The sequence below is a fragment of the Nonomuraea sp. NPDC049421 genome, from assembly GCF_040677005.1.
GTDB classification, from domain to species: Bacteria; Actinomycetota; Actinomycetes; order Streptosporangiales; family Streptosporangiaceae; genus Nonomuraea; species Nonomuraea salmonea.
On the sequence record NZ_JBFAQA010000016.1, the window covers coordinates 171,348 to 221,598 of the forward strand.

41 protein-coding genes and 1 pseudogene (1 of these 42 running past the window's edge) are annotated in these 50,251 nt (G+C 70.8%); 24 read left to right on the plus strand and 18 right to left on the minus strand.

Translation table 11 applies throughout. The annotated features are described in order from the left end of the window. Positions 1 to 901, plus strand: the 3' portion of a protein-coding gene (locus AB0K18_RS26810) for a 4-hydroxy-3-methylbut-2-enyl diphosphate reductase (protein ID WP_364371483.1). Its footprint begins 65 nt before the window's first position; 901 of the gene's 966 nt are visible here — the last part of the coding sequence; its start codon lies off the left edge, out of view; its stop codon occupies positions 899 to 901. Here the strand turns inward: AB0K18_RS26810 and AB0K18_RS26815 are convergent. Both AB0K18_RS26815 and rmuC read right to left on the minus strand, forming a co-directional pair. After that, a complete protein-coding gene (locus AB0K18_RS26815; protein ID WP_364919177.1) occupies positions 898 to 1,407 on the minus strand; it encodes a DUF6542 domain-containing protein in 510 nt (169 codons plus the stop codon). The two genes, AB0K18_RS26810 and AB0K18_RS26815, sit on opposite strands and share 4 nt — an antisense overlap. A gap of 15 nt (positions 1,408 to 1,422) precedes the next feature. Next, positions 1,423 to 2,688 (minus strand): DNA recombination protein RmuC, encoded by a 1,266-nt coding sequence (gene rmuC, locus AB0K18_RS26820; protein WP_364919274.1) that lies wholly within the window; start codon positions 2,686 to 2,688, stop codon positions 1,423 to 1,425. Between the two features lie 87 nt (positions 2,689 to 2,775). Here rmuC and AB0K18_RS26825 point away from each other — a divergent pair, with 87 nt between their 5' ends. The 13 genes from AB0K18_RS26825 to AB0K18_RS26885 all read left to right on the plus strand — a co-directional run bounded on the left by AB0K18_RS26825 (position 2,776) and on the right by AB0K18_RS26885 (position 20,040). Beyond that, on the plus strand, positions 2,776 to 3,504 hold the full coding sequence (locus AB0K18_RS26825) for a hypothetical protein (RefSeq protein WP_364919180.1): 729 nt from the start codon (positions 2,776 to 2,778) through the stop codon (positions 3,502 to 3,504). Positions 3,505 to 3,580: 76 nt separating this feature from the next. After that, complete coding sequence (gene ychF / locus AB0K18_RS26830; protein ID WP_355424235.1) at positions 3,581 to 4,657, plus strand: redox-regulated ATPase YchF; 1,077 nt, start codon at positions 3,581 to 3,583, stop codon at positions 4,655 to 4,657. Positions 4,658 to 4,856: 199 nt separating this feature from the next. Then, positions 4,857 to 5,156, plus strand: coding sequence for a hypothetical protein (locus AB0K18_RS26835; RefSeq protein ID WP_345390029.1), 300 nt, complete (start codon positions 4,857 to 4,859; stop codon positions 5,154 to 5,156). Positions 5,157 to 5,801: 645 nt separating this feature from the next. Continuing rightward, positions 5,802 to 6,518: a conjugal transfer protein gene (locus AB0K18_RS26840; RefSeq protein WP_364919183.1), complete on the plus strand. Its 717-nt coding sequence runs from the start codon at positions 5,802 to 5,804 to the stop codon at positions 6,516 to 6,518. 75 nt (positions 6,519 to 6,593) lie between these two features. Beyond that, positions 6,594 to 6,845 (plus strand): hypothetical protein, encoded by a 252-nt coding sequence (locus AB0K18_RS26845; protein ID WP_345409394.1) that lies wholly within the window; start codon positions 6,594 to 6,596, stop codon positions 6,843 to 6,845. Positions 6,846 to 6,900: 55 nt separating this feature from the next. Next, positions 6,901 to 10,080 carry a TcpE family conjugal transfer membrane protein gene (locus AB0K18_RS26850; protein ID WP_364919184.1) on the plus strand — a complete coding sequence of 1,060 codons (3,180 nt, stop codon included), beginning with the start codon at positions 6,901 to 6,903 and terminating at the stop codon, positions 10,078 to 10,080. A gap of 47 nt (positions 10,081 to 10,127) precedes the next feature. Then, positions 10,128 to 12,605, plus strand: a complete 2,478-nt coding sequence (locus tag AB0K18_RS26855; RefSeq protein WP_364919186.1) for an ATP-binding protein — start codon at positions 10,128 to 10,130, stop codon at positions 12,603 to 12,605. Continuing rightward, positions 12,602 to 14,920, plus strand: a complete 2,319-nt coding sequence (locus AB0K18_RS26860; protein WP_364919189.1) for a type IV secretion system protein — start codon at positions 12,602 to 12,604, stop codon at positions 14,918 to 14,920. The genes AB0K18_RS26855 and AB0K18_RS26860 overlap by 4 nt, the downstream gene beginning before the upstream one ends. Before the next feature lie 3 nt (positions 14,921 to 14,923). Further along, positions 14,924 to 15,550 (plus strand): hypothetical protein, encoded by a 627-nt coding sequence (locus tag AB0K18_RS26865; protein ID WP_364919192.1) that lies wholly within the window; start codon positions 14,924 to 14,926, stop codon positions 15,548 to 15,550. After that, positions 15,547 to 16,641 (plus strand): bifunctional lytic transglycosylase/C40 family peptidase, encoded by a 1,095-nt coding sequence (locus AB0K18_RS26870; RefSeq protein ID WP_364919194.1) that lies wholly within the window; start codon positions 15,547 to 15,549, stop codon positions 16,639 to 16,641. Before AB0K18_RS26865 ends, AB0K18_RS26870 begins: the two co-directional genes overlap by 4 nt. Next, positions 16,638 to 17,027 (plus strand): (deoxy)nucleoside triphosphate pyrophosphohydrolase, encoded by a 390-nt coding sequence (locus AB0K18_RS26875; RefSeq protein ID WP_364919196.1) that lies wholly within the window; start codon positions 16,638 to 16,640, stop codon positions 17,025 to 17,027. Before AB0K18_RS26870 ends, AB0K18_RS26875 begins: the two co-directional genes overlap by 4 nt. Before the next feature lie 92 nt (positions 17,028 to 17,119). Beyond that, complete coding sequence (locus tag AB0K18_RS26880; protein WP_364919199.1) at positions 17,120 to 18,601, plus strand: hypothetical protein; 1,482 nt, start codon at positions 17,120 to 17,122, stop codon at positions 18,599 to 18,601. Between the two features lie 74 nt (positions 18,602 to 18,675). Further along, the gene (locus AB0K18_RS26885; RefSeq protein ID WP_364919202.1) at positions 18,676 to 20,040 is read left to right on the plus strand and encodes a hypothetical protein; all 1,365 of its coding nucleotides are present in this window, start codon (positions 18,676 to 18,678) and stop codon (positions 20,038 to 20,040) included. A gap of 225 nt (positions 20,041 to 20,265) precedes the next feature. Here AB0K18_RS26885 and AB0K18_RS26890 read toward each other — a convergent pair whose 3' ends face one another. From AB0K18_RS26890 to AB0K18_RS26920, 7 genes are all read right to left on the minus strand, one after another. Continuing rightward, positions 20,266 to 21,033: a succinate dehydrogenase/fumarate reductase iron-sulfur subunit gene (locus AB0K18_RS26890; RefSeq protein WP_364919204.1), complete on the minus strand. Its 768-nt coding sequence runs from the start codon at positions 21,031 to 21,033 to the stop codon at positions 20,266 to 20,268. Next, entirely contained in the window at positions 21,030 to 22,934 is a 1,905-nt protein-coding gene (locus tag AB0K18_RS26895) for a fumarate reductase/succinate dehydrogenase flavoprotein subunit (RefSeq protein ID WP_364919207.1), read from the minus strand. Before AB0K18_RS26895 ends, AB0K18_RS26890 begins: the two co-directional genes overlap by 4 nt. Positions 22,935 to 22,948: 14 nt before the next feature. Next, a complete protein-coding gene (locus AB0K18_RS26900; protein WP_364919210.1) occupies positions 22,949 to 23,737 on the minus strand; it encodes a hypothetical protein in 789 nt (262 codons plus the stop codon). A 194-nt stretch (positions 23,738 to 23,931) separates the two neighbouring features. Continuing rightward, a complete protein-coding gene (locus tag AB0K18_RS26905; RefSeq protein WP_364919212.1) occupies positions 23,932 to 24,381 on the minus strand; it encodes a response regulator in 450 nt (149 codons plus the stop codon). Further along, complete coding sequence (locus AB0K18_RS26910) at positions 24,378 to 25,529, minus strand: ATP-binding protein (RefSeq protein ID WP_364919215.1); 1,152 nt, start codon at positions 25,527 to 25,529, stop codon at positions 24,378 to 24,380. The genes AB0K18_RS26905 and AB0K18_RS26910 overlap by 4 nt, the downstream gene beginning before the upstream one ends. Then, the gene (locus AB0K18_RS26915) at positions 25,526 to 26,659 is read right to left on the minus strand and encodes a fused response regulator/phosphatase (RefSeq protein WP_364919218.1); all 1,134 of its coding nucleotides are present in this window, start codon (positions 26,657 to 26,659) and stop codon (positions 25,526 to 25,528) included. The genes AB0K18_RS26910 and AB0K18_RS26915 overlap by 4 nt, the downstream gene beginning before the upstream one ends. A 46-nt stretch (positions 26,660 to 26,705) precedes the next feature. Beyond that, positions 26,706 to 27,635 (minus strand): LysR substrate-binding domain-containing protein, encoded by a 930-nt coding sequence (locus AB0K18_RS26920; protein WP_364565647.1) that lies wholly within the window; start codon positions 27,633 to 27,635, stop codon positions 26,706 to 26,708. A gap of 133 nt (positions 27,636 to 27,768) precedes the next feature. Here AB0K18_RS26920 and AB0K18_RS26925 point away from each other — a divergent pair, with 133 nt between their 5' ends. The 7 genes from AB0K18_RS26925 to AB0K18_RS26955 all read left to right on the plus strand — a co-directional run bounded on the left by AB0K18_RS26925 (position 27,769) and on the right by AB0K18_RS26955 (position 35,180). Then, on the plus strand, positions 27,769 to 28,518 hold the full coding sequence (locus tag AB0K18_RS26925) for a succinate dehydrogenase cytochrome b subunit (RefSeq protein WP_364919221.1): 750 nt from the start codon (positions 27,769 to 27,771) through the stop codon (positions 28,516 to 28,518). Then, the gene (locus AB0K18_RS26930) at positions 28,515 to 30,437 is read left to right on the plus strand and encodes a fumarate reductase/succinate dehydrogenase flavoprotein subunit (protein ID WP_364919224.1); all 1,923 of its coding nucleotides are present in this window, start codon (positions 28,515 to 28,517) and stop codon (positions 30,435 to 30,437) included. The genes AB0K18_RS26925 and AB0K18_RS26930 overlap by 4 nt, the downstream gene beginning before the upstream one ends. Then, positions 30,434 to 31,174: a succinate dehydrogenase/fumarate reductase iron-sulfur subunit gene (locus tag AB0K18_RS26935; protein WP_345389981.1), complete on the plus strand. Its 741-nt coding sequence runs from the start codon at positions 30,434 to 30,436 to the stop codon at positions 31,172 to 31,174. Before AB0K18_RS26930 ends, AB0K18_RS26935 begins: the two co-directional genes overlap by 4 nt. Before the next feature lie 186 nt (positions 31,175 to 31,360). After that, a complete protein-coding gene (locus tag AB0K18_RS26940; protein ID WP_364919226.1) occupies positions 31,361 to 31,786 on the plus strand; it encodes a hypothetical protein in 426 nt (141 codons plus the stop codon). A 140-nt stretch (positions 31,787 to 31,926) separates the two neighbouring features. Continuing rightward, entirely contained in the window at positions 31,927 to 33,393 is a 1,467-nt protein-coding gene (locus tag AB0K18_RS26945) for an ATP-binding protein (RefSeq protein ID WP_364919228.1), read from the plus strand. Between the two features lie 66 nt (positions 33,394 to 33,459). Continuing rightward, positions 33,460 to 34,008, plus strand: coding sequence for an RNA polymerase sigma factor (locus AB0K18_RS26950; RefSeq protein WP_364919231.1), 549 nt, complete (start codon positions 33,460 to 33,462; stop codon positions 34,006 to 34,008). Further along, on the plus strand, positions 34,005 to 35,180 hold the full coding sequence (locus tag AB0K18_RS26955; RefSeq protein WP_364919233.1) for a CU044_5270 family protein: 1,176 nt from the start codon (positions 34,005 to 34,007) through the stop codon (positions 35,178 to 35,180). Before AB0K18_RS26950 ends, AB0K18_RS26955 begins: the two co-directional genes overlap by 4 nt. 30 nt (positions 35,181 to 35,210) lie before the next feature. On the opposite strand, the gene AB0K18_RS26960 is transcribed toward AB0K18_RS26955, so the two are convergent. Next, a complete protein-coding gene (locus AB0K18_RS26960) occupies positions 35,211 to 35,831 on the minus strand; it encodes a TetR/AcrR family transcriptional regulator (protein WP_364919235.1) in 621 nt (206 codons plus the stop codon). Positions 35,832 to 35,911: 80 nt separating this feature from the next. Here AB0K18_RS26960 and AB0K18_RS26965 point away from each other — a divergent pair, with 80 nt between their 5' ends. Then, positions 35,912 to 37,396, plus strand: a complete 1,485-nt coding sequence (locus AB0K18_RS26965; RefSeq protein WP_364919238.1) for a DHA2 family efflux MFS transporter permease subunit — start codon at positions 35,912 to 35,914, stop codon at positions 37,394 to 37,396. Here the strand turns inward: AB0K18_RS26965 and AB0K18_RS26970 are convergent. The 4 genes from AB0K18_RS26970 to AB0K18_RS26985 form a co-directional block, all read right to left on the minus strand. Continuing rightward, positions 37,339 to 37,740, minus strand: coding sequence for a hypothetical protein (locus AB0K18_RS26970; protein WP_364919239.1), 402 nt, complete (start codon positions 37,738 to 37,740; stop codon positions 37,339 to 37,341). The genes AB0K18_RS26965 and AB0K18_RS26970 overlap by 58 nt on opposite strands. A gap of 4 nt (positions 37,741 to 37,744) precedes the next feature. Next, entirely contained in the window at positions 37,745 to 38,899 is a 1,155-nt protein-coding gene (locus tag AB0K18_RS26975; RefSeq protein ID WP_364919241.1) for an RtcB family protein, read from the minus strand. Positions 38,900 to 39,002: 103 nt separating this feature from the next. Further along, the gene (locus AB0K18_RS26980) at positions 39,003 to 39,806 is read right to left on the minus strand and encodes an NmrA family NAD(P)-binding protein (RefSeq protein ID WP_364919244.1); all 804 of its coding nucleotides are present in this window, start codon (positions 39,804 to 39,806) and stop codon (positions 39,003 to 39,005) included. A gap of 54 nt (positions 39,807 to 39,860) precedes the next feature. Further along, complete coding sequence (locus tag AB0K18_RS26985) at positions 39,861 to 40,481, minus strand: phosphotransferase (RefSeq protein WP_364919247.1); 621 nt, start codon at positions 40,479 to 40,481, stop codon at positions 39,861 to 39,863. A gap of 257 nt (positions 40,482 to 40,738) precedes the next feature. On the opposite strand from AB0K18_RS26985, the gene AB0K18_RS26990 reads away from it, so the two are divergent. Together AB0K18_RS26990 and AB0K18_RS26995 are read left to right on the plus strand one after the other, a co-directional pair. Further along, complete coding sequence (locus AB0K18_RS26990; RefSeq protein ID WP_364919249.1) at positions 40,739 to 42,427, plus strand: ABC transporter ATP-binding protein; 1,689 nt, start codon at positions 40,739 to 40,741, stop codon at positions 42,425 to 42,427. Beyond that, positions 42,428 to 44,446, plus strand: coding sequence for an ABC transporter ATP-binding protein (locus tag AB0K18_RS26995; RefSeq protein ID WP_364919251.1), 2,019 nt, complete (start codon positions 42,428 to 42,430; stop codon positions 44,444 to 44,446). 405 nt (positions 44,447 to 44,851) lie between these two features. Here AB0K18_RS26995 and AB0K18_RS27000 read toward each other — a convergent pair whose 3' ends face one another. From AB0K18_RS27000 to AB0K18_RS27015, 4 genes and pseudogenes are all read right to left on the minus strand, one after another. Then, a complete protein-coding gene (locus AB0K18_RS27000; RefSeq protein WP_364919254.1) occupies positions 44,852 to 45,460 on the minus strand; it encodes a VOC family protein in 609 nt (202 codons plus the stop codon). A gap of 76 nt (positions 45,461 to 45,536) precedes the next feature. Next, positions 45,537 to 46,934, minus strand: coding sequence for an alpha/beta fold hydrolase (locus tag AB0K18_RS27005; protein WP_364919256.1), 1,398 nt, complete (start codon positions 46,932 to 46,934; stop codon positions 45,537 to 45,539). A gap of 245 nt (positions 46,935 to 47,179) precedes the next feature. Continuing rightward, a complete protein-coding gene (locus tag AB0K18_RS27010) occupies positions 47,180 to 49,246 on the minus strand; it encodes a prolyl oligopeptidase family serine peptidase (protein WP_364919258.1) in 2,067 nt (688 codons plus the stop codon). Further along, positions 49,243 to 50,251, minus strand: a pseudogene (locus tag AB0K18_RS27015) (RNA-guided endonuclease TnpB family protein); the annotation flags it as partial. The gene AB0K18_RS27010 and the pseudogene AB0K18_RS27015, both read right to left, overlap by 4 nt.

Sequence of the window (50,251 nt, forward strand, 5' to 3'; positions counted from 1 at the left end):
AGTCGATCGAGCCGTCGTCGCGGTCGAGAAGGCGCTGGAGCAGTACGGCGCGCCGGTCTACGTCCGCAAGCAGATCGTCCACAACACGCACGTGGTGAAGACCCTTGAGGCCAGGGGCGCCATCTTCGTCGACGAGACCGAGGAGGTGCCGGAGGGCCAGATCGTGGTCTTCTCGGCCCACGGCGTCTCGCCCGCGGTGCACGAGGAGGCCAGGCAGCGCAACCTGCGCACGATCGACGCCACCTGCCCGCTGGTGACGAAGGTGCACAACGAGGCCAAGCGGTTCGCCAAGGACGACTACGAGATCCTGCTGATCGGCCACGAGGGCCACGAGGAGGTCGAGGGCACGTCGGGTGAGGCGCCCGAGCACATCAGGCTCATCGACGGCCTCGACGCGGTCGACCAGGTCGAGGTGAAGGACCCGAGCAAGCTGGTGTGGCTGTCGCAGACCACGCTGTCGGTCGACGAGACCACCGAGACCGTGTCCCGGCTCAAGCAGCGTTTCCCCAACCTGCTCGACCCGCCGAGCGACGACATCTGCTACGCGACCCAAAACCGGCAGGTCGCGGTGAAGGAGATCGCGGCCGAGGCCGAGCTGGTCATCGTCGTCGGCTCCGACAACTCCTCCAACTCCAAGCGGCTGGTGGAGGTGGCGAAGGACTACGGCGCGCAGGCGTCGTACCTCGTCGACAACGCCGACTTCATCCGCGACGAGTGGCTCGACGGCGTCACCACGGTGGGCGTCACGAGCGGTGCGTCGGTGCCGGACGAGCTGGTGCAGGAGGTGCTCGCGCGGCTGGCCGGCCACGGGTTCGGCGACGTGACCGAGGTCGAGCCGGTGCAGGAGAGCATGCGCTTCGCGCTGCCCCACGAGCTGCGCAAGGACCTGCGGGTCTCTTAGTCCTCGCCGCGCGGGGTGCCGTACACCTTGGGCTCGAAGTACCCCTCGGGCTCGGGCACGAACGACTGGCGCGGGCGCGCGGCCTCCGCGCCCGCCTTCAGTTCTTCGCGCAGCTCGCGCACGTTGTCGCGCAGGCCGCGCCGCCAGGCCACGGCGAGCACGATGGCCGAGCCGGCGAACAGCCAGGGCGCGCCGCGCGTCATCGACGTGTAGAGGCCGAGCGCCAGGGACTGCACGATCGACACCGACCCGAACGCCCGCCCGAGCTCGACGAACAGCGTGGCGCAGAAGAACACCAGCGGCGGCGTCACCACCAGCGACAGCAGCTCGCGCCGGTTGACCAGCAGCACGCCGAGCGTGCTGGCGAGCACGAACGCGGCCCCCACGACGTGTTCGACGTCGAGCAGGGCGGCGAGCACATAGCCCGCCAGGGTGGCGACCAGGGCGAGCGCGATGGCACCGCGAGCCGTCAGCCTGACGGCAGAACGCCTGCCCTTCTCACCCACGTGGCCCACCCCCATTTACTGCGACCCGTTGGCCAACTTACCGTTCGCGTGGGTTATCAGAGATGCGGTTTCGAGCAGTTCGGGGGAGGCCAAAGGCCTGGGCAGCCCTTCGAGCATCTCCGGGGCGTCGAGTTCGCCCTCGACCACGCCCAGATCGTTGAGTTTGCGCGCGGTGACCAGGACGCGGCTTTCGAGAGATCCGACCGACTTGTTGTACGCCTCCACGGTCCGCGTCAGCGCCCGGCCGAGCGACTCGACGTTCCTGCCCAGCGACGACAGCCGCTCGTACAGTTCCTTGCCCAGCTCGAACACCGTGCGCGCGTTCTCGCTGAGCGCCGCCTGCTGCCAGGCGTAGTGCGCGGTGCGCAGCATGGTGATGAGCGTGGTCGGGGTGGCGATGTGCACCCGGCGGGTCATCGCGTACTCCAGCAGCCCTGGGTCGCGTTCGAGCGCCGGCGCGAGGAACGCCTCCCCGGGGATGAACAGCACCACGAACTCCGGCGACGGGTTGAACCCCTGCCAGTACGCCTTGGCCGCCAGCCGGTCGATGTGCTCGCGTACGTGCCTGGCGTGGGCGTCGAGCCGGACGGACGCGAGCGACTCGTCGGACGCCTCTGCCGCCTCCAGATAGGCCGCCAGCGACACCTTGGAGTCGACCACGATGTTCTTGCCGCCGGCGAGCCTGACGACCATGTCGGGCCGCATGGAGCCCTCGGTGACCTGCTCGTCGAAGTCGCAGAAGCGCTGCATCCCGGCGATCTCGGCGACCCTGCGCAGCTGCAGCTCGCCCCACCGCCCCCGCGCCTCGGGCCGCTGCAGCGCCCTGACCAGCGCCGTCGTCTGCGAGCGCAGCTGCTCGTTGCTCTGCCTGACGAACTCCATCTGCTTGGCCAGCTCGGCCCGCGCCACCTTCTGGCCCGTCTCGGTGTCGCGCAGCTGCTCCTCGACCCGGGCGAGCGCGTCCTTCAGCGGCTCGACCAGGTGCTCGACGGCCTGCCTGCGCTGGTCGAGATCGCCGGCCGCCTCGGCGCGGGTGGCGGCCAGACGGGTCTCGGCGAGTTCGAGGAAGCGGATGTTGTTGACGTCGAGCGCCCGCGTGGACAGCGCCTGGAACCGCTCGGCGAGCTGCTCCTCGACGTAGACGAGCTTCTCCGCGGACGCCTTCGCCCTGGCGTCCGCCTCGGCGACCCGCACCGCCGCCCGCGTCCGCGCGACGAGGAACCCGACGAGCAACCCGACGGCCAGACCGATGACAAGCGAGACGACGTCCACTCCAGCGATGATGGCAAAACTTGGGGCCGCGCTTCTTCCCGACACGCTTGGGCGTTCCGCTTGTGCGGTCCATCGACGGTCACGCAGAGTACAGGGATGAACACGCTCCCGAAGATGGCCGCCGCCTGCGGCGCCCTGGCGCTCACGCTGATCGCGCTGGCCGGGGCCGTCATCGCGGGCTCGCAGACAGGCGTACGCGAGACCGGGCCGCCGCGTCCCGTGCTGCGCTGGTCGCCCGGCGCGTGCGTGACGGCCGACTACGCGCTCACCGCGTGCAACGGCGGCCGGTCCGAGGTGGTGGCGCTGGCCTCCGACCCGCCCGGACCGGGCGAGTGCCCGGTGGACACCGACGACGTGCTGCGGGTGGGGGAGGGCAGGACGGCGTGCGTACGCAACTTCCTCGAACCTCACCCGGGCGCGCCCGGCGGAGGCGGCGGCCTGCTCAGGCCAGGCGACTGCGTCTCGCTGGACGGCCGCGAGCACCCCTGCGCCGGCTCCGGCTGGTACGGCCGGGCACTCGCGCTCGCCCCCGCCCCCGAGACCTGCCCTGACGGCACCCTCGACACCCTCCAGGCCGGCGCCCAGGTCCTCTGCCTCGGCCGGGGCGGTCAGGTGCTCGACGAAGGCGCCTGCGTGGCCGAGCCGCCCGCTGACGTGACCGCCAGGTCCGCACTCACCCGCGTGCCCTGCGACGCGCCGCACGCCTGGGCGAAGGTGCTCGCGTTCACGTCCTCGCCCGGCGACTGCCCGAAGCGCGCGCGCCGCTACCTCCGCGCCGACGGCGGCTATCGTCCGGTTACCTGTCTGTACGTCGCCAGCCAGTAAACTCGCTGACCGTGAACGAGCGCAGCGAGGCGACAACCAGCAGTCAGAGACTTCCGCGAGAGACGGAGCCGCTCCGATGAGTCTGTCCATCGGCATCGTCGGTTTGCCCAACGTCGGCAAGTCCACGCTGTTCAACGCGCTGACCAAGACCGGCAACGCGCTCGCGGCCAACTACCCGTTCGCCACCATCGAGCCCAACGTCGGCATCGTCGGCGTGCCCGACGACCGGCTGCCCGTGCTGGCCGAGATCTTCGGCTCGGCCCGCATCCTGCCCGCCAAGGTCGAGTTCGTCGACATCGCGGGCCTGGTCAAGGGCGCGTCCGAGGGCCAGGGCCGGGGCAACCAGTTCCTCGCCAACATCCGCGACACCGACGCGATCTGCCAGGTCATCCGGGTCTTCAGCGACCCCGACGTGACCCACGTCGACGGTGAGATCTCCCCCAAGCGCGACATCGAGACCATCAACACCGAGCTGATCATGGCCGACCTGCAGACGGTGGAGAAGGCCGTGCCGCGCCTGCAGAAGGAGGCACGCAACAACAAGGACAAGAAGGCCGCGCTGGAGGCCGCGGAGGCCGCGCTGGCCGTCCTGGAGACCGGCAAGACCATCTTCGAGAGCGGTCTCGACCGCGACGAGCTGCGCGAGCTCCACCTGCTCACCGCCAAGCCGTTCCTGTACGTCTTCAACCTCGACGCCGACGAGCTGACCGACACCGCGCTCAGGGAGCAGCTGTCCACGCTGGTGGCGCCCGCCGAGGCGGTGTTCCTCGACGCCAAGATCGAGTCCGAGCTGGTCGAGCTCGACGAGGAGGAGGCGCTGGAGCTGCTGCAGTCGGTCGGCCAGGAGGAGTCGGGGCTGCGCCAGCTCGCCAGGGTCGGCTTCGAGACGCTCGGCCTGCAGACCTACCTGACGGCCGGCCCGAAGGAGACCAGGGCCTGGACGATCCGCAAGGGCGCCACCGCGCCAGAGGCGGCCGGCGTGATCCACACCGACTTCCAGCGCGGCTTCATCAAGGCCGAGGTGGTCTCGTTCGACGACCTGGTGGAGGCCGGCTCCATCGCCAGCGCCCGCTCGGCCGGCAAGGCCAGGATCGAGGGCAAGGACTACGTCATGCGCGACGGCGACGTCGTGGAGTTCCGCTTCAACGTCTGAGCGCCCCGCCGTCCGTCAATCACGCTCGGTGATCTTCGCTTGCGGTAGGTTACCGACGGCGGACGGCGGTGCGGCCCGCCTGGCGTGCTCATTCCCGGCGGCCGTCGATCGCTTGCCGCCGGGACAACTGATGCGTCAACCATTTTGGGCCCCCGCGCGTCGAATCGTCACGGCGTTCACGCTGACTCGGGAGGCCCTCATGATCCGTCGCATCATCCGGAAACGACGCCCGGCGCCCACCCTCACCGGCATCAGCCTGGAGGAGGAGCTCGCCCTCATCAGGGTCGAGCTGATGTACGGCCTGCGCGTCAACCGCGAGGAGTACCTCCGCAGGAAGGTGGACGAGCGCAACGAGATGGCCACCCGCATGCGCGAGCGCGAGCCCGCCGAGATGCTGGCCGATCTGCGCCACTCGCTCGAACGATCGGTGCGACCGACCGTCGTCGATCTCCACAGCAGGCGCCAGGCACGGGCGCACCAGGACCCCGAGCCCGCCTGAGCACAGGTCTCCATCCTGCCCGGCCGTGACCTCCGGCGCGCGAGCCATGCCGATTCCGCAGGTCGGGACAGTCCATGCCTGTTTTGGACAGGAATCCGTGGCCGCCGCGCTACCCGATTTTAGGCGTCTGGCCTGGTCAAAAGCTGTTTCCACCGGGAACTGACAGGAATCGGCACTGTGGCCTGTCATACGGGCCCGGTTTGCCGTGTGGACGGTCATGCCGCAGCATGGGCGTGGCTTTCCTGGAACAATGGCGGAGACCGGATAGGGTGGCTACTTCACCGCGGATGATGGGGATCGGCAACGGACGACACCGCGCCAGCCGGGGGGATCGGCGCGAGCGGAGGCGTGATGGCTCGTAGGTCTACCGTCCACGATCCTCGGATCGCTGACGGCCCCGGGCTTTCCGCAACCCTTGACACGGCTGACTTCGACGCGCCGCCGCCGCGCCGGCCGCGGCGTGGCGGCTGGTCGGGTGGCGGCGGACGCTGGCTGGTATGGACCGGCCGCGTCATTCTCTGGGCGCTTATTGTGGTTATCGTGGTGAATGGGATTCGTGCCCCATTTGAGCGGTTTACCCAGCAAGAGCCTGCGACGCCCAATGGCGCCGTGCAGGCCGACCATGGATTCCCGACCGAGCGTGGCATGGCATTCGCCGCCCAGTTCGCCGGGGTCTATCTCAATTTCAGCCCGGAAGACGCGGCGAGCAGGTCGGGCAAGCTCGCCGCATTCCTCGCGGCGGGCATGGACCAGCAGATGGGCTGGGACGGCTACGGCAAGCTGGCCGCCGTCGCGATCCAGCCGTACGACGTCGAGGTCACCGACGCCCAGAACGCCGTGGTCAGCGTGGCCTTCCAGTCGGGGCCCAAGCGCATGATCCTCACCGTGCCCGTCTACTTCTCCGGCGACGACGCCGGGCGCTTCGTGGTCTCGGGCCGTCCCGCCATCCTGCCCGCTCCCGCTCCCGCCGACCTGCCCCAGGTCGCCGCGCCCGAGACGGACGACGCCGCGGCCGCGGAGCTGAAGCCGCAGCTCGAAGGCTTCTTCAAGGAATACGCGTCCGGCGACTCCGCCGGGCTGCAGCGCTACGTCGCCGCCGGCAAGAGCCTGCCCAGCTTCGGCGGCACGTTCACCTTCTCGCAGCTCAAGGAAGTCGTGGTGCCTGTGGGGGGTGCCACAAGAGAGATCCAGGCGGTCGTGGTGTGGGCCGTGCAGAGCGGTGCCCCATCGCCATCTCCCGATACCACCGACCCGGCCGTGGTCGGCGGCACGCTCGAGCAGGCCTACCGGCTGACCGTCGAGAAGCAGGGCGACAAATGGTTCGTCGCCGACATCCGCGGCGGCGGCCGGTCCGTTGGATAGACGCACGGCCGCGCTGCTGAACGGTACCCCCCGGGAGGACAAGAAGTGACCTTGAAGACCATATTGCTCACCTTGATGGAGATGACGCCCACGCCGACTCCCACGGGCATCGACACCGGGGGGCTCGCCAACTTCCTGCGGGCGTTCTTCGCCCCGCTGTTCCTCGTCGTCGTCTCCGTGGTGGCGCTGTTCTTCCTCTTCACGCGGGAGATCACCCGTTTCGTGCAGTTCCTGATCTTGGCCGTGGCCATCGGAGTGATCTTCTACGTTCCCAACATCATCGAGGTGACGGCGAGGGCGATCGCGGGCGCACTGGGCATCAAGTAAGGGTTGAGACCGCTTTCCCGCGGTCATGTACGAGCGGGTGGAGAGGAGGACCGCGTTGGACCTGCCCACGTATACGAACATCTGGCGTATCGAGAAGCGGCTCTACAAGCTGTACGACCTACGGCTGCCCATGCCGCTGCCCATCGTCTGGATCGGCGTGTTCGTCGGGGTGTTCGTCCCGTGGTCCCTCCTGCTGGTCCTGGTCGGCGTGCCGGTGGAGATGCCCTGGCACGTGCTGTTCCTGGTGCCGCCCGGCATCGTCACGTGGCTGTCCACCCGGCCCGTCATCGAGGGCAAGCGGCTCACCGAGCTGCTGGAGTCCCAGCTGCGCTACCTCGGGCAGCCCAAGGCCTGGTACCGCCTCGCGCCCTCGTCCGAGCCCGAGGTCGTCGCCTTCTCCGGCCGGGTCTGGCGGGCCGCGCCCGCGCGGGTCAAGGCCACCAAGGCCACGCGGGCGGGCAAGGCGGCCAAGGCGGCCAAGGCCGCCAAGGCCGCCAAGGCGCCGCGCAAGGAACGCAGGACGCAGCGGCGCCGCGAGGGTCAGCTCACCGGGCCGCGGCAGGTCCGTCCCGCCGTCGCCGCCGCGGCGGCCGCCGCCGCACAGGCGCCCGTCGCCGAGCCGGCGTCCGGGCGTACGGGGTGGGGGTCCCGCAGGGGTACAGCGCCCGCTCTCAAAGCCCCGGCCCTGCCGGCGGGCACCGGCGCCCCGGGCGGGGGCGTACGGCGCGAGGAGGGCCTCTCAGGCGGCTCTGGACGCAGCCAGGAACCTGTGCCCCTCATGGACGAGGTCATCGGCACCGCGCGCCGCAGCTCCACCGACCGCATCGTCCTCCACCCGGACGTACGAGACGGGGGCGACGTACGGGACGGGGGTCCTGACACCCGCCGCCGCCCCACTCCCGCCGACGAGCCTCTGGACCCCGCCGCCGTCCCCGACTCCAGGGCCGACGAGCCCGCCGCGTCGGAGAGCCCCGCGCCGAGCGACCGCGGGGTGGACCGCGCCGCGGACGGTCAGGTGACCGAGGGCCACGGCGCCGAAGGTGTGGTGAGCGGCGTGGCGGGCAAGCCGATCGACACCGAGGCGCTGCGGCGGCTGCGCAAGCTGGCGGCCAGCGCCGACGCCCCGGCCGAGTCGGCGGGCCGAGCCGACGCACGGGCCGACGCACGGGCCGACGCACGGGCCGACGCACGGGCCGACGCACGGGAGGACGCGCGGGAGGACGCGCGGGAGGACGCGCGGGAGGACGCGCGGGAGGACGCGCGGGAGGACGCGCGGGCCGAGGCGGCCTCGCGCGCCGAGGGCGGTGGATCTCCGGAGGACGCACGGCACGAGGACGAGATCGCCCGCGACCAGCATAGAAAGGGCCAGCCACCCCGGCTCGCCCCCGGTCTGCTGCTGTCGGGCACCCACCGCGTCTGGCCCCCGTTCAACCCGAACACCAAGCCCACCCCGCGCCCCGCACCCCGTAAGGACGACGAGCAGGCGAAGGACCGCACCCAGCACCCCACCCGAGCCCCGGAGGCCGCCCACGACCTTCCGGCCGGCCCCACTCCGTCCCGGGCCGACGGCACGAGTGCCCCGGCGGACGAGAGGGAAGCCACCTCGCCGGAGTCATCGGCCACGGCGTCCGCGCCGGAGGCGGGGACGCCGGTGCCCGCCTCACGCCCGGCCGCCGATCCGCAGGCGGCCGACGACCTCCGCCCGCTCCCCAAGATGCCCATCACCGAGCCCGACGAGCTCGCGACCGCAGGCGGGAAAGCCCAGGACACCGTCCAGGCGAGCGGTGAGGACACTGGCGACGACGCCGAACCGCAGGTCGACGACCGGCAGGACACCTCCAAGGATCGGTCGATCGACGGTCCTCAGGAGGTTTCCGCTGCTGGGCAGGAAAGCCACGTTCAGGAGGAAAGGTCTGCGCCGAAGCCGAAGCCGAAGCCGAAGCCGGAGCCCGAGCCGGAGCTGGAGCTGGAGCCGGAGCCGGCCGCGGCCGATGCGGACGAGCCCCGGATCGAACCGGCAGGCGCAGATGCTCCGGAGAGCGGCCCAGCCGTTGCCGGTGCGCCGGAGGCCGCCGAGGGGCAGGTCATTCCGCTCGGCCGGGAGCGCCGGGAGCGCAAGGAGGCCGCCGCCGCGCGTCCGAGCGAGGCGGCGGGTTCGCCGCGGCCTGGGCGGGAGATGGCGGCGCGGTTGCCTCGGTGGGACGTGGCCGAGCGTGACGGTGATGAGGCCGGGCGGCGGGCGGCTGACGTGCCGGTGCCGGGGCCTCGTGGCGAAGGGCGGGTGCGGAGGGTCGAGTCCGTCGTGGGACGCGACTCCGGCGGATGGCGGCGGATCGCTCAGGTCGTCGTCGGCGGTGGCGGGGTGCGTACCGACGGGTCGGAGCTGGACGAGGCGCGGGCCCGCGCGGTGTTCGGCGGCAGCCGCAGGGTCGTCGTGCTGGGCTGCACCGGTGGGGCGGGGCAGAGCACGACGGCGCTGATGCTGGGGCACACCTTCGCCCAATACAGGGACGACAGGGTGGTGGCGGTCGATGCGAGCACCGGCGGCGGCACCCTGACCAGCAAGATCGAGCCGGAGACCCCCGAGACCCTGACGTCGTTGCTGTCGGGTCTCGACCGGGTCAGCGGCTACCTCACGATGCGGGGATACACCACGCGGACCGCCTCGGGACTCGAGGTGATCAGCGCGGACACCGACGCGGGCGCCGAGCAGCGGCTCGCGGACCGGTCCTTCTTCTCCGACCGCCGGATCGGCGAATCCATGCGTTTGCTCGACCGCCACTACAAGCTGGCCGTCATCGACCCGGCCGCCGCGCTGGCGGCCAGGTTGCTGCCGTACGCGGACCAGCTCGTCCTGGTGGTGCCGGCGAGCGAGGAGGCGCCGGAAGCGGTGGCGATGACGTACGAGTGGCTCGACGGGCACGGCTGCGCGGAGCTGCGCAGGCGGGCGGTGATGGTGGTCAACGGCGTCAGCAGGCGTTCGATGACCGACGTCGAGCAGGCGGAGTCGGTGGCCAGGGGCAGGTGCCGGGCCATCGTCAGGGTCCCCTGGGAGGACGACCTGGCGCCTGGCGGCGCGGAGGTGGTCGATCCCGGGCAGTTGCGCGCGGCCGGGCGGCGGGCCTACCTCGCCCTCGCCGGTGTGGTGGTCGCGGGCTTCGCGGCGCAGACCGTACGACCGAGCGAAGAGGAGTTGGCGAGTGACCCCCCGGGCACGAGAATCGGTGAGCGATAAGTGAACAAGCGAGCAGGTCTGGCCCGTTCATGCGCCGAGGGGGCGGCATGAGCAGGGCGTCCCGAGCGCATCAGCGCCTCGCGGTCCGCTACTTCGACGACCGCATCCTGCTCACGGACACCTGCGCATGGGCGTACTTCCGCCTTCCCACGGTCAGCTACGAGTTCGTCACGCCGGAGGAGCGCGAGGCGCTGGCCACCAACATCACGATCGCGCTGGCCGCGATCAGGATGCCCGACGCCGAGGTCCACCTGCGGGTGGCGCACCGCACCTATCCGGCGGCGGAGTGGGCCATGGCGCTGAACGCCACCTCCGACGAGGGCCCCGGCTGGCGCGACTACCTCGAGGAGATGTACCGGCACGTCTGGGCCAAGGACTTCTGGACCAAGGAGGTCTATCTCGGGGTCCGCCTGGGCCCGCGCGGCAAGCAGCTCGGCAGCGGCGTGCTCTCCCAGCTCTTCGGCTTCTACCAGAAGACGGAGAAGACGCTGGGCATGGAGGACGACCACGTACCCGAAAGTGAGATCGGCCGGTGGACCGAGTCGGCCGAGCGGCTCGGCAGGGCGCTCGCGTCGAGCGCCCTCTACGCCAGGCACGCCACCTCGACGGAGGTGGCGTGGCTGTTCCAGCACGCGGCGGCGGGCTCGCTCGGTGATCCGCCGCCGTCGGCGAGCCCGCGGCGACGCTGGGGCAGGGGCGAGATCGAGTCGCTGGTCGAGGGGGAGATCCACAACGGCAGGTCGCTGCTGCGGATCGTGCAGCCCCAGGGCGACTCGTACGTCGCGCACCTGTCGTTCGCGCGCTTCCCCGACCTGATGCCGTTCCCCGACGGCGAGCCGTGGATGCACTTCGCGGACCAGCTGCCGTTCCCGGTGGAGGTCTCCTCGCGGATGCGGCTGATCCCGCCGGTGAAGGCGTCGAAGGACGTGGCGCGCAAGCTGGCGCACGCCCGCGACATGGACCACCACATCAGGGAGGCGGGCGCGGAGGCGCCGCTGGCGCTGGCCGAGCAGATCGACGCGGCCCGCATGCTGGAGCACGGCATCACCAAGGAGCGCCTGCCCTTCGTGTACGGCTGGCACCGCCTGATCATCTCGGCCCCCACCGAGGACATCTGCGTGCAGCGGGTGGAGGCGGTGGTGGAGCACTACCGCGACATGGGCATCGACGTGGTCAACTCGACGGGCGACCAGTTCTCGCTGTTCTGCGAGGCGCTGCCGGGCGAGAAGGTCAGGGTCAACGCCTACGCCCAGCGGCAGCCGCTGCGCACGATCGCGGGCGGCATGGCCACGGCCACGGTCGATCTCGGCGACCGGCTGGGCGAGGGCAGCGAGGGCTGGCTGGGGCCGTACATCGGGGAGACGGTCGGCAGGGCGCGCAGCATCGTGCACTTCGACCCGCTGGTGGCGGCGACCCGTAACAGGCCGACGGCCATCGCGATCACCGGCGAGCCCGGCGGCGGCAAGACCACGCTGGCGCTGCTGATGATCTACCAGATGGCGTTGCGCGGTGTGACGGTCGCGGTCATCGACCCGAAGGGCGACGCCGAGTCGCTGGTGCAGCTGCTGGACAAGCGCGGGCGCAAGGCGAGGGTGATCCCGCTCGGTTCGGCGGCGCCGGGTCTGCTCGACCCGTTCTCGTTCGGCGACGACATCGCGGCGAAGAAGACGATGGCCACCGAGACGCTGCGGCTGCTGCTGCCGCGCATGTCGGAGGAGCGCGAGTCGGCGATGATCCAGGCGGTCGCGGCGGTCTCCAACGGCCCCGACCCGTCGCTCGGCAAGGTCGTCGACTACCTGGAGCGGGCCGACGACGCCGCGTCGAAGAACCTCGGCGCGGTGCTGCGCTCGATGTCGGAGATGCACCTGGCGCGGCTCTGCTTCGACCCGTCGGGCGGCGAGCAGATCGACACCGAGGGGTGGACGACGGTGTTCACGCTGGGCGGCCTGACGCTGCCCGACGTGACCACCGGCAGAGAGGACTACTCCTACGAGCAGCGGCTCTCGGTGGCCCTGCTCTACCTGGTCTCCCAGTTCGCCCGCCGGCTGATGAACGGGCTCGACCGCCGCGCGCCCAAGGCGATCTTCCTGGACGAGGCGTGGGCGATCACGTCCACGCCGGAGGGCGCCAAGCTGGTGCCCGAGGTGAGCAGGATGGGCCGCTCCCGCAACACGGCGCTCGTCCTGGTCTCGCAGAACGCCGGAGACCTGCTCAACGAACAGGTGACCAACTGCCTGTCGTCGGTCTTCGCCTTCAGGTCCACCGAACGGGTGGAGGTGGACCACGTCATGTCCCTGCTCGGGGTGGAGCCGTCGGAGGAGCACAAGGCAGTGCTGCGCTCGCTGGGCAACGGCGAATGCGTATTCCGCGATCTGGATGGCAGGGCGGGCCGCATCGGAGTAGACCTGATCTCCGAGGAACTTCTCCGCTGGCTCGACACGAACCCGACACACGACAAACCCGACGGCGCCGGGCATGATGATCTTCAAGGGGGCGTGGGCAGGGCGCAGGAGGTACGGTCATGAAGATCCGGCTATCCCGACGACTCGCGCTGACGCTCGCGCTCGTCACCGGCATCCTGATGGTGCCGATCGTGCTGGGGGCGGTGTCCACGCCGGTCGCGGCGGCCCCGTGTGACCTGTCGGGCCCGCTGTCGCCCGAGATGGTGGGCAGCGGCGTCGACGGTCTCATCCAGCCGCCGGTGCCCGAGGGCGCCCAGCCCGCGGCGACCACCAACTACGCCCAGTTCGGCATGAGCGGCCAGTTCTGGCACACGCACGAGCTGACCTGCTCCGACTACGTGGCCGTGCTGGGCAACATGTGGGCCAACGGCATCTTCACCGCGGCCAAGGCGGTCGACCGGCTGACGATCACGACGTACCAGGCGGCGGCGACCGAGGGACCGCTCCAGTCCATCAAGGACGTCGTGGACGACATCGTCACGAACCTGTCCAACGCCATGTACTGGCCCTTCCTCCGGCCGATCGTCATCCTCGGCGCCATCTGGCTCGCCTGGTACGGCCTGATCCGCAAGCGCGCCACCACGACCGCAGAGGGCGTCATCTGGATGGTGCTGGCGGTCACCGTGGCCGTCTGGTTCTTCAGCCGGCCCGGCGACTTCACCGGCCTCGGCAAGGTCGTCACCGACAAGACGGGCGAGGTCGTCAACTCGGCCTTCGCCGGCCTGCCGGGCGCGGGCGGCGCGTCCTGCCTGCAGCCGCCCGGCCAGGCCGACGCGCAGGTCAAGGCGGGCGGCTACGCGCAGACCGGCACCCCGGGCGTCGACCAGAACGCCGACGCGCTGTGGTCCACGCTGGTCTGCAAGCCGTGGCTGGTGGGCCAGTTCGGCACCGCCGACCCGCAGCAGCCCATCGTGCGCGACTGGGGCCGCAAGGTGCTGGAGATGCAGTCGGTCCCGCAGGCCGTCGCCGGGCAGGCGGCACCCGACGTGGGAGCCCGCCAGTCGGAATACGCGGAACTGGCCGACAAGCTGCGCAACGACCCCCGCTACGCCACCTTCTCAGGACGCGACTGGTCCAACCGGCTCGGCGTGGCCGTGGGCGCGTTCATCGCCGCGCTGGTGGCCGGGCTGCTCATCTTCCTCGTGGCGGTCTCGCTGCTGGTGCTCAAGGTGGGCTTCCTGCTGCTCCTGATACTCGGGCCGATCTTCCTGTTGATCGGCGTCCATCCGGGCAGCGGCCGCATCATCGCCATGCGCTGGGTCGAGATGCTCATCGGCACGCTGCTGCGGCAGGCCGTGCTGACCATCGTGCTCAGCGTGCTCATCTACGGGTACGCGCTCATCATCTCCACCGCCATGCCGTGGGGCATGCAGGTGCTGTTCATGGCGTTGCTGACGATCGCGGTGTTCTTCTACCGGCGGCCGTTCCAGCACCTGTTCGCCTCGATGAGCGGTCACACGGTCACCACCCGCATGCTGGGCGAGGCGGCCAGCTCGCCGGTGCTCGAGCGGTCGGCGGGCGTGCTGCCGCCGGTCGCCTCGGCCAGGATCGGACGCTGGGGGCTGCGCAAGGCCGAGCCCATCGTCAGGGCGGCGAGCGCGGTCAGCGGCACGGGCGCGGCGGCCTCGGCGGCCGGCTCCATGGCGGCCGGGCAGGTCCGCGTACGCGGGGAGGAAGGGGAGGGCACGGCCTCCGGCACCCGCGTACCGGCGACGGCGGCTCCCCTCGACACCGACCAGCAGGGCGGCAAGGCGGCCGGGCGCGTCGTTCCCGAGCCGCGCAGGGGCACCGCGCCGCCGCTCAACCTGGGCGGCGGTCAGGGACGTACGCGGGGTCCCGCCGCGGGCGGTCCCCGGGTCGGCGGCCCGACCACGAACGGCGCTTCGGGAGGCTCCGGCGCCGCGGCCGGGTCGGGCGGCTGGTTCGGCGGGGCGTCCGGCGGCGGCTGGGCCAGGCGCGGCGGCTCCGCGGGCGGCACCCGCAGCGCGGGCGGCGGCACGCGCAGCTCCCGCTTCGGCGGCTCCGGCGGGTCGGGCGGCTCGGGCGGCGGCGGTCGTTCGCGCGGCTCGGGTGGCGGGCTGTTCGGCGGCGGCGGGTCGCGGTCGGGCGGGTCGCGGTCGGGTGGTTCGGGCGGCGGCAACGGGTCGCGGTCCGGCGGCGGCGGGCTGTTCGGCGGTTCGTCCAGTACGGGCGGCGGCGGCAGGTCGGGCGGCGGCACCTCGCCAGGTCCCAGGATCTTCGGCTCCGACGAGCCGACCTCCCGCACCTCCGAGGCACCCCCGCTCTGGCTGCGCAGCAGCCGCGACGGCGGCGGCTCCGGAGGTGACAGCCCTTCCGTGCCGTTCTGGCTCAAGCCGAACAACCCCGACAAGGACTAAGACATGGCGCAGCCAGGTGACAGGCGGGGGGTGGCCTTCGCCGCCGTCGTCGTGGTCATCGCCGCGGTCGGCATCTACCTGACGATGTGGCCCGACACGCCCGACCAGGAGCCCGCCGAGCCGCCGGCGGCCCGCGCGACCAGCTCGGCCGTGGTGTCCAGCACACCGCTGGCGACCGCGAGCGCGGCGCCGTTCGACGTCTACTCGTACCTGCCGATGTCGAAAGAGCAGCTCGCGGCGGCGGCGGACCTGGCCGAGCGGTTCACCGCCGAGTACGGCACCTTCCGCTTCGACGAGGACCCGGCGGCGTACGCGGCCAGGCTTAAGGCGTACACCACGCCCGAGCTCGGCAACACGCTGGCCAGGACGCTCACCTCGGCGGGCACCGTCGAGCAGAACCGCAACGACCAGATCGTCTCCACCGCCACCGCCGATCTCAAGGAGATCAGGCAGGTCGAGAAGAACTCCATCGTCTTCGTCGTCACCGCCACCCGGCAGATCGCCGCGCAGAGCGGCGACAAGCAGGCGAGCGAGGAGTACGCCGTCACGGTCAGCCAGTCGGGGAGCGACTGGCGGATCTACGACATTCTCCCGTCCACCGAGGGCCAGGAGGGAGACACCTCCGGGTGAAGCTCACACGAGGCCGTATCGCGCTGCTCGTCGGCCTGGCCGGGTTACTGCTCCTGGTCGCGGTCGTCGTCTCGCCGCTGCTGCTCATGTCGATGCCGTCGTTCCTCAGCAACGGCGGCACCACCGTCGACTGCGACGACCAGGCGCAGGTGGAGGAGGTCTCCGACTCGGCCACCTCCGACATCCCCGAGGACTACCTGGAGCTCTACAAGGAGCACGGCAAGAAGATCGGCGTCCAGTGGAACATCCTCGCCGCCGTCGGCAAGCGCGAGACCGACCACGGCAGGTCCGACCTGCCCGGCGTCAAGAGCGGCACCAACCACGCGGGCGCGGCGGGGCCGATGCAGTTCCTGATCTCCACGTGGGGCGGCAAGGCCAGGGTGGCGATGTCGTCCAGGTTCAACGGGTACGCATCCGACGGCGACGGTGACGGCGTCGGCGACGTCTACAACCCGGCCGACGCCATCCTCGGCGCCGCCAAGATGCTCAAGCGCAACGGCGCGCCCGAGAACGTGCGGCAGGCGCTGTTCGTCTACAACCGCGCCTGGTGGTACGTCGACCAGGTCGAGGAGATCGCCAGGAAGTACGCCAAGTCGGGTGAGGTCAAGGTGCCGCCGCAGGCGTCGGAGGACTGCGACGAGCCCCTCGTCGAGGCGGCGCCCAGTGACGTGGTGGCCAGGATCCTGCAGTTCGCGCTGGCGCAGCGCGGCAAGCCGTACCTGTGGGGCGGCACGGGGCCCGACGCGTTCGACTGCTCCGGCGTCATCTACGCGGCCTACCGGTCGGCGGGGCTGTCCATCCCGCGGACGACGTTCGGGCAGTGGCCCTTCGGCGTGAAGATCAGGGCGGGCGAGGAGCAGCCGGGTGACCTGGTGTTCTTCAACTCCGGGCCGGGCACGTCGCCGAACAATCCCGGGCACGTCGGGCTCGTCGTCTCCAAGGGCAAGATGCTGGAGGCGCGGTGCCGGCTGTGCGGGCCCATCAAGGTCACCAGCTACCAGGCCCGCCAGAACCGCGTCGGCTTCACCCGTCCCCTGCAGAACCCCGATGTGCTGGAGCAGCTGAAGAAGCTGCAGAATCCTGCTCTATGAGAACAGTCGTCGCCGCCGTGATCGTGGCCCCCGGCGGGCGGGTGCTGGCCGCCCAGCGCGCCGAGCCCGCCGCGCTCGCCGGTGGGTGGGAGTTCCCCGGCGGCAAGGTGGATCCCGGGGAGAGCGATGAGGCGGCGCTCGTCCGCGAGTGCCGGGAGGAGCTCGAGGTCGAGGTCGCGGTCGGGCTGCGGGTGGGCGCCGACTGGCCGCTCGCCGAGGGGTACGTCATGCGCGTCTGGCTCTGCTCCCTCGCCTCCGGGGAGCCCGTGGCCAAGGAACATCTGGCGCTGCGCTGGCTCGGGCCGGGCGAGTATTACGACGTCGCCTGGCTTTCCGCTGATCTGCCCATCATGCGGGCGGTGGAGAATCTGCTCCCGGAGGATTAGGCCGTTCCTCTCTGTGACACAATGATTACTACGAGTAATTTGTCGCGGCGGGGGAGTGGGGAGCGATGCGGCGTGGGTGGATCGTCGCCGGCGTGTTGACCCTGGTGGCGGTGCCGTCCGTGCCTGTGGCGGCGACCGGGGTGTCGCTGGTGCTTGAGCGGGTGAACGGGGCCGAGGACGTCGGCAAGTGGGTCAGGACCGGGGACACGCAACGGTTCCGGGTGCGGGTGAACGGGATGGCCAGGGGCACACGGGTGGCGGTCGCCGCCGACCCGGCCGAAGCCCTGACCGAGGTGTCGTGTGCCACACCTCCCGACACGAAGACCGCCGCACTGTCGGCGGCCTCAGGCGGCGTGACCACGGCCGGTTCCACGGCCGCTGGGACGGCTGCGGCCGGTCATGCGGCGGCCGGGGCAGGTTCTGGTGCGGCTGGGACGGCTGCGGCCGGCGCTGCGGCGGCCGGGGCGGGCTCTGGGGTGGTTGCGGGCGGTTCTGGTGCGGTGCCGCCGGTCGCGGGTGCGGGTCAGTCTGCGGCGGGAGGCGGGCACCGGGCCGCTGAGGTGGGCGCCGTGCCGGTGGATCAGGTGCAGGTGACGGGTCGCACGGTCGCGGCGGGGGCGTTGGCCGCACGCGCCCTGACCGCCGCCGGCGCCGCCCGGATGGCCTCGTCGGCGGATGCGGCAAGCGCTCAGGCCGTCCTGGAAGACGCGAAGCACGTCCAAGCTCTGCCGGACGGCGCGCTGGTGCCGGGGGCGCGGGTTTGTGCGCTGGGGAAGGTGTCCGGGACGAAGGCGGTCGACGTGACCGTGCGGGCGCCGGAGGGGGCCGGGCAGGTGGTGGTCGCCGCCGTGGCCAGGATGCGGGACGGCAAGAAGCTGACGACCATGAGCAGGACGGCTGCCGTACAGGTGCGTGGACCGATCGCAGGAGACGCCGCCACCTTCAGCGGCCCCGCCCACCGCCTGAGACCCACCGACACCCGAGCCGCCCAGGGCCCACCCCAGACCCGCACCGGCAGAACCGCGACCGGCCCCGCAACGGCCACCGTTCAGAGCGACGTGGCGCGCGCCGGCGCGGGGAAGCGAGTGCGGGCTGGTGCGGTGGCCGGCACGGGGAACCAGGCGAAGCCCGGTGCGGCGGCGCGGCCGGGTACTGGAGGCGCGAACGTGGGCGTGGTGGGGGAGGCCGCCGCCGGGGTGGCCGGGAATGCGGGCGTGAGTGGTGATGAGGCGGGTGCGGCGGGGCTAGTGATGCCGGAGGCGGTGCCTGTGCCAGGTGGTGCCCTGGGTGCCGCGCCCGATGGCGTGCCTGGGGTGGCTCCCAGTGTGGCGGCTGGAGGTGTGCCTGGAACGGTGGGTGGCGTTGTGGGGGACGGAGGGTTGCCGGGGGGTGAAGCGCCGTTGCCGTGGGAAATGGGCGTACGGACGAAGCCGGTCAAGCCGGTCGCGTGGGTGAGCCCGATTGATGGGCCGAAGGCGTTTCCCCTGGTCGTGGCGGCCATCGCCGTGCTGATGAGCGGCTTGTGGCTCGTTGTCACGGTACAAAAGTGGCGTAACCGGAGAAAGGTGTTCTAATTTCGTCTTTACTGTTACTTTGACCCGACTAGTATTCCCTTGACCAAGGTTTCGGGACTACGCGGAGGGCACCGGTGGCACGCACACGAGTGACGGCCGTGTCCGCTATCGTCCTCGCACTCACCCTGTCGGGTGCCGGTGCGGCGCCGTTCATCATGCAGAGCGCGAGCGCCTCCGTGGCGATGGACCCCATCGAGGGGTGTGACGCCGGTCAGGTGTGCGACTTGGACCCGCCGGAGACCGACGTCACCGTCACGGTCACCGCCACCGCCGGTCAGCCGCCGCCGCCCGAGAGCGACGAGGAGGCGCCGGAGACGACGGTCACCAAGACCGTCACCGCGACCCCGACCAAGGCCACTCCCAGCAAGACGGCCACACCGAAGCCGACCAAGACCAAGAGCACGCCCACCCCGCAGACCACCCCCACGCACGCCCCGCAGCCGGTGCCGACGCAGGAGGACATCCAGGTCCCCCCGGTGACCCCGACCACTCCCACGTCGGAGGCGTCGGTGGAGCTGCCGACGGTCGCGCCGACCGACGCGGCCACCACCCCGGAGACGCCCCCGAGCCAGACGCAGGCCGCCTCCACCGAGGAGGTGCCGCTGGAGCTGCGGCAGGCGGCCCCGGAGTACGACCAGCGCACGCTGACGCAGAAGCTCAGCATCCCGGCGCTGGTGCTGGTGCTGCTCGCGCTGTTCGCGGTGCTCATCTTCGAGGGACGGCTGCGCAGGATGGCCCACGCGGCCGCCGTACGGAAGGCGGGGCCGCAGCTGCCCCCGGACGCGGCGGCCATGCCCCCCGGCGGTTACCCGGCGGGACCCGGCTACGCGACGGCGGGTTTCGCGGCTCCCGGCTACCCGGGCGGTACGGCGTACGCGCCGATCATCAGCTTCGTGCCGGTGCAGACCTACCCACCGGCCGCCCCGCCCCAGTACGACCCCCACCATCCCTACCCGCCGCAGGGGTACGTGCAGGAGCCCACCACCCCCTACGCGGAGCCGCCGCAGGAGCCGGTGGTGCTGCACCCGGACGAGTTCGACTCCTACAGCGAGCCGCCGACGTCCCGTGAGCGTGACCCGTTCGAGCCGTTGATCCCGCCGGAGCCGGTGGCGGCGGACATCCCGCCGGGTGGGGCCGGCCCGTACGATCCTGACCAGGACCAGCCGCTCGGGCCGGCCTCGGCGGCCGAGTCGGGCGACTCGGAGCCGTGGCAGCAGCACCAGCGTGGGCTGTTCGAGCCGGCCAAGGACTACGAGCCGCCGCCGTACGTGCCCGCCGACGGCGAGGCGACGGCCATCCAGCCCCTCCCGCCCCAGCCCGAGCCCCGGCCCGATCCTCAGCCGGAGGCTCCGGCCCAGGAGCGGGCGGCTCAGCCGCAGGAGCCGACCAAGGAGATGCCCGACTCCAAGCGCCGCTTCTTCAGCAGGAAGAAGAAGTAGCGAAGCGCCCGAGGCGCCGGGCCGAAAGCCCGCGGAGCCGGTGAGCGCTGGGCGCTCGGGCCGAGGGTTCGCGGGGCCGAGAAGGCGCATGGCCGAGAAGGCGCGGGGCCCTGAGGATGCGGGCTGAGGGAGCGTGGAGCTCCTAAGGGGCGCGGGCGTGCAGGGCTGCAGACGACGAAGGGCCGGTGACCCCCGCGGGGGTCACCGGCCCTTCGGCTCGGTGAGTTACGGCTTGGTGGTGTCGGCGCCGCGCCGGAAGATCTTGCTGCCGAGCCACACCAGCGGGTCGTACTTGCGGTCCACCACGCGCTCCTTCATCGGGATCAGCGCGTTGTCGGTGATCTTGATGTGCTCGGGGCAGACCTCGGTGCAGCACTTGGTGATGTTGCAGTAGCCGAGCCCGTGCTCCTGCTGGGCCGCCTCCTGCCGGTCGGCCACGTCGTACGGGTGCATGTCCAGCTCGGCGATCCGCATGAGGAACCGGGGACCGGAGAAGTTGGTCTTGTTCTCCTCGTGGTCACGGATGACGTGGCAGACGTTGTTGCACATGAAGCACTCGATGCACTTGCGAAACTCCTGCGAGCGCTCGACGTCGATTTGCTTCATCCGGTATTCGCCGGGCCGCACGCCGGCGGGCGGCGTGAAGGACGGCACCTCGCGGGCCTTCTGGTAGTTGTAGGACACGTCGGTGACGAGGTCCTTGATGACCGGAAACGTCCGCATCGGCGTGACCGTGATGGTCTCGTCCTCCTCGAAGGTGGACATCCGGGTCATGCAGCCCAGCCGCGGCTTGCCGTTGATCTCCATGCTGCACGAGCCGCACTTGCCAGCCTTGCAGTTCCACCGTACGGCGAGGTCGGGTGCCTGGGTCGCCTGGAGGCGGTGGATGATGTCGAGGACGACCTCGCCCTCGTTCACCTCGACCGTGAAGTCCTCCAGCCGGCCCTCGCCGCCCTCACCGCGCCAGACCTTGAACTTTGCCTTGTAGCTCATGACGTCTTCGCTATCCTGTCGAATTCGGCCATCTCATCGTCGGTGAGGTACTTCTTCAGCTCGTCCCGGTCGAACAGGCTGATCAGGTCGTCGCGCATCGGCGGCTGGACCTTCACCTCCACGTTGACCGTCGAGCCGTCCTCGGTGGAGCAGACGAGCAGCTTGCGGCGCCATTCCGGGCTCATGCCGGGGAAGTCGTCGCGGGTGTGCCCGCCGCGGCTCTCCTCGCGCATGAGCGCGGCGCGTGCCACGCACTCCGACACCAGCACCATGTTGCGCAGGTCGATCGCGAGGTGCCAGCCGGGGTTGTAGATGCGCGAGCCGGCCGCGCCGACCATGCGGACGCGTTCCTTGAGCTTCTCGACCACGCCGAGCGCCTCGGAGACCTCCTCGGCCTTGCGGATGATGCCGACCAGCTCGTTCATCGTCCGCTGGAGCTCGTGGTGCACCTCGTACGGGTTCTCGCCGCTGCGGCCCAGCGGGGCCAGCGCCTCTTCCCTGGCGGTCTCCACCTGCTCGGCCGCGACCTTGGGCCGGGCGGGCAGCGAGTCGATGTACGAGGCCGCGCCCGCGCCCGCCCGCCGGCCGAAGACCAGCAGGTCGGACAGCGAGTTGCCGCCCAGCCTGTTGGAGCCGTGCATGCCGCCGGACACCTCGCCGGCCGCGAACAGGCCGGGCACGCTGGACGAGCCGGTGTCGGCGTCGACCTCGACGCCGCCCATGATGTAGTGGCAGGTCGGGCCCACCTGCATGGGCTCGGCGGTGATGTCGACGTCGGCCAGCTCCTTGAACTGGTGGTGCATCGACGGCAGCCGCTTCTTGATCTCCTCGGCGGGCAGCCGGGTGGACACGTCGAGGAAGACGCCGCCCTGGGGTGAGCCGCGCCCGGCCTTCACCTCGGCGTTGATCGCCCTGGCCACCTCGTCACGGGGCAGCAGCTCCGGCGGGCGCCGGTTGTTGGCCTGGTCGGTGTACCAGCGGTCGCCCTCCTCCTCCGTGGTCGCGTACTTGTCCTTGAAGACCTCGGGGATGTAGTCGAACATGAAGCGCTTGCCCTCGGAGTTGCGCAGCACGCCGCCGTCGCCGCGGACGGACTCGGTGACGAGGATGCCGCGCACGGAGGGCGGCCAGACCATCCCGGTGGGGTGGAACTGGATGAACTCCATGTTGATCAGCTTGGCGCCGGCCAGCAGGGCCAAGGCGTGGCCGTCGCCGGTGTACTCCCAGGAGTTGGAGGTCACGACGTACGACTTGCCGATGCCGCCGGTGGCGAGGACCACGGCGGGCGCGTCGAAGAGCACGAAGTTGCCGGTCTCGCGCCAGTAGCCGAACGCGCCGGAGATCGCGTCGCCGTCCTTCAGCAGCCGGGTGACCGTGCACTCGGCGAAGACCTTGATGTAGGCCTCGTGGTCGCCGTGCGTCTCGTAGTCCTCCTGCTGGAGCGCGACGACGCGCTGCTGCAGCGTGCGGATGAGCTCAAGGCCGGTGCGGTCGCCCACGTGTGCGAGCCGTGGGTACTCGTGCCCGCCGAAGTTCCGCTGGCTGATCTTGCCGTCTTTGGTGCGGTCGAACAGCGCGCCCCACGCCTCCAGCTCCCACACGCGGTCGGGAGCCTCCTTGGCGTGCAGCTCGGCCATCCGCCAGTTGTTGAGGAACTTGCCGCCCCGCATGGTGTCACGGAAGTGCACCATCCAGTTGTCGTCGGGGTTGACGTTGCCCATCGCGGCGGCGGCGCCGCCCTCTGCCATGACCGTGTGCGCCTTGCCGAACAGCGACTTGCAGACGATGGCCGTGCGCTTGCCCTGCTGGCGGGCCTCGATCGCGGCCCGCAGGCCGGCCCCGCCGGCGCCGATGACGACGACGTCGTACTCGTGGCGCTCTGTGTTGTGCGTGTTTTCCACTGTGAAAGCTGTCCTTACGCGTACGGGAAGGCGATGATGCCCTTGGCGACCAGGCGGACGTACAGGTCGGCGCCCATCACCGAGAACATCGAGGCCCACGCGAGGGGTTGGTGCTTGGCGTTGAGCTTGGAGACGAACGTCCAGGCCCGGTAGCGCAGCGGGTGACGGGAGAAGTGGTTGAGCCGCCCGGCCGTGATGTGCCGGCAGGAGTGGCACGAGAGCGTGTAGGCGTTGATCAGCACGGCGTTGGCGATCAGGATCCAGCTGCCGAGGCCGAGCGGCTTGTGCACGAGCGCCAGCACCGCGTCGTAGGCCAGGACGAGGCCGATCACGATGGCCGCGTAGAAGAAGTAGCGGTGCACGTTCTGGAGGATGAGCGGGAAGCGGCGCTCACCGGTGTACTTGCCGTGGGGCTCCTGGACGGCGCAGGCCGGCGGCGAGAGCCAGAACGAGCGGTAATAGGACTTGCGGTAGTAGTAGCACGTCAGCCGGAACCCGCCGGGCAGCGCCAGGATGAGCAGGCCGGGCGACAGCGTGTACCAGTCGCCGATCGGCGCCCACCCGAACAGCTGCGCCCCCTCGGGACACGTCACCGCCGCCAGGCAGGGCGAGGCGAACGGGGCGATGTACGGATCGACGAAGATGCTGTTGTCGATGATCGCCCATACGCCGTAGACGAGGAAGGAGGCGAGCCCGAAAAATGTCACGAGCGGGGCCAGCCACCATCTGTCTGTTCGCAGGGTGCGCACTCTGACTTGCGCACGCTGCCGTCGGACCGGAGCTTCGGGCGTCGTCTGGGTCATCGCGGACCTCTCCACCTCCCGCGGATCCCTTCGCGCAGGGGGTCCGTGGTTTCGTTTCGCTGGGCGCGCTCACACGGCGGGATCCGCTCGGGCGCGCGTTGGTGGGGGATACGTTACGACGACAGGATCGTTTTTTGTGAGCGGGGTCACTCACTTTTTCGATGACTTGCTGTGATTCCTGTCACGTACCCGCGTCAGAGGCGCTGCCCCTGTGCCGGCAACTTAACCACCGTCACGAAAAAATCATCTATTTGCCGGACAACCCGGATAAATTGCTCGAAATCCACCGGCTTCGCGACATAAGCGTTGGCGTGGAGGCGGTAGCTGTGGAGGATGTCCTCCTCGGCCTCAGAGGTCGTCAGGACCACCACCGGGATCGTCCGCAACACCGCGTCCGCCTTCACCTCCCGCAGCACCTCCATCCCGCTCATCCGCGGCAGGTTGAGGTCGAGCAGGATCAGGTCGGGGCGCGGCGAGTCGGCGTACTCGCCCTCCTGCCGCAGGAACGCCATCGCCTGCTCGCCGTCGTTGACCACGTTGAGCCGGTTGCGCACCTTGTTGAGGTCGAACGCCTCCTTCGTCAGCAGGATGTCCCCCTGGTCGTCCTCCACCAGGAGCACCTCGATGGGCCGCCATCCGTTCATCGTCCGTCTCCCGCCGCCGGCAACGTCCAGCGGAACGTGGCGCCGTGGCCGCCCGGCTCGGTGTCCTCGCCGTCGAGCCAGAGCTGTCCGCCGTGATACTCGACGATCTTCCGGCACAGGGCCAGTCCGATGCCAGTCCCCGGATAGACGTCTCTGGCGTGCAGGCGCTGGAAGATGAGGAAGATGCGGTCGGCGTACTTGGCCTCGACCCCGATGCCGTTGTCGGAGCAGCTGAACTCCCACATGTCGCCGTCGCGCCTGACCCCGATGTGCACCCGGGGCGGCTCCTCCGAGCGGAACTTGACGGCGTTCTCGATGAGGTTCTGGAAGAGCTGGGTGAGCTGCAGGTGGTTGCCCATGACCGGAGGCAGCTCGTCACGGGTGACGGTGGCCCCGGTGTCCTCGATCGTGGCGGAGAGGTTGTCCAGCGCCCGGTCCAGCGCCGCGCCCGGCTCGGTCACCGTGCGCTCGCCGGTGACCCGGCCCACCCGGGAGAAGTCCAGCAGGTCGTTGATGAGCAGCTGCATGCGCTTGGCGCCGTCGACCGCAAAGCTGATGTACTGCTTCGCCCGCTCGTCGAGCTGGGAGCCGTAGCGCTGCTCCAGCATCTGGGTGAAGCTCGCCACCTTGCGCAGCGGCTCCTGCAGGTCGTGGCTCGCGACGTACGCGAACTGCTCCAGCTCGCCGTTCGACCTGCGCAGCTCCTCCGCCTGGTCGTTGGCCACCCGCCAGGCCGACAGGATGCGGTCGCGCATGGAGTCGATGTGGCTGGACAGCTCCGCCAGCTCGGCGGGCCGGTCGACGTGCAGGTCGCGGTCGAAGTCGCCGGCGGCGACCGCGCGTACGTGGTCGGTGAGCTGGGCGATGGGTTTGAGCACCGCGTACCTGACGATCACCACCAGCCCCGCGCCGCAGGCGAGCAGCAGCACGAACACCACGATCAGCGCCACGATCAGCCGGTCGACCTGGGCGGCCACCTCGGGGCGCGGGTTGAGCTCGGTGGTCTTGGCGGTCATCGTCATCACCGTCGCCACCCCGGCGGCGAAGATGAGCCCGGCGAGTATCGCGACCAGCAGGAACCAGCGGGCGAGCGGCAGCCGGCCCAGACCCGTGGGCTCTTTCGGCGGAGGGAGCGGGTGGATGCTCACATTCTCCTCCTCCTCAACATGACCACGGCCAGATCGTCGCTGAGCGTGCCGACGTCTCTGATGAGGCCGTCGAGGTCGATGACGCCGTGGGTGCGTACCAGCTCGACCAGGCCGTCCACGCCGAGCAGCGGGCCGGGCTCGTGCACGGCCGCCTCGATGAGCCCGTCGGTGTAGAGCATCATCGACCAGTCGTCGCCCAGCGGCACGTCGATGACCGACCACGCCGCGTCGGGGAAGATGCCGAGCGGCGGCCCCGACGGCGTGCCGTCCACCACCTCCACCGTGCCCCCGCGCACCAGCACGGGCGGCGGGTGGCCGACCACGCGCATGGTCGCGTGGCGCAGGTCGGGAGAGATCGTGGCCATGCACAGCGTGGTGAAGATCTCGGGCGCCTGGCGCTCGGCGCGCAGCAGGGCGTCGAGCGTGCGCAGCAGCGTGTCGCCGGTCTGCCCCGCCAGCACCAGCGTGCGCCAGGCGATGCGCAGCGCCACGCCCAGCGCGGCCTCGTCGGGGCCGTGGCCGCAGACGTCGCCGATCACCAGGTGCACCGCGCCGTCGGGGGTCTGCACGGTGTCGAAGAAGTCGCCGGCCAGCGTGCCGCCGCTGCCGGGCAGGTAGCGGGTGACGTGTTCGATCTCCTGCGTACGCAGCAGCGGGTCGGGCAGCAGCGCGCTCTCCAGCCGCGCGTTCTCCTTGGCCGTCAGCTCCGCCTGGACGAGCTTGAGCTGCGCCACGTCGGCCCGCTTGCGCTCCATCGCGTAACGGATGGACCTGGCCAGCAGCCGCGCGTCCACGTCGCCCTTGACCAGATAGTCCTGCGCGCCCGCCTGGACGGCCGTGACGCCCACGTGGACGTCCCTGAGACCGGTCAGCACCAGCACGGCGGTGAACGGCGCGAGCGCGATGACCTCCTCAAGGGCCTCCAGCCGGCTGGCGTCCGGCAGCGAGAGGTCGACCAGCACGCACTGGATCTCCGGAGTCAGCTTGCGCCTGGCCTCGCTCAAGCTGCGGGCACGGAAGATCCGGGGCGGCGCCACCGCCTCCTTCAGCAGCTCTTCGACCAGGAACGCGTCACCGTCGTCATCCTCGATGAGGAGCAACGTCAGCGTTTCGGAGAGATTGGCGGTCAAAACACCTCTTCAGGGAGTGCGGTGCCCAATGGTGTGCCCTAGATGCTCATTCTGCGATGAGCTCGACCCCTTCCGGAAGCGTACCGTCGTGCCCGGCCTCGACGACGTACGAGAGGATCGTCTCCCTGAAGGCCTGCGCGGCCCTCGTGGGCTCGACGTCCTTGCGGTGGGCCAGCGCGATCGTCCTGCTCAGGCCCGGTGGCGCGAGCGGCGTGCCGCGCAGCCCAGGACGGCCGTCGAGCACCATCGACGGCACCACCGCCACGCCCAGCCCGGCCTCGACGAAACGCAGCACCGCGTCCATCTCGCCGCCCTGCACCGCGAACCGCGGCTCGAACCCCGCCTGCCGGCAGGCCGCGAGCGTCGCCTCGCGCAGGTCGTAGCCGCGCCTGAACATCACCATCTGCCGTCCACGCAGGTCCTCGATGTGCAGGTAGGGGCGCTTCAGCGGCTCGTGGGCGGGCGCGACGACGACGAGGTTCTCGCGCAGGATCTCCTGGGTGACGAGCGAGGGGTCGTCACTCTGCAGCGGCATGATGATCAGTGACAGGTCGAGCTGCCCCCTCGCCAGTGCCCTGACCAGGTCACGCGAGCCGCCCTCCTCGACCAGCAGCTCGATGCCCGGGTACGAGCGGTGGAAGCGGGCCAGCGCGTCGGCCATCAGCCCGGCGCAGAGCGAGGGCGTCGCGCCCAGGCGGACCCGGCCCCTGCGCAGCCCCGCGAGCTGCGCCACCTCCTGCCGCGCGGTGTCGGCGTCGGCGAGGATGCGGCGGGCCAGCGGCAGCAGCGCCTCACCCGCGGCGGTCAGCGTGACGTTACCGCGCGCCCGCGAGAACAGCCGGGCGCCGAGATCCTCCTCCAGCGCCTTGATCTGCTTGCTCAGCGACGGCTGCGCGACCCGCATGCGCTCGGCCGCCTGCGTGAAGTGACGGGCCTCCGCGACCGCCACGAAGTACGCGAGCTGCTGAAACTGCATGTGATTTTCCTCGCATCGGCGCGTGCAGGGAACTTCGAGAAAGCCGCACCGACCCACATCATAGCCGCAAGCTATCGAAACCAGACCCACGATGACTTGGACGGATCATTGCTGGATACCTAGCTTTTGCGTTGTGACTGCCACGATAGAGCGCGGGTCCGCCACCGCGCCTGTTTCCGCCCCCAAGAAAGCCCCGACGGGCAAGAAGCCCGGCGGGTTCCTCAGCTCGTCCAACGGCAAGAAAGTCGTCATGGCCGTCACGGGCGCCGTGATGGTGCTCTTCCTCGTCGGCCACATGCTCGGCAACCTGAAGATCTTCTTCGGCCGTGACTCCTTCAACGAGTACGCCCACGCGCTGCGCACCCTGCTGGAGCCCATCGCGCCCTACCGCACGCTGCTGACCCTCGTCGAGATCGTCCTCGTCGTCTCGGTCGTCGCGCACATGTGGGCCGCGATCTCGCTCTCCCGCCGCGCGGGCAAGGCCAGGCCGGTCAAGTACGTGGCCAAGAAGTCCCAGGCGAGCGGCTACACCACGCACATCATGCGGTGGGGTGGCGTGACGATCGTGCTCTTCGTGATCTGGCACCTGCTCGACCTGACCTTCGGAGTCGTCAACCCCAAGGGCTTCAACTCGGAGCCCGCCGACCGGATGATCGCGGGCTTCGACCCCTCCCGGTGGTGGGTGACGCTGATCTACCTCGTCGCCGTCGTCATGGTCGGCCTCCACCTGCGGCACGGCATCTGGAGCGGCTTCCAGACGCTCGGCTGGGCCTACCGCAGCCGCTACCGCGTCCTGCGCGCGACCGCCGGCCTCGTCTCGGCCGTGCTGGTCATCGGCTTCCTGGCCCCGCCCCTCGCGATCACGTTCGGAGTAGTCAAGTGAAGTACACCGAAGGCCCCGAGATCCAGGACACCAAGGCTCCCGCCGGGCCCATCGAGGAGCGCTGGGAGAAGCGCAAGTTCAGCGCCAAGCTGGTCAACCCGGCCAACAAGCGCAAGCTCAACGTGATCGTCGTCGGCACCGGCCTGGCCGGCGGATCCGCCGCCGCCACGCTCGGCGAGCTGGGCTACAACGTCAAGTCCTTCTGCTACCAGGACTCCCCGCGCCGCGCCCACTCCATCGCCGCCCAGGGCGGCATCAACGCCGCCAAGAACTACCGCGGCGACGGCGACTCGATCTACCGGCTCTTCTACGACACCGTCAAGGGCGGCGACTTCCGCGCCCGCGAGTCGAACGTCTACCGCCTCGCCCAGGTCTCGGTGAACATCATCGACCAGGCCGTGGCGCAGGGCGTGCCGTTCGCCCGCGAGTACGGCGGCCTGCTCGACACCCGCTCCTTCGGCGGCGCCCAGGTCTCCCGCACCTTCTACGCCCGCGGCCAGACGGGGCAGCAGCTGCTGCTCGGGGCGTACCAGGCGCTGGAGCGGCAGGTCGCGGCCGGGACCGTCACCATGCACACCCGGCACGAGATGCTCGACCTGATCGTCTCCGACGGCCGCGCGCGCGGCGTCATCGTGCGCGACATGGTCACCGGCGAGATCGAGCGCCACTACGCCGACGCCGTCGTGCTCGCCACCGGCGGCTACGGCAACGTGTTCTTCCTGTCCACGAACGCCAAGGGCTGCAACACCACCGCCATCTGGCGGGCGCACGAGCGCGGGGCGTACTTCGCCAACCCCTGCTACACGCAGATCCACCCGACCTGCATCCCCGTGTCGGGCGAGTACCAGTCGAAGCTCACGCTCATGTCCGAGTCGCTGCGCAACGACGGCCGCGTCTGGGTGCCGCTGCGCAAGAACGACACCCGCGCCCCCGGCGACATCCCGGAGGAGGAGCGCGACTACTACCTGGAGCGCATCTACCCCGCCTTCGGCAACCTGGTGCCGCGTGACATCGCCTCCCGCGCCGCCAAGAACGTCTGCGACGAAGGCCGCGGCGTCGGCCCCGGCGGGCTCGGCGTCTACCTCGACTTCCGCGACGCCATCAACCGGCTCGGCCGCGACGCCGTCGAGAAGAAGTACGGCAACCTCTTCGAGATGTACGAGCGCATCACCGGCGAGAACCCGTACGACGTGCCGATGCGCATCTACCCCGCCGTCCACTACACGATGGGCGGGCTGTGGGTGGACTACGACCTGCAGTCCACCATCCCCGGCCTGTTCGTCATCGGCGAGGCCAACTTCTCCGACCACGGGGCCAACCGCCTCGGCGCGTCCGCGCTGATGCAGGGCCTGGCCGACGGCTACTTCGTGCTGCCGACCACCATCGGCGACTACCTCGCCGCCGGCCCGTTCGGCGACGTGGACGAGGAGGCCGTGGCCGAGGCCGAGATCCGCGTCCGCAACAAGATCGACCGGCTCCTGTCCGTGAACGGCACCAGGACGCCCGACTCCTTCCACCGCGAGCTCGGCAAGCTCATGTGGGACTACTGCGGCATGGAGCGCACCGAGGAGTCGCTGCGCAAGGCCCTCGATCGCATCCCCGAGCTGCGCGCGGAGTTCTGGCAGAACGTCAAGGTCACCGGCACCGCCGAGGAGCTCAACCAGGTGCTGGAGAAGGCCGGCCGGGTGGCCGACTTCTTCGACCTGGCCGAGCTGATGTGCCTGGACGCCCTCGTCCGCACCGAGTCCTGCGGCGGCCACTTCAGGGCCGAGTCCCAGGACGCCGACGGCGAGGCGCTGCGCGACGACGAGAACTTCGCGCACGTGTCGGCCTGGGAGCACACCCCCGACGGGCCGGTCCTGCACAAGGAAGCGCTCGAGTACGAGTACGTCAAGATGACCCAGCGGAGCTACAAGTGAACCTGACCCTACGCGTCTGGCGTCAGAAGGGCCCTTCGGACGAGGGCCGCATGGTGACGTACAAGGTTGAGGACGTCTCCCCGGACATGTCGTTCCTGGAGATGCTGGACGTGCTCAACGAGCGCCTCATCCTGGAGGGCGACGACCCGATCGCCTTCGACCACGACTGCCGCGAGGGCATCTGCGGCATGTGCGGCATGGTCATCAACGGCGTCGCCCACGGCGAGCAGCGCGCCACCACGACGTGCCAGCTGCACATGCGCCACTTCGAGGACGGCGCCGAGATCACCATCGAGCCGTGGCGGGCCGCGCCGTTCCCCGTCGTCAAGGACCTCGTCGTGGACCGCAGCGCGTTCGACCGCATCATCCAGGCGGGCGGGTTCGTCTCCGTACCGGCCGGGTCCGCGCCGGACGCCCACAGCGTCCCGGTGCGCAAGGAGGACGCCGACTCCGCCTTCGACGCGGCCACCTGCATCGGGTGCGGCGCGTGCGTGGCGGCCTGCCCGAACGGCTCCGCCTCCCTCTTCACCGCCGCCAAGATCACCCACCTGTCCCTGCTGCCGCAGGGTCAGCCTGAGCGGCTCTCCCGCGCCAAGGCCATGGTGGACCAGATGGACGCCGAAGGGTTCGGCGGCTGCACGAACACCGGTGAGTGCACGGCCGTGTGCCCGAAGGGGATTCCGCTGGACACGATCGCGCAGATGAACAGCGACTACCTGAAGGCGAACGCCAAGTAGCCGATCACGCCGAAGGGGCGGGTGAGCTTCGCTCACCCGCCCCTTCGGCTTCGGTGCTCCGAGCAAAAAGGTCTTCGCTCTGGAGCGCTTTTGCGCAAGTGAACTCAGGCAGTTCTGCTTTTCGGCGCCTCCCGGCGCACCCCACGCCCCCGGCGACTGGTCTCCCACCCGTTGCCCGTGGCGGCGGTGGGCCCTCTACGCCCACCCATCAAGGAGCTGACCGACGAGCAGGAGGTGGAGCTGAACTGGGGCCACCCCGACAGCGGCGTCCACAAGGGAGCCGACATCGGCCCGGCCAGGCATCGCATGCACGAGCTGACCGGCCTGGACATGTCGTCCATCAGCATCGACGAGCTCATCGCCGACGGCCCCACCCGAGTCGTGGTGGTCGCCACGAACAGCGGCATCGACCTTCACGGCACCCCATGGACGATGACCGTCCTCGAACTGGTCGACGTGGTGAACGGCAAGATCACCAAGAAGCGCTCGTTCTACCAGAACACCGCGCTCCTCCGGGACATCTCCCTCGAACGCGAGGCAGCACTCGCCCAGGAGAACGCAGGACAGGCGGCGTCATGTGATCATCCCCGCCATCGGACAGCCGCTCCCTGAACAGGCCGCTTGAGCGGTGCTGGGGCCGACTGGGCGAGCGGCCGTGCTTGTGGCTGCGTGCTCTCTCGACGTTCGAGCTGACAATGATAGGTACAGCTATGATAGCTGCACCTATCATTGTCGGCATCGGGGAGTCAGGTGTGGAGAAGCCGGAGCGGTTGTTCGGGCGTGACGAGGAGTGGGAGGCGCTCGCCGATTTCGTCGCGGCACCCACCATGGGCGCCACTCTCGGGCTGGTGTACGGCCGGCGCCGCCAGGGCAAGACGCTCATGCTCGAGCTCCTCGCGCAGGCGACCGGTGGCCTGCTCTTCGCCGCGACCCAGCAGAGCGAGCCCCAGAATCTCGCCGATCTCGGCGCCGCCTACGCCGCCCATCGCGGGCTGCGGCAGCCTGTCTCGTTCGGCGGTTGGCGGGAGGGGCTCGACGAGCTGCTCCGCCTCGGGGAAGAGCGCGCCGTTCCGGTGATCATCGATGAGTTCCCCTACCTGGTCGCGGCCACGCCGGCGCTGCCGTCGTACCTGCAGCAGGCGCTCAGCCCGACGGGGCACGCCAAGGAGCGCACCCGCACGCGCCTGATCCTCTGTGGCAGCGCGCTCATCACGATGGCCGAGCTGCTAGGCGGCGGCGCGCCCCTACGTGGGCGGGCGGTGCTCGAGCTCGTGGTGCGCCCCTTCGGTTTCAGGGACGCCGGCGCGTTCTGGGGGCTGACGGCGGATCCTGAGCTGGCCTTCCGGGTACACGCCCTGGTCGGCGGCACACCCGCGTACCGGGAGATGAGCGGTGGCGCGGGGCCTGACGGGATCGACGCCTTCGACCGCTGGGTGCAGCGCCGGTTGCTGAACCCGGCGTCGGCCATGTTCCGCGAGGGCGGGTTGCTGCTGCGTGAGGAGCCGTCGATCGCCGACCCCAGCTCGTACGCCGCCGTCTTGGCCGCCATCAGCGCGGGCAACCACCGGCGCACGGAGATAGCGGCGGCCCTGGGACGGCCGGTCAGCGCGCTGGGCCACCTGCTCTCAGGTCTGCGCGGGATCGGCCTGGTCGAGCAGGTGGACGACGCCCTGCGGCAGAAGCGCAGCGTCTACCGGATCAATGAGCCGGTCGTCCGGCTGCACCAGCTCATCACGCAGCGGCGCGAGCCCGAGCTGGTGGCGGGCAGGGCGGCGCAGGTCTGGCGGTCCAGCGCCGACACGGTGGCGTCCAAGATCTACGGCCCGCACTTCGAGGACCTCGTCCGCGAGTGGTGCTTCCTGCACGCCTCGGGCGACACCTTGGGTGGGTTCGCGAGCGCCGTCCGGCCGAGCGAGGTGAGCTGCAAGGCGCACCGGCGCGGGCATGAGATCGACGTCGTGGTCACCGAGACGGCCTCGTCGCAGCGGGATCGCATCACCGCCATCGGCGAGGCCACGGGCACGCTCGCTCCCATGGACACCACCCAGCTCCAGCGGCTGGAGCACCTGCGCGCGCTGCTGCCCGACGATCGGGTGGACGGGCCGCCCAAGTTGCTGCTGTTCGGCAGGGCGGGGTTCACGGGCGAGCTGGTGGAGGCGGCGCGCGGGCGGCGGGACGTGGAGCTGGTGGATCTGCACCGGTTGTACGCGGGCGAATAGCTCTTTTTCTGAGAAGGCGGTAACAAGGGGGCGGTTCGGACCACTTCCCGGTGTCAGGAAGAAACGATGTCCGAACGAGGGGGCTGGGCGGTGGCGGATGATGCGCACCGGTTCACCGGCATGTACGACGCATGCCGGCAACGCGTGTGGGCCTACGTGGTCAGTCGCGCCGGGCGGCAGGTCGCCGACGAGGTGGTGAGCGAGACGTTCGCGATCGCCTGGCGGCGGCTCGACGACGTGCCGGAGCCCGCGCTGCCGTGGCTGCTCGGCGTGGCCAGGAACGTGCTGCGCGACAACGTACGCGCGGAGCTGCGCCGCGAGGCGCTCGCGGCCGAGCTGCGGGCCTGGACCGAGGGCGACGTGGCCGAGCAGGTGACCGAGCGGCTCGGGGTGCTGCGGGCGCTGGCCGCGCTGCACGAGGACGACAGGGAGATCCTCGTCCTCGTCGCCTGGCACGGCCTGTCGCCGAAGGAGGCGGCCAGGGTCGTCGGCTGCTCGCCCGCGGCCTACCGCGTACGCCTGCACCGCGCCCGCAAGCGCCTGAAGCAGGCCATGGAGACGGAGCCGGCGCCGAAGCGGTCCCACGTGCGGAATCTCAGCGAGGAGTGGTCATGAACCCGATGGAGGAGCTCCGGGCGGCCAGGCCCGCGCATCTCGATGAGCGGCAGGTGGACGAGCAGACCCGGGCGGTGGAGCTGGCCAGGGCGATGGCGCGGCCGCGCGAGCCGAGACGCGGGCGCAGCCGTGTGGCGCGGCCGGTGTGGGGGTTCGGGCTCGCGGGCGCGGTGGCCGCCGCGGCGGCGGTGGCGATCGTCGTGGCGGGCAACACGACCGTCCCCCCCGACCCCGAGGTGTGGCACGCGGTGCCGACTGAGCAGACCCCGACCGAGCAGACCCCGACCGAGCAGGCCCCCACGGTGCGGCTGTCGGCGCGTGACGTGCTGCTGGCCGCTGCCGAGAAGGCCGGGCGGCAGGTGGAGGGTCGCGGCGACTTCTGGCACAGTGTCACGATCAGCAGGAACGTGTACGTCACCGAGGACGGCTACCGCGTCGTCGACCGGTCGAGCAGCGAGCAGTGGACGCCCGCCGATCCCAAGGGCGAGCAGTGGTGGCGTACGCGGTCGCTGGGCGTGCAGCCGATGACCGACGCCGACAGGCAGGCGTGGGAGGCGGCGGGCAAGCCGTCCGAGATCGTCGTACGGATGCCCGCCAAGGACAGGAAGAACAAGCCGGGCAGGCTCACGCTGCCGACGACGCCGCGCCCGGAGCGGTTCGACAGCAGCAAGCTGGTGGACGGCCACGTGTTCTGGCTGGGCCGCAACGTCACGATGAAGGACCTGCGCGGGCTGCCGGACGAGCCGGAGGCGCTGAAGAAGTGGCTCATGGCGTCGTACGCGGGGCACGGGACGGAGTCCACGAGCGAGGAGATGACCGGCGACGCCTGGCTGTTCAGGGTCGCGATGGGCCTGATCATGGACATGCCGGTGACGCCCGAGGTGCGCGGCGCCGCCTTCCGCATGCTGGCCGACCTGGACGAGGTGGAGGTGACCGCCGGCGTCACCGACGCCGAGGGACGGCAGGGCACGGCGGTGTCCGTACGCGAGACGTACCCCCAGGGCGGCGTCTCGGACAACCGGCTGATCTTCGATGAGGCGACCGGCCGCCCGCTCGCCAACGAGCACGTGGTCGTGCGGTCCGGCGGTTACCAGGCGGGGCTTGAGCCGGGCACGGTGTGGAACTCGAACGCGCTCATCGAGGCGGACTGGACGAACACGCTGCCCCGCTAGGAGAGGTCGCTGGACGGACGTGCTGCCCCGCTAGGAGAGGTCCCAGGCTCGGGCGAAGGTGTCCACGGCCGACGTTGCGATCGCGTGCAGCTCGGCGTCCGCCAAGGTGCGGGTGCCGAGCTGCGTGCGTGCTTCGAGTGGGCCGAGGAGCAGGGCGAGGAACTGCTCGGCGGCGAGGTCGGGGTCGGCGGCGCGCAGCCGTCCGGCGAGGGCGAGGCGGGCCAGCCGGTCGGCGAGCGCCCTGGTGAGCCGGTCGGGGCCGCTGTCCCTGACGATGTCGAGGATGTCGGGGAAGTGGGTGACCTCGGAATAGAGCAGCCGGCGCAGCGCGCACGAGCGCCCGTCGGTGTGCAGGTCGAGCAGGCGACCGGCCACCTGCTCCAGGGTGGCGCGCAGGTCGTCGCCTGGGGCGGCGAGCGGCTCCAGGGCGGCGATCCGCTCGTCGAGCACGGTGCGTGCCGCGGCCTCCAGCGCGTGCCTGAACAGCGTGGCCTTGTCGGTCATGTGGTTGTAGACCGTCGGCTTGGCCACGCCGGCCTCGCGGGCGATGGTCTGCACGCACGCCTGCGCGTAGCCCTCGCGGGCGAACACGGTGAACGCGCCCTCCAGGATCGCCTGGCGCTTGTCGATCCTGCCCCGCGTGGTGGTCATGCCTCCGATTGTACTCATGGGTTCAAGTAGGTGGACGTTCCGGGTTGCTAAGCAACGAACCAGGTCATTACGTTGAACCCATGAGTTCAGATGACGACCGCATGGACGGGCGGCTGCTCGCCACCATCGCCGTGGTCCTGCTCGGCGGCCTGCTGGGCATCCTCAACAGCACGATGGCCGCCGTCGCCACCGGCAGCCTGGCCACGGTCTTCGACACCTCGCTGAGCACGGTCGGGTGGGCGTCCACCGGGTTCCTGCTGGCGGTGACGGCCACCATCCCGTTCACCACCTGGGCCGTCGATCGCTACGGCGGCAAGCGGCTGTGGCTGGCCGGCCTCGGCGTGTTCCTGGCCGGGTCGCTGGCCGCCGGGCTGGCCTGGGACGTCGGCAGCCTGATCGCGTTCCGGGTGGTGCAGGGCTTCGGGGCCGGGCTGCTCGACCCGCTCGTGCTCATCCTGCTCGCCAGGGCGGCGGGGCCGCGCAGGGCAGGGCGGGTGATGGGGCTCATGGGGGTCGTGCTGTCGCTCGGGCCCGTGCTGGGGCCGATCGCCGGTGGCGCGATACTCGGGTCGCTGTCGTGGCGGGCGATGTTCCTGCTCAGCGTGGCCGTGGGGGTGGCGGCGGTGCTGCTCGCCGTACGGGTGATCCCCGCCGACTCGCCCGCCGACTCACTGGCCGACTCGCCCGCCGACTCACTGGCCGACTCACCCGCCGGCGAGCGTCCCGCGCGGCTCGACGTCATCGGCCTGGCGCTGCTCGGGCCCGGGTTCGCGGCCGTCGTGCTGGGGCTGTCGCAGACGGCGGAGCAGGGCGGGTTCGGGGCGTGGCAGGTGCTGCTTCCGCTGGTCGCGGGGGTCGTGCTGCTCATCGCGTACGCCGGGCACGCCAGGCGCGAGCGCCCGCTGATCGACCTCGGGCTGTTCCGCAGCCGCGGCTTCACCGCCAGCGTCACGATCATGGGGCTCGGCGGGATGGGCCTGTACGCCGGCCTGTTCGCGCTGCCCCTGTACTACCAGCAGGAGCACGGCCACGACGTGCTGGCGGCCGGGCTGCTGATGGCGCCGCTCGGGCTCGGCGGCTCCATCGCGATGCCGCTGGCCGGCCGGCTGTCCGACCGGCTCGGCGCGCGCGGCCTGGCCACGGGCGGCGCGCTGGTGGCCCTGCTCAGCGTGTACGCCCTCACCCGCATCGGCCCCGACACCCCGGAGGTGTGGCCGGCCCTGGCGGCACTGACGTTCGGGCTGGGCAGCGGCTGCTTCAGCGCGCCCACCATGGGCTCCCTCTACCGCACGCTCCCCGGGCCGATGGTGGCCCAGGGCAGCTCCGTGCTGTACATGCTCAACCAGCTCGGCGCCGCCCTGGGCGTCGCCCTCGTCACACTCGTCGTCCAGACCGCCGCCGACACCATGAGCGGGCTGCGCGGCGTCTTCTGGATCTCGTTCGCCGCCGTCGTGGTCGTCCTGGCCCTCATCCCGCTGCTTCCGGGCCGGGCAGCGGCGGGCGCGGCTCAGGCGGAGGCCGTGCCGTCCGCGGGGACGAAGCCCCACAAGAACGGGATCAGGTAGCGCGGCGGCCTGCCCAGGAAATGCGTGAGATCGTCCTCGGAGACCTCCAGCGTGACGGCCGAGCCGGACCGCCCCGGCTCCCAGCCCCGCTCCAGCGCCCGCCTGACGCAGGCGGCCACCAGGGCGGGCGTGACCGGGATCGTACGGTGACCCAGCCAGTTGTCCGGCCGGGCGCACGGCAGCGACACCACGAGGACGTTCCCCGGCTCCTCCGCCCGCTCGACCGCGAACGTCAGCGGCGTCCACCCGTTGCCCTGGCTGTAGGACGGCTTGCGGCGCACCCGCCAGCGGTAGGAACCGCCGTCGACGGTGATGCGTCGCGAGCCCTTCTTCGGCATCGCCACCGGCTCACCCCTTGTAGTTGAAGATCTGGCGCAGCGTGTGCTGCACCTCGACGAGGTCCTGCTGGTCGGCCATGACCTGGTCGATCGGCTTGTACGCCTCAGGATGCTCGTCCACCAGGGCGGCCGCCCGATCGGCGTTCCAGGTGCGGCCGCTCATCGCCTCGGTCAGCGACCGTGCCGACAGCTGCTTCTTGGCCTTCGTCCGCGACATGCGCCGTCCCGCCCCGTGCGAGCACGAGTGGTAGGAGTCGGGGTTGCCGCGCCCGCGCACGATGTACGAGCGGGTGCCCATCGAGCCGGGGATCACGCCCTCGTCACCGTGGTCGGCCTTGATGGCGCCCTTGCGGGTGATCCACAACGACTTGCCGAAGTGGGTCTCCTGCTGGGTGAAGTTGTGGTGGCAGTTGATCGTACGGACCCGCTGCCCCTTCCCGACGACCGTGAACAGCGCGTTGATCAGCACCCGGTCCATCCGCGCCCGCGAGGCCATCGCGTAACGCTGCGCCCACAGCATGTCCTCGACGTACGCGGTGAACTCCGGTGTGCTCTGCACCAGGTAGGCCAGGTCGGGGTCCTCGAGACCCACGGACTGCTTGCGCATCAGCCTCTTCGCGCCCGTGATGTGGAACTGGGCGAGCTGGTTGCCGATGCCGCGCGAACCCGAGTGCAGCACCGTCCAGACCCGGTCACGCTCGTCGAGGCAGACCTCGACGAAGTGGTTGCCGGAGCCGAGGGTGCCGAACTGGTCGGCGACCTTCTTCGTCTGCTTCGGGTTGAGGTCGGTGTGGGGCAGGCCGAGCTCGCTCAGCGAACGGTCGATGCCCGGGTCGTCGTGACCCTTGCCGACGCCGGCCGGGATGCGGCGCTCGACCATCGGCATCAGCGCGGCCAGCGTGTCGGGCAGGTCGGCGGCCGTGAGCGTGGTCTCGGTCGCCACCATGCCGCAGCCGATGTCCACGCCGACGGCGGCCGGGATGATGGCGTTCTCGGTCGGGATCACCGAGCCGACCGTCGCACCGATGCCGACGTGAGCGTCGGGCATGAGAGCGACGTGACCGGCCACGAATGGCAGGCGGGCGGTGCGTGCGGCCTGCATGATCGCGCCTTCGTCGATCTCGCTGGCCCACGACAGCAGGTTCGGTGCGGGCTGGTTCGGCATGAAAGGAATCACCTCACTGAGTCGTGATCAGTGTGTCGTGACCCGAGAGGATTTCCCATCTATTTTACCGTTCGGGGGGTGGCTCAGGCCATGAACGGCCAGGTCAGCGCCATGCTCCAGCCGCCGCGGCCTGTGCCGCGTACGTCTCGAAGGGTTTCGGCGGGCGGCCCGTCACCTCGGCGACCACCTCGGAGACCGGCTGGTCGCCGAGTGCGCGCAGCGCCGCGAACGCCTTCGCCGCCCCGATCGACTCCTCCGAGAAGGCGTTGGCCGCGATGTAGTCCTCCTCGCCGCCCCGGTAACGCATCTCGCGGCCGGTCTCGCGGCCGATGATCTCGACGGCCTCGCCGAACGACAGCGAGCGCGGGCCGGTGATCTCGTAGGAGCGGCCGGCGTGACCGTCCTCGGTCAGCGCCGCCGCGGCCACCGCCGCGATGTCACCCGCGTCCACGAACGCCTGCGCGGCGTCGCCGAGCGGCAGCAGCAGCTCGCCCGCCATGATCGCGGGACGCAGGAAGCCCTCGTCGAAGTTCTGGTCGAACCAGCTCGGCCGCAGGATCGTCCACGCGGCGCCGCAGTCGCGCACGGTCCGCTCGGCGGCCAGCAGACGCTCGTCGCGCATCACCTCGATGGCGCCGCTCGACAGCAGCACCACCCGCGCCACGCCCCTGGCGACCGCCAGTGACACGAACTCAGGGTCGATCGGGACGCCGTCGGGCGCCATGAGGTAGAGCGCCGACGCTCCGGTGACGGCCGGCTCCCAGGTGGCCTGGTCGGACCAGTCGAACCTGGTCTCGCCGCTCCTGGAGGCGGCACGGACGGGGTGACCGGCGTCGCGCAGGACTCTCGCCACGCGGCGGCCGGTGGAGCCGGTGGCACCGAGGACAAGGATCACTTGAGAGGTCATCCCCGCACTCAAGCAAAGCCCACCGACAGAAACCGTCCACGGTGTGCCGGTGGGTCACTCCGTCCAGGCGGTGGTGGCGTCGAGGCGGGTGCGCCACAGCTTCTCGCCGTCGCCGCCCGGCTCCCAGCGGGCGCAGAAGTCGAGCAGGGCGCGGCAGCGGGCCACCATGGCGGCGTGGCGGTCGGGCCAGGCGGGGACGGGGTCGCCGTACGCGGCGAAGAAGCGCGGTAGCAGGGCCACGTGCTCGGGATGGTGGCTGCGCACGATCCACTCCACCCAGGCGAGGTCCTCGACAGGCCGCCCAGGGTGCGCCCACTCCCAGTCGAGGATGGCGGCGGTCTCGTACGTGGCCGGGTCGAACAGCATGTTCTGGGGTCCGTAGTCGCCGTGGACGATGCCGAGCCGGTGGATGCGGGCCAGCATGCGTCCGCACTCGGCGAACACCTCCTCGGCCCGCCCCTCGTCGAGGAGGTCCTGGCCGTGCAGCCCGTCGACGTAGCGGGTGGTGAGGCTGGTCTCGGTGACCTGGTGGACGCGGGGGACGGGCAGGCGGCCGCGCAGGCGGCGCAGGTAGCGGCTCTCGGTGGTCAGCCTGAAGGCCGCCTCGGGACCCTGGTAGCACTTCACGACCAGGGCGCCGTCGCCGAACGTGCTGTTGGTGTACCCGTGCTTCACAAGGGTCGATTCTGGCGTACGCGTACCCTCGCCGGGCGCTGCGCCGCGCGATCCGGGCGGCTCCGATACACGATGTAAGGACGGTACAAATGCCCCAACAGGGCGGAAATTCTGGGCACCGGGAGGCTGGACGGGAAGCGTCCGGAGCACCCCATCCGCCCCGGATGAGCACCTTGTAAAGACTGCGGGCGGGGCTCTTGTAACTGGATGAAAACGGTTTGCCGGTCCAGGTGACGCCTTGTCAAGGTGGTCGAGCTATGCGCTCCCTTCCTGAGGCCGATCCCGGCGTGCCCGACATCCGCAGCCCGCTCCGCTACCTGTGGTGGAACGCCGGGCGCCAGGCGCCGTCCCTGCTCCTCGGCATCGGCTTCGCCGTGCTGTGGTGGCTGGTGCAGGCCCTCATGCCGGCCGTGCTCGGGCAGGGCATCCAGGCCGTCACGGCCAAGGACACCCCGTCCCTGGTCACGTGGTCGGCCGTGCTGTTCGGGCTGGGGCTGATCCAGGCGTTCAGCGGCATCATGCGGCACCGCATGGCCGTCTACAACTGGCTGGCCGCCGCCTACCGCACCGTCCAGCTCACCTCCCGCCAGGCCGCCAGGCTCGGAGCCACGCTGCCCAAACGCCTGTCCACCGGCGAGGTCGTCAGCGTCGGAAACTCCGACATCGCCCACATCGGCAACAGCATCGACATCCTGCTGCGCGGCACCGGCGCGGTCGTCGCCATCGTCACCGTCACGGTGATCCTCATCTCCACCTCGCTGCCGCTCGGCCTGCTCGTGCTGGTCGGTGTGCCGATCATGGCCGTCGCCGTCGGGCCCCTGCTCCGCCCGCTCCACCGGCGCCAGCGACACCAGCGCGAGCTCACCGGCGAGCTGTCCACCCGCGCCGCCGACATCGTCGCCGGGCTGCGGGTGCTGCGCGGCGTCGGCGGCGAGCAGGTCTTCTCCCGGCGCTACCGCGACGAGTCCCAGGGCGTACGCAGGGCGGGCGTCCGCGTCGCCGGCGTCGAGTCCGTGCTCGAAGGCGCCCAGATCGTGCTGCCCGGCCTGCTCATCGCCCTCGTCACCGGCATCGGCGCCTCCTTCGCCGTCGCCGGCGACATCCCCACCGGGCAGCTCGTCGCGTTCTACCTCTACGCGGTCTTCCTCATCGGCCCCATGCGCACCCTCACCGAGGCCGCGGACAAACTCACCAAAGGCCATGTGGCCGCCGGCCGGGTCATCCGCATCCTGTCGCTAGAGCCCGAGGTCACCGGCGGCACCGGCAGCAGCGCGGGCGGCGTGCTGCGCGACTCCTACAGCGGGGTCACCCTCCAGCCCGGCTGGCTCACCGCCGTCGCCGCCGCCACGCCCGGCGACGCCATCGCCGTCGCCGACCGGCTCGGCCGCTACGCCGACGGCGACGTCACCTTCGGCTCCACCGAGTTGCGCACTCTCCCCATCGACGAGGTGCGCTCCCGCATCCTCGTCGCCGACAACGACGCCCGCCTGTTCAACGGCCGGCTCCGCGACGAGCTCGACGTCCGCGGCCAGGCCACCGAGGAGGACATCCACCGGGCCCTGCGCGCCGCCTGCGCCACCGACATCGTCGAAGCCCTGCCCGACGGGCTCGACACCGAGGTGGCCGAGGCGGGGCGCGAGTTCTCCGGCGGCCAGCAGCAGCGGCTGCGACTCGCCAGAGCGCTGATCACCGACCCCGAGGTGCTCATCCTCGTCGAGCCCACCAGCGCCGTCGACGCCCACAGCGAGGCCCGCATCGCCGAACGCCTCGCCGCCGCGCGCGCCGGCCGCACCACGCTCATCTGCACCACCAGCCCGCTCGTGCTCGACCGGGCCGAACACGTCATCTACGTCGAGGGGGGCCGGGTGCTGGCCGAGGGCACACATCGGCAACTGCTCGACGGCTCGCCCGCCTACGCGGCGACCGTGACCCGCGGGGAGGACTGAATGGCACGCGAGATCCTGCCGGTCGCCGATCGCAGACAGGTGCGCGCCTACGCCAGGCGGCTCACCCTCAAATATCCGCGCGAGCTCGGCTTCGCCCTGCTCCTGCACGGGCTGGCCGCCGTCGCCGGCCTGCTCGTCCCGTGGCAGCTCGGCGAGCTGGTGCAGAACGTCCAATACGGCTTCGCCGTCGACGTGCCCCTCGTCGCGGCCGCCATCGGCGCGTTCCTGCTGCTCCAAGGCGTCCTCGTCCGCTACGCGGTGCTCGCCTCCGCCAGGCTCGGCGAAAAGGTGCTGGCCGAGCTGCGCGAGGAGTTCGTCGACCGGGTGCTCGGGCTGCCCCTGTCCACCGTCGAACGCGCCGGCTCCGGCGACCTCATCACCCGCACCTCGCGCGACGTCGACGCCCTGTCCCGCACTGTGCGCCACGCCGTGCCGGAGACGCTCATCGCCATGGTCACCTTCGTGATCACCATCGGCGCGCTGCTGCTCATCAGCCCGCTCCTCATGCTCCCCATGCTGGTGGCCGGGCCCATCATCCACATCGCCACCCGCTGGTACCTCGCCCGCGCCCGCGACGGCTACCTCCGCGAGAACGCCGCCTACGCCGACATCACCGAAGGGCTCGCCGAAACCGTCGAAGGCGCCAGGGCCGTCGAGGCGCTGGGGCTGCGCGAGCGCCGCCGGGCCCGCACCGACACCGACATCACCCGCTCCTACGCCGCCGAACGCTACACCCTCGGTTTGCGCACCACCTGGTACCCAGCGGTCGAGCTCGGCTACGTGATCCCGGTGGTCGCCGCCCTCCTGGTCGGCGGCCTCTTCTACACCAGCGGCTGGGTCTCCCTCGCCCAGGTCACCACCGCCGCCCTCTACGCCCAGCAACTCATCGACCCCCTCGACCGCTTCCTGATGTGGATCGACGAACTCCAGGTGGGCGGCGCCTCAATGGCCCGCCTGCTGGGCGTAACCAACGTCCCCGACGACCGCACCCCCAAGAACACCCGCACGAACGACTCCACCCCCACCACCCCAAAGCCCACCGCCCCCGAGACCCCCACCATCCCGGCAACCACCTCCGGCGACGGTCTCTCGGCCGCCGACGCGGTGACCGCCGGTCCGGCGACCACCCCGGACGGCCGCGCGCCCGGCACCACCCTTGGTGACCGTGCCTTGGCCGCCGACCTGGCGGCCGCTTCCGACGGTCGCGCGCCCAGCGCCGCCTCGGAGACCTCGTCGGGCGGCCGTTTCCCGGCCGCTGGTGCGGGGTCTGCTGGGGAGGTGTTGCGGGCGGCCGACGTGCGTTATGCCTACCGTGAGGGACGGGATGTGCTGCACGGCGTGTCGTTGACCATTCGGCCCGGTGAGCGGCTTGCCATGGTGGGGCCGTCCGGGGCCGGGAAGTCGACGCTCGGGCGGTTGCTGGCCGGGATCCACGGTCCTCGCACCGGCTCCGTCACCGTGGGCGGCGTTCCGCTCGTGGACCTGCCGCTCGATGAGCTGCGGGGCCAGGTCGCCCTCGTCACCCAGGAACACCACGTGTTCAAGGGCACCGTCCGCGAGAACCTCATCATCGCCCGCCCCGACGCCGCCGACTCCGCCGTGGTCAAGGCCCTGGAAGCCGTTGACGCCCTCGGCTGGGTGCTGGCCCTGCCCGCCGGTCTGGACACCGAGGTCGGCTCCGGCGGCCTCACCGTCTCACCGGCCCAGGCCCAGCAGCTGGCCCTGGCCAGGCTCGTCCTCGCCGACCCGCACACCCTCGTCCTGGACGAGGCCACCTCCCTCATCGACCCCCGCGCCGCCCGCCACCTCGAACGCTCCCTGGCCGCTGTCCTGGAGGGCCGCACGGTCATCGCCATCGCCCACCGCCTCTACACCGCCCACGACGCCGACCGGGTGGCCGTCGTCGAGGACGGGCGCATCACGGAGCTGGGCTCACACGAGGAGCTGGTGGCAGCGGGCGGCTCGTACGCGGCCCTGTGGCGCAGCTGGCACGGCACTCCCACCACCACCCCGTCCTAACGCCCAAAAGCCAAACCAGAACCTGGACCTGACGGTAGTCGGAGGCGGGCTCTGGGGTCGTGGGGAGTCGGAGGTGGGCTCTGGGGTCGTGGACCCAAAACCACCCCACTCAGCCCGCCTGCGCCCGGCCGACCTCGGGGTAGCCCTCCTTGGGTGGCCCCATGGTGTGGGTCCATGAGGTGGCCCTTTCGGGTGGGTCGCCTTGGTGGGGGCAACCTCCGATGGGTCGTTGGGGGTGGGTAAGGCGGCTTATGGGGCTGGTCGGTGCATGGGCGGCTGGGTGGAGGGAGGGGTGGCGGGCAGAGTGCTGGCTGCTCTGGTCAAGGGAGGGCTGTCTCTGTTTTGTTCTTAAGGGGGCTGGGCTGCGTGGTGGTGGCTTGGGTGATTGGGGGTGGGGTCTGGCACTTAGGTCAAGGTTAGGGAGCCGGGGGTGGATCTTAGGACGGCTGTGAGGGCGGGGGTGGTGCCGTCGGTGAGGTCTAGGTCTACGTTCAGGGCTGAAAGGGAACTCTGTACTGCTTCCACGTCTGGGTGGCGGGCGCGGAAGGAGGTTAGTTCTACGGTCGGCAGGCCCGTGTTTGTGGGGTGGCGGGTGGTGGACCAGTCGATGAGGAAGGGGACTACGCCGGCTGTTGCCGGTGGGGTGAGACGCCAGGTCAGTAGCTCGCCTGCTGGGGTGCGGCGGGACATGTCCTGGGGGTCGCCGGGGTCGTAGCCGTGGGCGCGGGCCCGGGTGACCACTGCGTCGATGTCCGTTACCGCCACTGCCCAGGTCACCAGGCGTGCGCTGGTCAGCGTGTCCATGCCGAAGGGGCGGGGGACGGGCGGCTGCTCCTGATCCGGGTCGGGGCCGATGACCTCCAGGTAGGCTCGGCCGCCCAGACCCAGGAGTCGGTTGCGGGTGCCCAGGCCTGGGTGGCGGCCGCCCTCGACCATCTGTACGCCGAGCTGCTGTTCGATTTCGGCCACGGTGGTGTCGAGATTGGGCGTGGCGTAGACGAGGTGATCTAGCATTCGATCTATCTCACCACTTCGCGGCTCGGTATTCAGTGTCGGGGCGTGGCCTTCTCACGTGGTCCCAGGTGTTTGCTCAGCATTTCGTGTTCTTCGGGGGGAGGGTGGCCGTCGTCAGGTAGGTGTCGATGTGGTCGCGGGCGCAGGCGTTGGTGCCGTAGAGGGTGTGGCCGGGGCCGTCGTGGCGGATGACGACGCTGCCGGGGACCTGGGACAGGACGCGTTGGGTCGAGTCGGACTCGTTCCAGGCACCCGCGCCCAGCAGCGGCGGGAGGCCCTTGGGGAGGGCGGCCGGCGGGTTGGTGACGGGGACGGGCCAGCCGATGCAGTTGAGGGTGGCCGAGAGCGAGGTGTTGGCGGCGCCCGTGTCGGGGGCTGCCTTGCGGAGCCGGGCCAGCGTGGTGGTCAGCTCTTTGCGGGTGGCGGGACGGGGCCAGTCGGTGCACTCGGTGACCGGGGTGGCCTGGTCGGGGTAGCGGGCGCCCCTGGCGGGGACGAAACCGGAGGCGTCGCCCTTGGCGGCCTTGCGGATGGCCTCGGCGAGCCCGGGCCAGGCGGGGGCGCCCTGGCGGGCGAGGCCGAGGGCGAAGGACTGAAGGTCGATGGCGCGGTAGGCGAGGTTGGCCGTGCCCGTGGGGACCGGGGTGCGGTCGGCGCGGGCGATCAGCCTCCGCCAGAGGGCGGGCACGTCCTTGCAGCCGTTGGCGGCGCACCAGGTGAAGAAGCGGCGCATCGACTGCTCGTTGGACCTGGCCGTCGCCTCCAGCTCGCGGGACCAGTCGGAGGTGCTGTGGTTGAGCGTGCCGTCGAGGACCATCGTGCGGACGCGACCGGGGTGGAGCCGGGCGTAGGCCTGGCCGAAGAAGCCCGCGTAGGAGGCGCCGTAGTAGTTGAGCTTGTCGGTGCCCAGGGCCTTCCTGATCGCCTCCATGTCTCTGGCGTGGTCGGCCGAGCTCATGTTGGCGAACAGCTCGGGGTCTTTGAGCCGGCAGGCCTCGGCGTAGCCGCGGTTGGTGTCGGACAGGCGGCCGAAGTCGGCGTCGTCGCGCGGGACGCCGGCGATGGGGATGCGGGTCCAGGCGCAGGGCAGGCCGGTGCTCAGGCCCTGGAACTGCTCGCCGTAGCCGCGGGTGTCCCACGTGATGACGTCCATGGTGCGGCGGAGCTTCGTCCACCAGCCGGACAGCTGCTGGGTCATGGCGATGCCGGGGGCGCCAGGGCCGCCGTACGCCACCAGCACCTGGCCCTTCGAGGCACCGGTCGCCTTGAGACGGCCCACCTTGAGGGTGATCTTGCGGCCGTCGGGTTTCCCCCAGTCGACGGGGACCGGCACGTCGGCGCACTCCATGCCACCCTGCGGACAGGGTTTCCAGGTCAGGGAGGACGGAGGGTCGGCCGTCGCCGCCGAGGCGGGGCCCGCGAGGGCGGTCGTGAGCAGGGCCAAGGTGAGGGTGAGGGTGAGCGGCTTCAGCATGGCGATCACGATGCCGGAACGGGGGTGCCGGGCGCGTCGGACCAGGGTTTGGTTTTCGGAGGCCGGGTGTCAGACCTGGGTTGGACAGACCCAGGCTGGTCAGGTCCGTACGTGAAAAGGCCGGGCCGTACGTGAAAAGGCCGGGCCGTACGTGATCAGGCCGGGCCGTACGCGAACAGGCCGGGCCGTACGCGAACAGGCCGGGCGTGGTGTGCACCCCGCCCGGCCCGCGCAGAGCAGCAGCTCTAACCCAGGGACTTCTTCAGGAAGTCCACCTGCAGCAGCAGCAGGTTCTCGGCCACGACCTCCTGCGGCGTCATGTGCGTCACCCCCGACAACGGCAGCACGCTGTGCTGCCGCCCCGCCGCCAGCAGCGCGGACGACAGGCGCAGCGTGTGGGCGGACACGACGTTGTCGTCGGCCAGGCCGTGGATCAGGAGCAGGGGACGTTCGAGCTTGGCCGCGTCGGCGAACAGCGACGACTTCTCGTAGACCTCCGGCTGCCGGCCAGGGTCGCCCAGGTAGCGCTCGGTGTAGCACGTGTCGTACAGCCGCCAGTCGGTCACCGGCGCGCCCGCCACGGCGGCGTGGAAGACGTCGGGGCGGCGCAGGACCGCGAGCGCGGCCAGGAAGCCGCCGAACGACCAGCCCCGGATGGCCACGCGGGACAGGTCGAGGTCGTCGGGGTATTGCTCGGCGACGCCCTGCAGCGCGTCGATCTGGTCCTCGAGCGCGGGGGTGGCGAGGTCGTTGAGCACGGCGCGCTCGAAGTCGACGCCCCGCCCCGGGGTGCCGCGGCCGTCGGCCACGATGACCGCGAAGCCCTGCTCGGCGAACCACTGGCTCTCGAGGTACGCCCCGCGCCGGTTGAGCACCCGCTGCGCGTGCGGCCCGCCGTACGGGTCAAGGAGGACGGGCAGCTTGCGCGAGCCCTGCTCGTGCCACGAGGGCAGCGCCACGGCGGTGGCGAGCTCGCGCCGGCCGGAACGGCCGATGGAGACCCGCAGGTCGAGGCCGGGACGCTCGGCGAAGGACGGGATCGGGACGGCCATGCCGTCACGGCGCACGACCGTGGTGGAGACCCCTTCGGCGTCGAGGCTCTGCTCGGTCAGGACGCCGACACCGCCCGACATCCGCCCCGAGAACACCCCGGACCGGGTCGAGACGGGCAGCAGCGAGTGGCCGTCCCACGTCCACAGCTGGATCTCGGTCGGGTCGCCGCTGGCGCTGAACAGCACGCTGTCGTGGTCGACGTCGAGCACCGCGCGCACCTGGAGGGTCGGCGGCGTGACCGCCCGGTCGCCGACGAAGAGGCGATGCCCGCCTTCGGAGTTGGCCACCCACACCAGGGAGCCGTCGTCGAGGTGGGCGGGCACGCCGGTGACGATGTCGACCCAGGCGGGGTCGGTGTCCTCGCGGACGAGCGTGGTGGCGCCGGTGGCCGGATCGACCTCGAACAGCCGCATCATGCGCTGGTCGCGGGTGAGCGTGACGATCGACAGCGCGTGGGAGTCCCAGGCCGCGGTGGTGAGATATTCCTCGTCGTACGGCACCGCCACCCGCGACCCGTCGAGCCCCAGCACGAACAGCTCGGTGACGGCGTTGGGCGTGCCGGCGGCGGGATAGCGCTGGGCCGTCGCGGGACGGTCGGGGTTGGCCGGGTCGGCGATGTGCCACACCTGGACGGGAGCCTCGTCTGCGCGCTCGACCAGCAGCGCGTCGCTCGACGGCGCCCACCAGTAGCCGCGCATCCTGTCCATCTCCTCGGCGGCGATGAACTCGGCCAGCCCGTACGTCACCGTCGGCGACTCGGGCTCGGCCAGCGCGCGATCATGCCCGGACGCGAGGTCCTGGACGCGCAGCGCACCCCCGGTCACATAGGCGACATGCCGCCCGTCGGGGGACAGCCGCGGGTCGATGACCGCCCCAGGCGTGTCCAGCCTGCGCGCCTGCCCGCTCGCCAGCTCCACCACGTAGAGCGCGCCGGACAGCGCGAAGCAGGCCCTGCTCAGGTGGGCGTCGGACGCGTACGCCACCACCCCGCCCGCGGCCTCCCTGCTGCGCTCGCGCCGCGCACGCTCCTCGGGCGGGAGGTTCTCCTCCTCGTCGCCGTGCAACTCGCGCGGGTCGACGACGAGACGCTCGACGTGGGTGTCGGTGTCGAGCTCCCACAGACAGGTGACCGGATCGGTGCCCGTCTTCGTCCGCAGGAACACCACCCGGCCGCCGTCCGGGGAGATCGTGAAGCCTCTGGGAACGCCCAGCGTGAAGCGGCGGGTTCTGGCATTCAGGCGCGGGAAGCTCTCGCTCATGGCCTCAATCCTGCCATTGCTACGCTCGTGGACTTGACATCCTCCCCCTCGTCAACGAGGGGGATTCCCACGGTCGCCCGTGAGGGTTCCTGTTTCACAGCCGGTCGCCCTGTCCGAGAGGACTCTCGTTGAGGTCTTACACCCGCTCCACAGGCGTTTCAGCTCTCCGCCGGCCCGGCGGCGAGCACGTTCCTGGCCGCGTTCACATCCCGGTCATGGACCGCGCCGCAGGCACATGCCCATTCGCGGATGTTCAGCGGCATCTTCTTTTGCAGGGCCCCGCACTGCGAGCACAGCTTGGAGGAGGGGAACCAGCGGTCGACCGCCACCAGCGTGCGCCCGTACCAGGCGGCCTTGTACTCCAGCATGCTCCGCATCTGGCGCCAGGACGCGTCGGAGATGGCGCGGGCCAGGCTGCGATTCTTGACCATGGTGGGGACGGTCAGGTCTTCCACGGCGATCACTTGATTATCGTGAACAAGCCGTGTCGTGACCTTGTGCAGGTGATCTCTTCTGCGGTCGGCGATCCGGGCGTACACCCTGGCGACCCTGGCTCTGGCCTTGGCCCGGTTGTTCGACCCCTTCTCCTTACGGGCCAGGGCCCGCTGAGCCTTGGCCAGCCTGCGCCGATCCGCGCGCTCATGCTTGGGATTGACGATCTTCTCGCCGGTCGACAGTGTCGCCAGCGCGGTGATGCCGGCGTCCACACCGACGCTCTGCCCGGCGGGCGACAGCGGGCTGATCTTCTCCTCGACCAGGAGGGACACGAACCAGCGTCCCGCGCCGTCGCGGGAGACGGTGACCGTGGACGGCCGCGCACCCTCCGGCAGCGGACGCGACCACACGATGGCCGGCGGCGTGTCCATCTTGGCCAGCGTCAACTCCCCGTCCCGCCAGCGGAACGCCGAGCGGGTGTACTCCGCCGACGCCCGGGACCTCTTCCGGGACTTGAACGCCGGGTAGTTGGCGCGCTTGGCGAAGAAGTTCGCGAACGCCGCCTGAAGA

Excerpts from the sequence above, each read along its gene's own strand:
- AB0K18_RS26825 (WP_364919180.1), top strand. The coding sequence starts at position 2,776 with ATGAACACGCTCCCGAAGATGGCCGCCGCCTGCGGCGCCCTGGCGCTC.
- AB0K18_RS26995 (WP_364919251.1), top strand. The coding sequence starts at position 42,428 with ATGGCACGCGAGATCCTGCCGGTCGCCGATCGCAGACAGGTGCGCGCC.
- AB0K18_RS26890 (WP_364919204.1), bottom strand. The coding sequence starts at position 21,033 with ATGAGCTACAAGGCAAAGTTCAAGGTCTGGCGCGGTGAGGGCGGCGAG.
- AB0K18_RS27010 (WP_364919258.1), bottom strand. The coding sequence starts at position 49,246 with ATGAGCGAGAGCTTCCCGCGCCTGAATGCCAGAACCCGCCGCTTCACG.
- AB0K18_RS26865 (WP_364919192.1), top strand. The coding sequence starts at position 14,924 with ATGGCGCAGCCAGGTGACAGGCGGGGGGTGGCCTTCGCCGCCGTCGTC.
- AB0K18_RS26955 (WP_364919233.1), top strand. The coding sequence starts at position 34,005 with ATGAACCCGATGGAGGAGCTCCGGGCGGCCAGGCCCGCGCATCTCGAT.
- AB0K18_RS26975 (WP_364919241.1), bottom strand. The coding sequence starts at position 38,899 with ATGCCGAACCAGCCCGCACCGAACCTGCTGTCGTGGGCCAGCGAGATC.
- AB0K18_RS26840 (WP_364919183.1), top strand. The coding sequence starts at position 5,802 with ATGGCATTCGCCGCCCAGTTCGCCGGGGTCTATCTCAATTTCAGCCCG.
- AB0K18_RS26875 (WP_364919196.1), top strand. The coding sequence starts at position 16,638 with ATGAGAACAGTCGTCGCCGCCGTGATCGTGGCCCCCGGCGGGCGGGTG.
- AB0K18_RS26920 (WP_364565647.1), bottom strand. The coding sequence starts at position 27,635 with ATGCAGTTTCAGCAGCTCGCGTACTTCGTGGCGGTCGCGGAGGCCCGT.
- AB0K18_RS26990 (WP_364919249.1), top strand. The coding sequence starts at position 40,739 with ATGCGCTCCCTTCCTGAGGCCGATCCCGGCGTGCCCGACATCCGCAGC.
- AB0K18_RS26965 (WP_364919238.1), top strand. The coding sequence starts at position 35,912 with ATGAGTTCAGATGACGACCGCATGGACGGGCGGCTGCTCGCCACCATC.
- AB0K18_RS26860 (WP_364919189.1), top strand. The coding sequence starts at position 12,602 with ATGAAGATCCGGCTATCCCGACGACTCGCGCTGACGCTCGCGCTCGTC.
- AB0K18_RS26905 (WP_364919212.1), bottom strand. The coding sequence starts at position 24,381 with ATGAACGGATGGCGGCCCATCGAGGTGCTCCTGGTGGAGGACGACCAG.
- AB0K18_RS26980 (WP_364919244.1), bottom strand. The coding sequence starts at position 39,806 with ATGACCTCTCAAGTGATCCTTGTCCTCGGTGCCACCGGCTCCACCGGC.
- AB0K18_RS26835 (WP_345390029.1), top strand. The coding sequence starts at position 4,857 with ATGATCCGTCGCATCATCCGGAAACGACGCCCGGCGCCCACCCTCACC.
- AB0K18_RS26900 (WP_364919210.1), bottom strand. The coding sequence starts at position 23,737 with ATGACCCAGACGACGCCCGAAGCTCCGGTCCGACGGCAGCGTGCGCAA.
- AB0K18_RS26960 (WP_364919235.1), bottom strand. The coding sequence starts at position 35,831 with ATGACCACCACGCGGGGCAGGATCGACAAGCGCCAGGCGATCCTGGAG.
- ychF (WP_355424235.1), top strand. The coding sequence starts at position 3,581 with ATGAGTCTGTCCATCGGCATCGTCGGTTTGCCCAACGTCGGCAAGTCC.
- AB0K18_RS26855 (WP_364919186.1), top strand. The coding sequence starts at position 10,128 with ATGAGCAGGGCGTCCCGAGCGCATCAGCGCCTCGCGGTCCGCTACTTC.
- AB0K18_RS26950 (WP_364919231.1), top strand. The coding sequence starts at position 33,460 with ATGTCCGAACGAGGGGGCTGGGCGGTGGCGGATGATGCGCACCGGTTC.
- AB0K18_RS26845 (WP_345409394.1), top strand. The coding sequence starts at position 6,594 with ATGGAGATGACGCCCACGCCGACTCCCACGGGCATCGACACCGGGGGG.
- AB0K18_RS27005 (WP_364919256.1), bottom strand. The coding sequence starts at position 46,934 with ATGCTGAAGCCGCTCACCCTCACCCTCACCTTGGCCCTGCTCACGACC.
- AB0K18_RS27000 (WP_364919254.1), bottom strand. The coding sequence starts at position 45,460 with ATGCTAGATCACCTCGTCTACGCCACGCCCAATCTCGACACCACCGTG.